Here is a 57,671-nt window from a genome sequence, read left to right on the forward strand (position 1 = left end):
GGCGGCGGGCTCCACCCGGGCGCCGCCCCGGCCAGCCGGGCCCGGTAGGCGGCGGCCAGGTCGCGGAAGAGCGGCGCCAGCGAGGAGCCGTCCGCCGCGATGTGGTGCACCACCAGGACCAGCACGTGCTCGTCCGCCGCCAGCCGCAACAGGGCCACCCGCAGCGGCAGTTCGCGCTCCACGTCGATCGGGTCGGCCACCGTCGCGGCGATCCGGTCGGCGCACTTGCCCGGCTCCACGTCCTCCACCGCGAACGGCACCCGCACCTCGCCGGGCGCCACGATCCGCTGCAGCGGCCCGTCCCCGTCCGTCGGGAAGAGCGTGCGCAGCGCCGCGTGCCGGGCCACCGTGTCCGCGCAGGCCAGCCGCAGCGCGTCCACGTCCAACCCGCCGGTCAGGCGCACCGCGAACGGGATGTGGTACGTCGCCGACGGCCCGTCCAGCCGGTGCAGGAACCACAGCCGCCGCTGGGCGTGCGACAGCGGCACCCGCTCCGGCCGCGCCCCCCGGCGCAGCGCCGGCCGGGCCGGCCGGCCCGCGTCCCGCAGCGCGGCCGCCAGCGCCGCCACGGTCGGGTGCTCGAACAGGGTGCGGATCTCCGCCTCCGCGTCCAGCGCCGACCGGATCCGGCCCACCAGCAGCGTCGCCAGCAGCGAATTGCCGCCCAGCGCGAAGAAGTTGTCGTCCGCGCCGACCCGCTCCACCCCCAGCACCTCGGCGAACAGCCCCGCCAGGATCTCCTCCCGGCCCTCGCCCGGCGCCCGCCCCGCCGGGGCGGCCCCGCCCGACGGCGCGGGCAGCGCCGCCCGGTCGAGCTTGCCGTTGGCCGTCAGCGGCAGCGACTCCAGCACCAGCACCGCCGAGGGGACCATGAACGCCGGCAGCCGCCGCGCCGCCTCCGCCAGCAGCGCCCCCGGCTCCGCGACCCGCCCCGCCGCCGGGACGACGTACGCCACCAGCGCCCGGTCGCCCGGCAGGTCCTCGCGCACCAGCACGCACGCCGCCCGCACCGACGGGTGGGCCCGCAGCACCGCCTCCACCTCGCCCGGCTCGATCCGGTGCCCGCGCAGCTTCACCTGCTGGTCGGCCCGCCCCGCGTACTCCAGGCCCGACCGCCCCCAGCGCACCACGTCACCCGTGCGGTACATCCGCCCGCCGGCCGGCCCGAACGGGTCGGCGACGAACCGGGCCGCCGTCAGCCCCGGCTGCCCCAGGTAGCCGCGCGCCACCCCCGGACCCGCCAGGTACAGCTCGCCCTCCGCGCCCTGCGGCACCGGCCGCAGGGCCCCGTCCAGCACGTACGCCCGCACCCCGTCCAGCGGCCCGCCGACCGGCGGCACCCCGTCCGGCCCGTCCGCCGCGCCCACCCGGTGCAGCAGCGCGAAGGTGGTCGCCTCGGTCGGCCCGTACGCGTTCAGCACCCGGGTGGCCGGGTGCGCCGCCGCCAGCCGCTGCATCACCCCCGGCGCCGCCGCCTCGCCGCCCGCCGCCACCAGCCGCAGCAGGCCCAGCGCGCCCGGATCGGTCTCGGCCACCACGTTGAACAGCGCCGTGGTCAAGAACGCCGCCCGCACCCCGTCCCGCTCCACCGCCGCCCGCAGCGCCGCCGGCTGCAGCACGCCCTCCGGCGCCAGCACCACCCGGCCGCCGTTCAGCAGCGGCACCCACAGCTCGAAGGTCGCCGCGTCGAAGACGTACGCCGAGTGCAGCAGCACCGCCCCGGCCACCCCGTCCCACGCCCGGTCCGCCGCCAGCGCGCCGACATCGCCGTGCGTCACGCCCACGCCCTTGGGGCGGCCGGTCGAGCCCGAGGTGAACATCACGTACGCCAGCCGCCGCCCGTCCGCCGGACCCGGCAGCGCCCCCGGCGCGGCCGGGCCGCCCGCCCGCACCCGGCCCGCGCCGTCCACCACCAGCACCCGCACCTCCGGGCCCAGCCCGCGCACCCACGGGTGCGCGGCGCCCGCCGCGTCCACCACCAGCAGCCTCGGCGCCGCCGCCGCGGCCACCGCCGACAGCCGCTCGGCCGGCCAGCGCGGATCCAGCGGCACGTACGCCGCCCCCGCCCGCAGCACCCCCAGCGGCGCCACCACCTGCGCCGCCGACCGGCCCAGCAGCAGGCCCACGCCCTCCTCCGGCGCCGCACCCAGGCCGGCCAGCGCCCCCGCCAGGTCCTCGGCCGCGGCGACCAGACGGCGGTACGTCAGGTGCTCGCCCGCGCCCGCCACCGCGGTCGCCTCCGGCCGTTCGGCCGCGATCCGGGCCACCGCCGCCGCCACGTCGCCGACCGCCGCCCCGGCGGGCAGCGGCGCGCCGGTGCCCCGGGCCAGCAGCGCCCCGCCCTCGCCGTCCAGCAGCACCGGCAGCGCGTCCGCCCGGCCCTCCAGGCCGTCGGCCAGCGCGGTCAGCAGCCGCTCCAGCCGGGCCGCGATCCGCTCCACCCCGGCCCGGTCGAACACCGACGGGCGGAAGGCGAAGGTGAACCGCAGCGTCCGCCCCGGCGCCACCGTCAGCGTCAACGGGTAGTGCGCCGCGTCCGCGCCCGCCATCCCGGTCACCGCCAGCCCGCCCGGCAGCCCCCGCCCGGCCGCCCGCAGCCCCTCCGCGTCCAGCGGGTAGTTCTCGAACACCGCCAGGGTGTCGAACAGTTCGTCCAGCCCCGTCACCGCCCGCACGTCGCCCAGCCCCACGTGCTGGCTGCCCAGCAGCGCGCCCTGCCCGTCCTGCAGCCGGGCCAGCAGCGCGGCCGCGCTCTCCCCGGGACGCACCGTCAGCCGGACCGGCACCGTGTTGATGAACAGGCCGACCATCGACTCCACGCCCGGCAGCTCCGGCGGCCGACCCGACACCGTCGTCCCGAACAGCACGTCCGAGCGGCCGGTCAGCCGCGCCAGCAGCAGCCCCCACGCGCCCTGCACCAGCGTGTTCGGGGTCAGCCCGTGCGCCCGGGCGGTGGCCCGCAGCCGCCCGGCCACCGCCTCGTCCAGCTCCAGCACCACCGCCTCGGGCAGCTCGCCCGCGTGCGCCGACGCCGCCGTCCGGCCCGCCAGCAGCGTCGGCCCCTCCACCCCCGCCAGCGCCGTCCGCCACGCCGCCAGCGCCGCCTCCCGGTCCTGGCCGGCCAGCCAGGCCAAGTACGAGCGGTACGGCGCCACCCGGGGCAGCCCGGACGCGTCGCCCCGCCGCGCGTACAGCTCGAACAGCTCGCGCAGCAGCAGCGGCACCGACCAGCCGTCCAGCAGCAGGTGGTGCGCGGTCAGCACCAGCCGGTGCCGGTCCGCCCCGGTGCGCAGCAGCGCGCAGCGCAGCAGCGGCGGCCGGTCCAGGTCGAAGCGGCACACCCGGTCCGCCGCCAGGAACACCCGCAGCCGCTCCTCCGGGTCACCGCCGCCGTCCGCCAGGTCCCGCACGGTCAGCGGCACCGGCACCTCGGCGGCCACCGCCTGCACCGGCTGGTCCAGGTCCTCGTGCAGGAACCCCACCCGCAGGTTGGCGTGCCGCCGCAGCAGCGCCGCCAGCGCCGCCCGCAGCGCCTCCTCGTCCACCGCGCCCTCCAGGTCGAGGACGAACTGCGAGGTGTAGACGTCCACCCCCGCGGAGTCGTACAGCGCGTGGAAGAGCATGCCCGCCTGCAACGGCGTCAGCGGCAGTACGTCCTCCAACTGGAACCCGGTCATGCGCGTCCACCCCACTTGTTCTTCAGTCGGTCGAGCTGGGCCTGGTCCAGGGAGACCAGGGGGAGGTCGGACGGCGTCCAGCCGCCCGCGTCGGGCTGCGCGGAGTGCTCCGCGATCGCGCGCAGCGCCCGGTCGAAGGCCTCGGCGAGCGCGGCCACGTCCGCCTCGGCCAGCAGGTCGGCGGCCCACGTCCAGCGCACCAGCAGGCGCGGACCGTCCGGCCCGTCCTCGGTGTGCGCGTTGACGTCCAGCACGTGGTGCACCGGCATCCCCGGGTCGGCCGGGGCCGGGGCGCCGCCCTCCGGCAGCACCTCCCAGTCCGCCGGGCCCGCGCCGGGCGCCGGGTAGCGGCCCAGGTAGTTGAAGCCGAGCCGGGGCCCCGCCCCGCCCGCCAGCCGCTCCCGGCCCGCCGGGTCCAGGTGCCGCAGCACCCCGTACCCCACGCCCCGGTCCGGCACCGCGCGCAACTGCTCCTTCACGTTCTTCACCGCCCGGTCCACCAGACCCGGGTCGAACCGGCCCGGATCGCGCGGATCCAGCGGCCCCGGATCCAGCAGCACCGGGTACAGGCTGGTGAACCAGCCGACCGTCCGCGACAGGTCGACGCCCTCGGCGAGCTGCTCGCGCCCGTGGCTCTCCAGCCCCACCAGGACCCCGCCCGGCCCGTCCGCGGCCTCGAAGCGCCGCGAGCGCACCGCCAGCGCGAGCGCCGTCAGCAGCACGTCGTCCACCCCGGCGTGGAACGCCTGCGGCGCCGTGGTCAGCAACGCCCGCACGCACCCGGCCGCCGGACGGGTCGTCAGCGTCCGCGTCCGCCCCGCCGTGTCCCGGGACGGGTCCAGCGCCGGGCCGTCCGGCCGCCGGGCCGTCGCGGCCTCCCACAGCGGCAGCTCGGCCGCCCGGACGCCGCCCGCGCCCTGCGCGGCCAGCAGCCGCGCCCAGGACCGGTACGACGTCCCGACCGGCGGCAGCGCGGCCGCCGTCCCCGCCGAGACCGCGCGCCAGGCCGTCACCAGGTCCTCGACCAGGATCCGCCAGGACACCGCGTCCACCGCCAGGTGGTGCACCAGCAGCAGCAGCCGCCCGCGCGCCCCCGGCCCCGCGTCGCACCACACCGCCTCGAACACCCGGCCCGCCGCCGGCCGCAACCGCCCCCGGGCCCGCTCGCCGGCCGCGGCCAGCACCGCCCGCACCTGCTCCTCGCCCAGCCCCGCGACGTCCACCCGCTCCAGCCGCTCCGCGACCGGCACCGCCCCGGACGGCAGTACCTCCAACAGCGCACCGCCGCCGTCCGCCGGGTCGGCCGTCGGGCGGACGACCCGCATCCGCAGCGCGTCGTGGTGGTCGACCAGGAGTCGCAGGGCGGCCGCCAGCCGGCGCTCGTCGGCGTCCGCCGGGGTGCGCAGCACGGCGGACTGGTGGTAGCCGTCGGTGGGGCCCGGGCGCTCCAGGAACCAGGCCGCGATCGGGGTCGGCGGCATCGTCCCCGTGCCGTCCTCGGCCGGGGCCGGGGCCGGGCCGTCCTCGGCGGCGGACGCGGCGACCGCCGCCACCGCCTCCGGGGTGCGGTGCAGGAAGACCTCGCGCGGGGTGATCCGCAGGCCCGCCTCCCGGGCCCGGCTGACCAGCTGGATGGAGAGGATGCTGTCGCCGCCCAGCGCGAAGAAGTCGTCGTCGGGATGGACCTCCGGCACCCGCAGCACCGCCGCGAACACCTCGCACAGCACCCGTTCGCGCGCCGTCAGCTCCCGCCCGCCGCCGCCCGCCGACCGTTCCGGCAGCACCGGGTCGGGCAGCGCCCGCCGGTCGGTCTTCCCGTTGGGCAGCAGCGGCAGCGCCGCCAGCCGGACGAACGCCGAGGGCACCAGCGAGGGCGGCAGCGCCGCCGCCAGCCGGGCCCGCAGCCCGGCGTCCGCGGGCGGCTCTCCGGCGTCCGGCGCCGGCACCAGGTAGGCCACCAGCCGTCCGCCGCGCACCAGCACGCAGGCCGCGCCGACCCCGTCCAGGGCGGTCAGCGCCGCCTCGACCTCGCCGGGCTCGATCCGCAGGCCGTGCAGCTTGACCTGGTCGTCGGCCCGGCCCGCGTAGCGCAGCAGTCCGTCCGCGCCCAGCCTGGCCAGGTCGCCGGTGCGGTACATCCGCTCGCCGGGGGCGCCGAACGGGCAGGCCACGAAGCGTTCGGCGGTCAGGCCCGGCCGACCCAGGTAGCCGCGGGCCAGGCCGGCCCCGGCGAGGTACAGCTCGCCCGGCACGTTCGGCGGGACGGGGCGCAGGTCCTCGTCCAGGACGTACGCCGAGGTGTGGTCTACCGGGGTGCCCAGCGGCACGCCGCCCGGCCCGTCGGCCGCCGGGCGCCAGCGGTGCGCGCTGGCGTCGATGGTGGCCTCGGTCGGCCCGTACAGGTTGTGCACCTCGACGCCCCAGGCCCGGCGCGCCTGCCCGGCCAGCGCGGCGGTCAGCGGCTCGCCGCCGCACAGCACTGCCCGCAGCGCGGTCGGCGGCCGCTCCCGGCCGGCCGTCTCGCCGAGCACCAGGTTCAGCAGCGAGGGCACGAACTGGGCCAGCGTCACGCCGAGTCCGCGGATCCGGGCGAGCAGCCCCGCCGGGTCGTGGTCCAGCTCCGGCGGCACCGGGCAGGTCGCGCCGCCGTGCAGCAGCGGCAGCCAGGTCTCCCACACCGAGGCGTCGAAGCTCGGCGAGGTGCGGGCCAGCACCCGGTCGTCGCCGGTCAGTTCCAGGTACCCGGCCATCCAGGCCATGTGGTTGACCAGCGCGCCGTGCGGCACCAGCACGCCCTTGGGACGGCCGGTGGAACCCGAGGTGTGGATCACGTACGCGGCGTCCAGCGGCCCCGGCTCCGGCAGCTCGGACGACGGCGGCCCCGACGGGTCCGCGAGCGCCTCGGCGTCCAGCACCAGCACCGGCACCGGCAGTTCGGGCAGCTCGGCGCGGAACGCCGCCGCCGTCACCAGCAGCACCGGCCGGGCGTCCTCGACCGCGAAGCGCAGCCGGGCCGCCGGGTAGCGCGGGTCCAGCGGCAGCCAGGCCGCGCCCGCCTTGGCGACCGCCAGCATCGCGACCACCTGCTCGACCGTGCCCGGCAGGGCCAGCGCGACCACGTCGCCCCGGCCGACGCCGCGCCCGCGCAGCAGCCGGGCCGCCGCGTCGGAGCGGGCGTCCAGCTGCGCGAAGGTCAGGCTCCGCGCGCCGTCCGCGCCGTCCAGCACGGCGACGGCGTCCGGCGTGCGCGCGCACTGGGCGCGGAACGCCGCCGGCACCGAGAGCCCGGCGCCCGCGCCCCGCACCGGCCCGCGCGCGGCGACCGCCAGCGCGGCCCGCTCCGCGCCGTCCAGCACCTCCACCGCCCGCACCCGCCGCGCCGGATCGGCGGCCAGCACGCCCAGCAGCCGCACCAGCCGGTCCGCCAGCGCCCGGGCGGTCGCCGCCTCGAACAGGTCGGTGGCGAACTCCAGCGTCCCCTCCAGCCCGCGCGGCCGGCCCCGGTCGTCGCGCCGCTCGGCGAAGGAGAAGGTCAGGTCGAACTTGCTGACGCCGGTGCGCACCGGCTGCCGCGCCACCGCCAGGCCCGGCAGGTCGAGTTCGGCGTCCGCGTTGTTCTGCAGCACCAGCATGACCTGGAACAGCGGGTGGCGGCTCTCGGTCCGCTCCGGCTCCAGCGCGTCCACCAGCCGCTCGAACGGCACGTCCTGGTGGGCGTACGCCGCCAGGTCGAACTCCCGGACGCGGTCCAGGACCTCCTCGAAGGTCGGGTCGCCGGACAGGTCGGTGCGCAGCACCAGCGTGTTGACGAAGAAGCCGACCAGGTCGTCCAGCGCCTCGTCGGTGCGGCCCGCCACCGGCGTGCCCAGCGCGACGTCCTCCCCGCCGCCGTGCGCCCGCAGCAGCACCGCCAGCGCCGCCTGCAGCACCATGAACAGGCTGCACCCCCGGGCCCGGGCCAGCGCGTCCAGCGCCCGGTGGGTGTCCTCGTCCACGGGGAAGTCGAACGCCTCGCCCCGGTGCGAGGCCGAGGCCGGCCGGGGCCGGTCCGCGGGCAGCTCCAGCACGTCCGGCAGGCCCTCCAACGCCTCCTGCCAGTAAGCGAGCTGACGCGCCGCCAGGCTCGCCGGATCGGCCTCCTCGCCGAGCAGGCCGCGCTGCCACAGCGTGTAGTCCGCGTACTGCACCGGCAGCGCGTCCCACTCCGGCGCCCGCCCCGCCGACCGGGCCCGGTACGCCTCGCCCAGCTCCCGGGCCAGCGGCGCCAGCGACCAGCCGTCACCCGCGATGTGGTGCACCAGCAGCACCAGCACGTGGTGCTCCGGCGCCGTCCGCAGCAGCCGGGCCCGCACCGGGCGCTCCACCGCCACGTCGAAGGCGTACGCCGTCTCGGCCGTCAGCACCTCGTCCAGCCGCCGCGGGTCGACGTCCCGCGGCGCCAGGTCCAGGTCCGCGCCCGCCGCGTCCAGCACCACCTGGCGCGGCACGCCCCCGGACTCGGGGAAGACCGTGCGCAGCGACTCGTGCCGCTCCACCACGTCCCGCAGCGCCCGCTCCAGCGCGAGCGCGTCCAGCGGCCCGTCCAGCCGCAGCACCAGCGGCACGTTGTACGTCGGGCTCGGCCCCTCGAAGCGGTGCAGGAACCACAGCCGCTGCTGCGCGTACGACAGCGGCAGCTCCGCCGGCCGCCGCCGCGCCCGCACCAGCGCGGGCCGGGACGCCCCGGCGCCGTCCAGCGCCGCCGCCAGCCGGGCCGGCGTCGGGTGCTCGAAGACGGTGCGCACCTCGGCGTCCACGTCCAGCGCCGCGCGCAGCCGGGCCGCCAGCCGGGTGGCCAGCAGCGAGTGCCCGCCCAGCGCGAAGAAGTCGTCGTCCGCGCCCACCGACGCCCGGCCCAGCAGGTCCGCGAACAGGCCGCAGACCAGCTCCTCGCGGGCCGTGCGCGGCGCCCGCCCGCGCCGGGGCGCCCGCTGCTCCGGCGCGGGCAGCGCCGCCCGGTCCACCTTCCCGTTCGGGTTCAGCGGCAGCGCCGCCAGCACCACCGCCGCCGCCGGCACCATGTACCCGGGCAGCACCCGGCCCACCGCGGCCAGCAGCTCGGCCGGCTCCGGCCGCGCTCCCGCCGCCGGCACCACGTACGCCACCAGCCGCCGGTCGCCCGGCACGTCCTCGCGCACCAGCACGAACGCGTCCGCGACCTCCGGCAGGCCCGCCAGCACGCCCTCGATCTCGCCCGGCTCGACCCGGTAGCCGCGCAGCTTCACCTGCCCGTCGGCCCGCGCCACGTACGCCACCTCGCCGTCCGCCGTCCACCGCACCAGGTCGCCGGTGCGGTACATCCGGCTCCCGTCCGCCGCGAACGGGTCCGCCACGAAGCGGTCCGCCGTCGCGCCCGGCCGCCCCAGGTAGCCGCGCGCCACGCCCCGGCCCGCCAGGTACAGCTCGCCCACCACGCCCGGCGCCACCGGGTTCAGCGCCCCGTCCAGCACGTGCAGCCGCATCCCGTCCAGCGGCCGGCCGATCGGCGGCGGCCCCGCCGCCTCCGGCCGCACCGCGTGCCGGGTCGCGAACGTCGTCGTCTCGGTCGGCCCGTACACGTGCAGCACCCGGGTGTCCGGCGCCGTCGCCGCCACCCGCTGCATCGCGTCCGGCGAGGCCAGCTCGCCGCCCGCGCACACCACCCGCAGGCCCGCGAACACGCCCGGATCGGTCTCCGCGACCACGTTGAACAGCGCCGTGGTCAGGAACACCGCCGTCACGCCCCGCTCCTGCACCGCCACGTCCAGCCCCCGGGCCTCCAGCAGCCCGCCCGGCGCGACCACCACCCGGCCGCCGTTCAGCAGCGGCGCCCAGATCTCGAACGTCGAGGCGTCGAAGACGTACGCGGAGTGCATCAGCACCGCGTCCACCGCGCCGTCCGCCCAGGCCGCGTCCGCCGCCAGCGCCGCCACGTCCGCGTGCGTCACGCCCACGCCCTTGGGCAGGCCGGTCGAACCCGAGGTGAACATCACGTACGCCAGCGCCGCCGGGCCCGGCACCGCGCGCGGCCGCTCCGGCCGCTCCGGCACGCCGCGCAGCACCCCGCCGAGGCGGTCCAGCACCACCAGCGGCAGGCCCAGGCCCGCCACCCACGGCTCGGCCGCGCCCTCCTCGTCCACCACCAGCAGGCGCGGGGCCGCCACCGCCGCGACCCGGTCCAGCCGCTCGGCGGGCCAGCGCGCGTCCAGCGGCACGTACGCCGCCGCCGCCCGCACCGCGCCCAGCGAGGCCACCACCTGCGCCGCCGACCGGCCCAGCAGCACCCCGACCCGGTCCTCCGGGCCCACCCCGTGCCCGGCCAGCACCGCCGCCAACCCGGCCGACAGCGCGTCCAGTTCGGCGTACGACAGGGCCGCCTCGCCGTCCACCACCGCCACCGCGCCCGGCGCGGAGCGCACCCGGCGGGCGAACAGCGCGGGCAGCGTCGCCTCCTCGGCCGCCCCGGACGGCAGCGCCCGGGCGGTGCCCCAGCGCGCGATCCGCCGGTGCTCCTCGGCCGTCAGCAGGTCGTACCCCGACAGCCGCCGGTCCGGCTCCGCCGCCACCGCCTCCAGCAGCCGCACCAGCCGCGCCGCCAACGCCTCGGCGGTCGACCGGTCGAACAGCGCCGTCGCGTACTCCAGCCCCGCCGCCAGGCCCCCGCCCTCCTCCTCGGAGAACGCGAAGGTCAGGTCGAACTTGCTCAGGCCGTTGTGCACCAGCCGCTGCTCCACCGCCAGCCCCGGCAGCTCCGCCCGGGCCGTCCGCTGGTTCTGCAGCACCACCAGGGTCTGCACCAGCGGGTGGTGGTCGCGGGCCCGCACCGGGTTCAGCTCCTCCACCAGCCGCTCGAACGGCACGTCCTGGTGCGCGTACGCCGCCAGGTCGAACTCCCGCACCCTCCCCAGCAGTTCACGGAACGTCGGATCGCCCGACAGGTCGGTGCGCAGCACCAGCGTGTTCACGAAGAACCCGACCAGCTCCTCCAGCCCCGGATCCGTCCGCCCCGCCACCGGCGCCCCCAGCGGCACGTCCTCCCCGGCGCCGTGCCGGTGCAGCAGCACCGCCACCGCCGCCCGCAGCACCATGAACAGCGTGCTGCCCGCCGACCGGGCCACCCCCAGCAGCGCCGCGTGCGCCCCCGCCGACAGCTCGAACTCCACCACCGCGCCGCGCGGATCCGCCACCGCCGGCCGCGCCCGGTCCCACGGCAGCTCCACCAGCCCCGGCAGACCCGCCAACGCGCCCCGCCAGAAGGCCAGCTGCTCCCGCAGCAGCTCCCCGTCCGGACGCAGCAGCTCCCGCTGCCACAGCGCGTAGTCCGCGTACTGCAACCCCGGCCCGCCCGGCGCCGGCCGGCCCTCCAGCCGGGCCCGGTACGCCGCGCCCAGGTCCCGCACCAGCGGGCCCAGCGACCAGCCGTCGCCCGCGATGTGGTGCAGCACCAGCACCAGCACGTGGTGCTCCGGCGCCGCCCGCAGCAGCCGGGCCCGCAACGGCGGGTCCACCAGCACGTCGAACGGCTCGGCGACCGCCGCCAGCACCGCCCCCTCCAGGTCCTTCGGCGCCACCCCCTCCACCACCGGACGCGGCGCCGCCTCCGCCGCCGCCAGCACCCGCTGGTACGGCACGCCCCCGGCCTCCGGGAACACCGTGCGCAGCGACTCGTGCCGCTCCACCACGTCCAGCAGCGCCCCGCACAGCGCCCCGGCGTCCAGCGCGCCGCGCAACTCCAGCACCAGCGGCAGGTTGTAGACCGACCCCGGACCCTCCATCCGGTTCAGGAACCACAGCCGCCCCTGCGCGAACGACAGCGGCACCGGATCCGGCCGCCGCGCCGCCACCACCGCCGGCCGCCGCGCCGCCGCCGGATCCAGCACCCGGGCCAGCGCCGCCGCCGTCGGGTGGTCGAACAGCGTCCGCACCGAGAGCTCCGCCCCCAGCACCGCCCGCAGCCGGCCCACCACCCGCATCGCCAGCAGCGAGTGCCCGCCCAGCTCGAAGAACCCCTCCTCGGGCCCGACCACCGGACGCTCCAGCACCTCCGCGAAGACCCCCGCGACCAGCTCCTCCCGCGCCCCGCGCGGACCCCGGCCCCCGTCCCGCGCCCGCTCCTCCCGTGGCGCGGGCAGCGCCGACCGGTCCACCTTCCCGTTCGGCAGCAGCGGCAGCGCCGCCAGCACCACCACCGCCGCCGGCACCAGGTGCCCCGGCAGCACGCCCGCCAACGCCTCCCGCAGCGCCGGGCCCGACACCCCCGCCCCCACCGCGTACCCCACCAGCCGGGCCCGCCCCGGCACGTCCTCGCGCACCACCGCGCAGGCCGCCGACACCCCGTCCAGCGCGGCCAGCGCTGCCGCCACCTCGCCCGGCTCCACCCGGAACCCGCGCAGCTTCACCTGCTCGTCCGCGCGCGCGACGTGGTGCAGCAGCCCGTCCGCCGACCACCGCACCAGGTCACCGGTGCGGTACATCCGCGCCCCGCCGCCCTCGAACGGATCCGCGACGAACCGCTCCGCCGTCAGCCCCGGCCGGTGCAGGTAGCCGCGCGCCAGGTTCGGCCCCGACAGGTACAGCTCGCCCACCACCCCCACCGGCACCGGCCGCAGCGCCCCGTCCAGCACGTACGCCCGCATCCCGTCCACCGGCCGCCCGATCGGCACCGACCCGCCGGACGCCACCGGCTCCGCCCCGGTGCTCCGGTGCGCCGTCGCGTCGATGGTGGCCTCCGTCGGCCCGTACAGGTTGTGCACCGCGACGCCCCAGCGCCGCGCCACCGCCGCCGCCAACCCGGACGGCAGCGCCTCGCCGCCGCACAGCACCGCCCGCAGCCCGGAGGCCGGCGCCGCCGGCCGGGCCTCGGCGCGGTCGCCCGCCGGCGCGGCGTCCGGACCGCCCTCGGCGAGGACCAGCGCCAGGTGCGAGGGCACGAACTGGGCCACCGTCACGTCGAAGCGGCGCATCCAGTCGAGCAGTTCGCGCGGCTCCCGGTTGGCCCCCGCCGGGGTCACGCAGACCTCGGCGCCGCAGGTCAGCGGCAGCCACAGCTCCCACACCGAGGCGTCGAAGCTGGTGGAGGTGCGGGCCAGCACCCGGTCGTCCGGCGTCAGTTCCAGGTGCCCGGCCATCCACGCCATGTGGCTGGCCAGCGCCAGGTGCGGCACGACCACGCCCTTGGGACGGCCGGTCGACCCCGAGGTGTAGATCACGTACGCGGCGGCCGCCGGGTCGAGCGGCCCGGCCTCCCCGCCCGGCGCCGGGACCGGCAGCGGCTCGTCCAGCGACAGCCGGGGCACCGCCCCCGCCGCCGCCAGGTCGGCCGGCCCGTCCGCGTCCGCGAGCAGCAGCGCGGGCCGCGCGTCGTCCAGCATCTGCCGGATCCGCGCCGCCGGGTAGCCCGGGTCGACCGGCAGGTACGCCGCGCCCGCCCGCAGCACCGCCAGCATCGCGACCACCGTCCGCACCGACGGCTCGGCGGCCAGCGCCACCAGCGCGCCCGCGCCGACCCCGCGCCCGCGCAGCACGCCCGCCAGCGCGTCGGCCCGGGCGTCCAGCTCGGCGTACGTCAGCCGGGTGCGGGCGTCGCGCACGGCGGGAGCGTCCGGCGTGCGGGCGGCCCACGCGGCGACCGTCGCCGGCACGTCCAGCTCCGGCAGCGGACGCGCCGCGCCCCGGCCGCGCGCCAAGGCCCCGGCCCGCTCCTCCGCCGTCAGCGGGTCCACCGCCCCGACGGTCAGCTCCGGGTCGTCCGCGACCAGGGCCAGGACCCGGGCGAACCGGTCCGCGAGCGCCCGCGCCGTCGCCGGCTCGAACAGCTCGGCGGCGTATTCCAGGTGCCCGCCCAGCCGGGGCCCGCCGGCCCCGTCCGCCGCGCCTGCCGCGTCCGCGGCGTCCACCGCGTCCACCTCGTCCACCTCGACGAGCGAGAACGTCAGGTCGAACTTGCTGGTGGCCGGCGGCCCCGACAGGTCCCGCACCGCGACGCCCGGCAGGTCGAGCACGGCCGGGCGCTGGTTCTGCAGCACCAGCATGGTCTGGAACAGCGGGTGGTGGCCGCCGGACCGGTCCGGGTTGAGGGCCTCCACCAGCCGCTCGAACGGCAGGTCGGCGTTCTCGAACGCGGCCAGGTCGAACGCGGCGACCCGGCGCACCAGTTCACGGAAGCCCGGGTTCCCGGAGAGGTCCGCGCGCAGCACCACGGTGTTGACGAAGAACCCCACCAGCTCGTCCAGCGCCTCCTCCGTCCGCCCGGCCACCGCCGTCCCCACCGGGACGTCGGTGCCCGCGCCGTGCGCGTGCAGCGTCACCGCCAGCGCCGCGTGCAGCACCATGAACGGCGTGCACCCGCACTCCCGGGCCAGCCGCACCAACCGCCCGTACGTCCCGGCGTCCAGCTCGAACGGCACCGCCCCGCCCCGGTGCCCGGGCACCGCCGGACGCGGCCGGTCCCACGGCAGCGCGACCGGCCCCGGCAGCCCGGCCAACGCCTCCTCCCAGAAGGCGAGTTGCCGCACCGCCGGACCCGTCGGACCGTCCTGCGCGCCGAGCAGCCGCCGCTGCCACAGCGCGTAGTCCGCGTACTGCACCCGCAGGCGCGGCCAGTCCGGCTCCCCGCCGCCGGCCACCCGGGCCCGGTACGCCGCCCCCAGGTCCCGGCACAGCGGCGCCAGCGACCAGCCGTCCGCCCCCACGTGGTGCAGCACCAGCACCAGCACGTGCCGCTCCGGCCCCACCCGCAGCAGCCGCGCCCGCACCGGCAGGTCGACCGCCAGGTCGAACGGCGCCCCCGCCAGCCGCGCCACCTCCCCGGCCACCCAGGCCTCCGGCTCCGCCCCGGGCCCGTCCGCGGGCTTCCCCCGCCCCGCCCCGGCGGGCTCCGCGTCCTGCCCGCCGGCGAACCCGCCCGCCGGGGGAGCGGTGACCTCCAGCGGCACCAGCGCGGCCGCCGCGGCCGGCTCCAGGACCACCTGCCGGGGCCGGCCGTCCCGCTCGGGGAGGACCGTGCGCAGGCTCTCGTGGCGGGCCAGCACGTCGGCCAGGGCCAGGCGCAGCGCCGCCTCGTCCAGCGGGCCGTCCAGCGCCAGCACGAGCGGGACGTTGTAGACGTCGTCGCCCGCGCCCGCCGCCCGGTTGAGGAACCACAGGCGCTGCTGCGCGTACGACAGCGGCAGCGGGTCGGGTCTCTCCGCCGCGACCAGCGCGGGCCGGCCGCCGTCACCGCCGTCGCCGTCAGCGCCGCCGTCGCCGAGCGCCGCGGCCAGCGCGGCGACCGTCGGGTGGGCGAAGACCTCGCGCAGGCCGAGCTCCGCGCCGAGCGCGGTGCGGATCCGGGCGGCCAGCCGGGTGGCGAGCAGCGAGTGGCCGCCGAGGGCGAAGAAGTCGTCGTCGACGCCGACCCGGTCCAGGCCCAGCACCTCGGCGAACAGGCCCGCCAGCACCTCCTCGCGCGCGGTGCGCGGCGCGGTCCGGGCCGAGGCGGGGAGCGCGGGCGCGGGCAGCGCCGCCCGGTCCACCTTGCCGTTGGCGTTCAGCGGCAGCGCGTCCAGCAGGACGAACGCGCCCGGCACCGTGTACGCGGGCAGCACCCGGCCGAGCGCGCGGGCCAGCCCCGGCCCGTCCGGCCGCGCGCCCGGCGCGGGCACCACGTACGCGACCAGCCGGGGGTTGCCGGGCACGTCCTCGCGCACCAGCACCCGCGCGTCGTGCACGTCGGCGCGGGCCAGCAGCGCGTTCTCCACCTCGGCGGGCTCGATCCGGAAGCCGCGCAGCTTGACCTGCCCGTCGGCCCGCCCCACGTACTCGATGTCGCCGCCCGCCGTCCAGCGCACCACGTCGCCGGTGCGGTACATCCGGGCGCCGCCGCCCTCGAACGGGTCCGCGACGAACCGCCCGGCGGTCAGCCCGGGCCGCCCCAGGTAGCCGCGGGCCACGCCCGCGCCGCCCACGTACAGCTCGCCCGGCAGGCCCGCCGGGACGGGCCGCAGCGCCGCGTCCAGCACGTACAGCCGCATCCCGTCCAGCGCGCGGCCGATCGGCGGCACCCCGGACGCGTCCGGGCGCACCTCGTACCGGGTCGCGAAGGTCGTCGTCTCGGTCGGCCCGTACACGTGCAGCACCCGGGTGCCCGGCGCGGCCTCGGCGATCCGCCGCATCAGGTCCGGCGCGGCCGCCTCACCGCCCGCCGCGACCAGCCGCAGCCCGGCGAACGCCGCCGGGTCGGTGCGGGCGATCTCGTTGCACAGCGCGGTGGTGAGGAACACCGCGCCCACCCCGTCCCGGGCCACCGCCGTCCGCAGCGCCCGCGCGTCCAGCACGCCCGGCTCCGCGACCACCACCCGGCCGCCGTTCAGCAGCGGCGCCCAGATCTCGAACGTCGAGGCGTCGAAGACGTACGCCGAGTGCATCAGCACCGCGTCCACCGCGCCGTCCGCCCAGGCCGCGTCCGCCGCCAGCGCCAGCACGTCCGCGTGCGTCACGCCCACGCCCTTGGGCAGGCCGGTCGAACCCGAGGTGAAGACGGTGTACGCCAGCCGCTCGCCGCGCACCGGCCCCGGCAGCGCGCCCGGCCGCTCCGGCCCGCCGCGCAGCACGGCGCCCGCCCGGTCCACCACCAGCACCGGCAGGCCCAGGCCCGCCACCCACGGCCCGGCCGCGCCCTCCTCGTCCACCACCAGCGCCCGCACCCGGCCCACCCCGGCCACCCGGTCCAGCCGCTCGGCCGGCCACCCCGGGTCCATCGGCACGTACACCGCCCCCGCCAGCACCGCGCCCAGCGAGGCCGTCACCACCGCCGCCGACCGCCCCAGCAGCACCCCGACCCCGTCCTCCGGACCCACCCCGTGCCCGGCCAGCGCCCGGCCCAGCGCGCCCGCAGACCGCTCCAGCTCCCCGTACGAGAGCACCGCGCCGCCGTCCAGCACCGCGGGCGCCGCCGGGTCCCGGCGCACCCGCGCGGCGAACGCCGCCGCCAACCCGCCGCCCGCCGCCGTCCCCGCCGCCGGCCCCGGCAGCGCCGCGCCCCGGCCGCCGTCCAGCAGCGCCCGCGCCTGCGCCGGGTCGACCAGCGGCAGCCCGTCCACCGGCGCGTCGGCGCCCGCCCCGGCGAACGCGGCCAGGAAGCCCAGCACCGCCCGCTGGTGCAGCCGGACCTCCTCGGGGTGGTACAGCGCCGGATTGCTGTCGAAGCCGACCAGCGGACCGGTGCCCTCCGAACGCTCCGAGACGAACAGCGACATGTCGTCCACCGGGCCGACCGACAGCACCCGGGAGACGGCCGGGCTGCCCGCGAAGTCCAGCGCGTAGTCGTAGCCCATGACGTTGACCACCAGGTCGGTCAGCCGCGCCCCGCCGTCCGCCAGGTTCAGCTCCCGGGCCAGCTCCTCGCGCGGGAAGCGCCGGTGCCGCAGCGCCCCGCGCATCTCGGCGGCCACCGCCCGCACCAGGGCGCCGACCGTCGCGCCCGGCGCGACCGCCAGCGGCAGCGGCAGGATCGTCGCGGTCATCCCGACCGCCTGCCGCAGCGCCCCCGGCCGCCCGTGCGAGGCCAGCCCCACGCACACCTCGGACCGGCCCGAGACCCGCGCCGCGTACGCCGCCACCGCCGCCACCAGGACGGCGCTCCAGGTGGTGCGGCTCTCCGCCGCCAGCCGCCGCAGCCCGTCGAAGACCGGCAGCGCCAGCGTCCCGCCGGTGTGCAGCGCCCCCGCCCCCGAGCGCTCCGGCCCGGGGGCGCCCGCCCCGCCCGGGGCCAGGTCGGTGCGCCGCCGCAGCAGCCCCGCCCCGCTCCCGTCCGCCCGGTCGGCGAACCGGCCCACCCAGTACGCCCGGTCCGCCGCGAACCGCTCCGACGCCCGGTAGGCCGCCTCGTCCGCGACCAGCGCGCCCAGCGGCCCGCCCGGCGCCACCGCCGCCTCCTCCGGGTCCGCCCCGCCCACCAGGCGGGTGTACAGCTCGGCGGTCGCCCGGGCGACCAGCGCGCCGCTCAGCCCGTCCATCGCGATGTGGTGGAAGCGGACGTACCAGTAGTGCAGCTCCGGCCCCAGCCGCAGCAGCGCGTGGTGGTGCGCGGGCGCCGCCACGTCGTCCACCTCGGCCAGGTCCGCGGCCATGTACCGCTCCGCCGCCGCCACCGGGTCCGCCGCCCCGGACAGGTCCACCAGCCGCAGCCGCCGCCTGGGCGCCTCCGGCCGCACCACCCGCTGCCGGACCCGGCCGTCCTCCTCCACCAGCACCGTGTTCAGGCTGTCGCACAGGTGCACCACCCGGTCGACCGCCGTCGCGAACAGCCCCTCGTCGAGCCCGCCGCGGATCTCGAAGCACTCGGCGATGTTGTACTTCGGACTCTCCGGATCGAGCAGCTGGCCGTACCGCACGCCCTGCTGCGCCGCGGTCAGTTCCAGCAGTTCGGAAGCGGGTCCGGTGGACGGGACGGGACGGTTTTCGGGCATGCCGACGACACCTCGGTTCGTGGGGGTTTTCCAGCGATGAACGGGGAGCACCACGGACGCGGGCGGGCCGGTCGAACGGTCCGGGAGCGTCCGCGGGTGAATTCCCGCCGAAGGGAAGGGACTGCCGCCGGAACCGCGGAAAGCGGTTCCGGGCCGCGCCGGGAGAATCCGGGCCCACGGCGGGGAGAATCCCACCATGCGGCAATCCGGGAAGGGTCAGCCGGTGCCGGACTCCATGGCCGCGACCAGGCCGGCCGGGCGCATGTCGGTCCAGTCCCGCTCGATCACGTCGAGGCACTCCTGCCGCGACCCCTCGCCGCCCACCTGCTCCCATCCGCCCGGGACGTCCAGGTGCGCGGGCCACAGCGAGTACTGGGCCTCCGCGTTCACCAGCACCAGGAAGCGCCCGGATTCGTCGTCGAAAGGATTGCTCATGTTCCCACCCCTAGTCAGTCGATCATTCGCTCGAATGATCAGTCGATTATCCGTTCGGTATTGCCGCCGAACTTCCCGCCCGTCCCCCCGGGTGCGCCATGGCGATGCCCCCGGTATTCCCCGCGTTCCCCGCTCCGACCGCCCACGCGTCCCGCGCCCGGGGGTCGCGGAGTCGCGGGCGCCTGCGCCGGTTCATCCGCCAGGCGCACGTCTTCCCCCGTAATACATAACTATTCCTATCACGTTGTCGGGTTCATCGCGGCCGCGTGCGGTGATCCCTTCGTGATCTCTGCGTAATCATTCAAGTGAGCGAATCAGAACAGGACCCGGTCATATGCCGAATCGCTCGCCCGTACGCCCGCCCGTCCGCTTCGACGGCATTTCGACCACTTCGCCCCGGCCCGTTCCGCCCGCCCGCCGACGCTCCCCCGTGACCCCCCGAGCGCCCCGTGAGCCCGGCGTGCTCCCGTACGCCTGCCGTACGCCCCACCCCGCACCGGCCTACCATCAACGGATGACCGAGTTCCGCATCGTCCGCGCCACCGCACTCACCCCCGATGAGGCCTGGCGACGCGTCACCGACTGGCCCCGGCACGGGCACGCGATGCCGTTCACCACCGTGCGGGCGGGGGAGGGGGTCGTGGTGGCCCGGACGGCCCTCGGGCGGTTCGGCTTCGACGACACGATGGACCTCGTCCACTGGCGCCCGCCGCAGGGCGGCGCGCCCGGGAGCTGCCGGCTCGTCAAACGCGGCCCGCTGGTCACCGGCTGGGCCGAGGTCGAGGTCCGCCCGCACCGCGGCGGCTCCCTCGTGCGCTGGCGCGAGGACCTCCGCCTCGCCCCGCTGCCCGCCCTCCTCGACCGCCCCACCGCCTGGTGCGCCCGCCCGCTCTTCCGCCACGCCCTGCGCGCCCTGCTGCGCTGACCGCCCGGCGTACCCGGCCCCCTTCCTCACTCGCCGGCGTGCGACTCCTCCCCGGCGCCCCCGCCCGCGTCCGCGACGGCGGCGCGGACGCGGCCGAGCAGCTCGCGCAGCCGCTCGCGCTCGGCGCCGCTCAGCGCGCCGGTGGCCGCGGCCAGCGCGGCCCGGTCCAGCTCCTCGGCCTCCCGGTGGCGCCGCGCGCCCTCCGCGGTGAGGGTCAGCAGGAACGCCCGCCGGTCGGTGGGGTGTCGGACGCGCTCGACCAGCCCGTCCCGCTCCAGGCTGTCGACGATCGTGGTGGTCGTCCGGGCGGCGTTGCCCACGTACTCGGCGAGGTCGCGCATCCGCAGCGGCTCCCCGGCCAGGGCGAGCACCCGCAGCGTGCGCAGCCGGGCCACCGAGGCGCCGTGCTCGCGCAGCCGACCGTCCACGAAGACCCGCAACCGGTGCGTGGTGTCGAAGAGTTCGTCGATCAGGACGTCGCTGCTGCCGAACCGCTGCCGCGCCGTCGTTTCCTCTGCCATGCCGTGCCTCTCCCGTCCTCCGCCGACTCGCGGACTTCCTGAGCATAGTCATAGTGAGTATGCTCAGTTTCTATGAGCACCCGCCTGGGCCAGCGCCGTGTCGTGCCCATCATGGCCGTCCTGACCACCTTCATCTGCATCGTCGACGGCGCGATCACCACCGTCGCCCTCCCCAGCATCGCCCGGCAGTTCGACCTCGACCCCGCCGCCCTCACCGGCGTCGTCGTCATCTACCCGGTCTGCCTCGGCATGGTGATCCCGGTCTCCGCCTGGCTGGTCGAACGCCACGGCGGACGCCGCACCCTGCTGTTCTCGCTGACCGCCTTCACCGCCGCCAGCGGCCTGTGCGGCGCCGCCCCCACCCTCACCCTGCTCATCGCCGCGCGCGCCCTCCAGGGCCTGGCCGCCGGCCTGCTGATGCCCACCTCGCAGGCCCTGCTCTTCCGCACCTTCACCCAGGCCGAACAGGTCCGCCTCTCCCGCCTGATGGTCATCCCGCAGCAGATCGCCCCCGCCCTCGCCCCGCTGCTCGGCGGCCTGCTGGTCACCGACCTGTCCTGGCGCTGGGTGTTCTACGTCAACGTCCCCTTCGGCGCCGCCGCCGTCCTGTTCGGCGCGCTGTTCCTCGCCGAGCACCGCGACCACGCCGCCGGCCGGCTCGACCTGCCCGGCCTGCTGCTCTCGGCCGCCGGCACCGCCACCCTGATGTACGGCGTCTGCGCCGGCCCCGACCTCGGCTGGGACCGGCCCGCCGTGCTCGGCTCGCTCGCGGCCGGCGCGCTCCTGCTCGCCGTCGCCGTCCGCCACCAGCTGCGCACCCCCGAACCCGTCCTGCGGCTGCGGCTGTTCCGCGACCGGCTGTTCCGCGACACCAACCTGATCAGCCTGGTCGGCTACGTCCCGATGCTGGGCGCGATGTTCCTCGGCCCGATCTTCATCCAGGAGGCGCGGGGCGGCTCCGCGCTGGACAGCGGCAGCACCACCTTCACCGAGGCGTTCGGCGTCCTGCTCACCATGCAGCTGGTCGGCGCCCTCTACCCGCGCGTCGGGCCGCGCCCGATCATCGGCACCGGCCTGCTCGGCGTCGCCGCCGTGATGCTGCTGTTCGCCGGCGCCGGACCGGACACCAGCCTGTGGACCTTCCGCGGCTACATGTTCCTGCTCGGCCTCGCCATGGGCGCCGTCTTCATCCCCACCACCATCGCCTCCTTCAGCACCGTCGACCGCGCCGACGTCGCGCACGCCGCCACCCTCAACACCGTCGTCCGGCAGACCGGCAGCGCCCTCGCCCCCGCCGTCGTCACCACCGCCCTGGTCCTCGGCGCCACCGGCCCCGAACGCGCCCACCCGCCGCTGGCCGCCTACCAACTCGCCTACCACGTCCTGGCCGCGGTCGCCCTCGCCGCCGCCCTCTTCGCCTTCACCCTGCCCGGCGGCCCCGCCCGCACCACCCCCCGCACCGCCGACCGCGCACCCGGCCAGGACCCCGACCGCACCGCGGACCGCGCCGCCGACCGCGCACCCGGCCAGGACCCCGACCGCACCGCGGACCGCGCCGCCGACCACCGGCAGGAGGTCGGCTGACCGGCCCCGGTCCCGGCCCGCTCCGGCCCGGGTAGAGTGCCCGCACCGCCGACCAGGCACGCCACCAGCACGACCGCGAAGAGGACCACCCGTGCCCGAACGCCCCCGCCTCCTGTTCGTCACCGACCTCACCTACCCGGCCCGGGGCCGCCGCTACTGCGACGAGGACATCCACCTCACCGCCCGCCTGCGCGAGGACTTCGACCTCGCCCTGTGCCACCCCGGCGACGCCGCCGCCCTGCTCGACGGCTTCGACGCCGCCGTGGTCCGCAACAGCGGCCCGGTCCTGCACCACCGCGAGCAGTACGACGCGTTCCGCCGCCGCGCCGCCGCACTCGGCACCCCCGTCTACAACCCGCCGACCGGCCGCGGCGACATGGCCGGCAAGGACTACCTGCCCGCCCTCACCGCCGCCGGCCTCCCCGTCATCCCCACCGTCGACCGCCCCGCCGACCTCCCGCTGCTCCCGCCCGCCGAACGCTACGTCACCAAGCCCAAGGACGGCGCGGACTCGATCGGCCTGACCGTCGTCGACCCTGCCGACCTGCCCGGCCTCGACTGGCACGGCCTGCTCGTCCAACCCCTGGTCGACTTCCGCTACGAGGTCTCCTTCTACTACGTCGACGACACCTTCCAGTACGCCCTGCACGCCCCCGACCCCGCCCGCCGCTGGGACCTGACGCCCTACCACCCGACCCCGGCCGACCTGGACTTCGCCCGCCGCTTCATCGACTGGAACACCCTCGACCACGGCATCCAACGCGTCGACGCCTGCCGCACCACCCGGGGCGACCTCCTCCTGGTCGAACTGGAGGACCTCAACCCCTACCTCTCGCTGGACGCCGTCACCCCCGAACAGCGGGAGGCCTTCGTCGCCGCGACCAAGGCCTCCCTGCACCGCTTCCTGCGCACCGCCTGAGCCACCCGGCCGCGACCTCGCCGCCCACCGGCTCCGCCCACGGGAAGGGACAGCGCATGCTCACCACCTGTCGACGGGGGCGTCACCAACGCCTGTAGGCGGAGAAGGGCCGGACGTCGCCGCCCGCACGGACGGCGATGACCAGGTCCTCGTACGGGAGGAGGTCCTGGGCGGGGCCGATGCCGTCACGGAAGGTGCGGTCCTCCTCCTCGTCGCCGGTGGCGGCGTCGAAGACGTGCAAGGCGTCCCCGTACTTGTCGGAGACCATCACGGCCATGACCCTGCCGCCCTCCGCGTGCAGGCCGCTGGCGGTGTAGCGGGCACCGCCGAGGCCCCTCTGCCAGAGCTCGTCGCCGGTCGCCAGGTCGAAGGCGGCGAGGAGCCCCCACCGTCCGCCGCTGGTGCGCGCGACGAGCCGGCCGTCGGCGACGGACACCGAGCGGATCGAGCCGTAGCGGTCGCCGGTGGCATCGATCCGCGCTCCCGGGCGGCCGTCGGGACCGAAGGCGAGGAAGGCGTCGACGCCGCGTTCGCCCTCCTCGACCCGCAGCACGATCGGCTCGGCGGACGTGAAGGTCGTCTTCGCGCCGGCGGCCACACCGCGGCGGGCGTCCAGGGGCACGGTCCACCGCTCCTCGCCGCCGGCCGGATCGAAGGCAGCCAGCATCGTCTCGTCACCGCAGGTCAGGACGGTGAGGACCTCCTTCGGCCCGGTGGCCACCCGCCCCGGGGCGCATCCCGCCGGTACGGCGGCCGTCCAGCGCGGGATGCCGGTGCGCAGTTCGAAGGCGCGCACGGCACAGGCGTCCCCTCCCGCGTCCAGGACCACGCCGAGTCCGCCGCCCACGGCCAGGACGTCGTCACCGTCGTCGAAGGTGCCGGCCACCGGGAGGCGGGCGGTGTGCCACAGTTCGCGGCCGTCGGTGAGGTCGAGCGCGGCGACGGTGGCGCAACCGCTACCCGCCCCCACCTCGCCACCGCGGGTCTGCTCGGCCCTCTCGCCGTACGCGACCAGCACGAGCGAGCCGTCGGCCGAGGCGCTGGTCGCACAGATGTCGGCGCGGCGGGGCGGAACGTACTCCCAGCGCCTCGTGCCGGACGCGGCGTCGAAGCCGGTGACGGCGTCGTGGCGGGCACGGACGACGGTGTCGCCGACCAGCCAGGCGTGGTGGCTGCCGTGCTCGGGCGCGCCGCCGTCGCCCTTGGTCTCCCAGGCCGTCGTCATCGACGACCCCGGCCAGTAGCCCGTGCCGCGCAGGAGCACCCAGGCGACGCCGGTGACGACCGCGAGCAGGACGCCGACCGCGGTCAGGCAGCCGAACAGCTGCCGCCACCGGGAAGGCGGTGCCGTGCCGCCGTCACTGCCGTCGTCGTTCGTCCGCTCCGCCATGCCGACCCCCTGCTCCAGTCACCGGAATGGCGCAAAGCGTAGGGGACCGGTGATCATCGGCGACCGGGGCCCCGGCGGCGAGCCCTTCCCCGACCCGGCGGCGGGACGCCCCGCACCCGCCCGTACCGGGACCTCGACCTGGCCGCCCGGGAGGCCGCCGCACCCGGCCGTTCGACTACCCGGCGCCGCCGCTCGACCACCCACCGCGACCCGGGTCGCGGCACCCCACCCGCCGATCTAGCTTGGGGAACGGGACCGAGGGGGGCCGACGGGGGCGGCGGGAGGTCGAACGTGGCACAGTCATCCGAATCGACGCGGGAACGGGACCCGTCCGGGGCGTCCCCGGGCGCGGGCGGGGCGCACGAGCACCGGTGGTGGATCCTCGCGGTCATCGGCATCGCCCAGCTGATGGTGGTGCTGGACGCGACGATCGTGAACATCGCGCTGCCCTCCGCCCAGCAGGACCTGGGGTTCTCCGACGGCAACCGGCAGTGGATCGTCACCGCCTACGCCCTCGCCTTCGGCAGCCTGCTCCTGCTCGGCGGCCGGATCGCGGACCTGGTGGGCCGCAAGACCGTCTTCATCATCGGCCTGATCGGATTCGCCGGTGCCTCCGCGATCGGCGGCGCCGCGACCAGCTTCGAGATGCTGGTCATCGCCCGCGCCCTGCAGGGCGCCTTCGGTGCCCTGCTGGCACCCGCCGCGCTGTCCCTGCTCACCACGACCTTCACGGACCCGCGCGAACGCGCCAAGGCCTTCGGCATCTACGGCGCGATCGCGGGCGCCGGCGGCGCGGTCGGCCTGCTGCTGGGCGGCGTGCTCACCGAGTACCTGGACTGGCGCTGGTGCCTGTACGTGAACCTGATCTTCGCGGTGATCGCCATCATCGGCGGCGCCCGGCTGCTGCACGGCGGCCGCCCCGCCCAGCGGCCCAGGCTCGACGTGCCGGGCGCGGTGCTCGCCTGCAGCGGCCTGTTCTGCATCGTCTACGGCTTCAGCAACGCCGAGACCCACGCCTGGAGCGACGCGCAGACCTGGGGCTTCCTCGTCGCCGGCGGGCTCCTGCTGATCGCCTTCGCCTGGTGGCAGACCAGGGCCAGGCACCCGCTGCTGCCCCTGCGGGTGGTCCTCGACCGGGACCGGGGCGCCTCCTTCGTCGCGATGTTCCTGGCCGGCGCCGGCATGTTCGGCGTCTTCCTCTTCCTGACGTACTACCTCCAGCAGATCCTCGGCTACACACCCGTCACCACGGGCGTCGCCTTCATGCCGATGGTCGCCTGCATGGTGGTCGCCTCCGTCGTCGCCACCAACTCGCTGCTGCCGAGGTTCGGCGGCAAGGTGCTGGTGCCGATCGGCATGGGCCTGGCCTGCGCGTCCATGGTGTGGCTCACCCGCCTCGACACCGACAGCACCTACGCGGCGCACGTCCTCGGGCCGCTGATGGTCGCGGGCCTCGGCATGGGCTTCATCTTCGCCTGCGCGATGAACCTGGCCACCGCCGGCATCGCCCCCCAGGACGCCGGCGTCGGCTCCGCCATGGTCAACACCAGCCAGCAGGTCGGCGGTTCGATCGGCACCGCCCTGCTGAACACCCTCGCCACCACGGCCGCCACCAATTACCTGGCCGGCAGGCAGCCCAGCCCGCAGGTCCAGGCCCAGGCCGCGATCGAGAGCTACGCCACCGCCTACTGGTGGTCCGCCGGCTTCTTCGCGCTCGGCCTGGTCGTCACCGTCCTCCTCTACCGCCCGGGCCCGCCGACCCCGCACGGCAGCGAGGCCCCGGCCGCCGCCCACATGTGACCCCACCCCACCCCGCTTCTCCCGGCGAGGGCCGGGCCGGACACCCCGGCCCGGCCCTCCGCCGTGTCCGCGACGCCCCCCTTCCCGAGCGGGTGAACATCGGGTGACGAGCCGGCCCGCAGGCCCGGCGGTGCGAGAGAGTACGGGCACCAGGAGGGCCGTGAGCCCGCTCCCGAAAGGACCCCGCATGCCCATCGCCCACTACGGCGTGCTCGCCGCCAGGCCCGTCGACCGCCGCCGCGAGGGCGCCTCGGACACCCCGCACTACCAGATCCACCTGCTGGACGGCACCGGCACGCACTACCGGGCGGCGGTCAACGTCCGGTCCCAGCAAGCCCCCTCCGACCTCCGCTACCTGGTGGACGAGGACTTCACCCACCCGGTGACGGCGAAACTGCCCCCCACCCCCGCCGGCTGGACCCCGCTGCCCTCCAAGCCCGGCACCGCGGCACTCGACTTCGTCCGCGGCGACCTCCTCGACCCCGCCGCCCTCCGCACCCTCCCCCCGGACCGCCCCGGCACCGACGACGACCTCGCCGACCTCCTCGACCGCCACGTCCTGCGGGCCGTCGCCGACCCCCGCGCCCTCCTCTACGTCTTCGGCCAGCGCTGGCCCACCGAACCGACCGTCCCGGACAAGGTGTTCGGCTTCGCACCCGGCAACGGCGTCCACGACATCCACATGAACCAGGGCAACAGCAAGCGCTTCAGCGCCGACGACGGCGTCTGGCAGGACGGCGCCCTGCTGATCCACCACCCCGACCCCGCGCGCTGGACGGCCGTCTTCCTCGCCTTCCAGTCCCAGTCCTGGCACACCGACGACCACACCGGCCACCCCCTCCCCACCACCCCCCTCCCCAAGCCCCGCCCCACCCCCCACCACCCCCGCCCCGCCACCCGTCCCTGAACCCACCCGCCCCTGAACCCGCCACCACCCGCCCGGCCCGTGGTCCCCGCTGCCCGAGCCCCGGTGGAACCGGCGGTACGCGACCGACCGTCCTGACCGGGTATGAGCGACGACGAGAAGACCTTAGGACGACGCGGACTCCTGCGGACGGCGGTCGCGGGGGCCGCCCTCCTCCCGGTGGCCGCCGCCGGCACCGCGGCCGCCGCGGACGAGCCGCCGCAGCGCCCCGGCGGTAGCGGCGCCGAGACGGCGTTCACCTGGCTGGGCAACAGCGGGTGGCGGATCGACGGCAACGGGCACACCGTCCTGTTCGACCCGTACCTCACCCGGTTCCCGACCCACGGATTCGACCCCGCGACCCCCCTCACCACCGCCGCCGACGTGGTCGACCGGCACATCGGTGAACCGGACCTCGTCCTGGTCAGCCACAGCCACTGGGACCACTTCAACGACGTCCCGTACATCGCCGAGAGCCGCGGGGTGCAGGTGGTCGGCACCGCCACCACCTGCCACCTGCTGCAGGCGACGGGCGTGCCCCCCGCGCAGCTGATCGTGGTCAAGGGCGGCGAGGTGCTCGACTTCGGCGGGTACACCGTGCGAGTGGTGGCCAGCCTGCACAGCCGCAACGCCAAGCACCGCTACTGGGCGCCCGGCACGCTCAACGCCCCGCCCGCCGCACCGCCCCGGACGATCGGCGAACTCGTCGAGGGCGACACCCTGGCCTTCCAGGTCCGGTTCGGCGACGGCCCCTCGACCCTGCTCACCGGCGCCAGCGACTTCTCCGAGCACACCTACGCCGGCCTGCGGCCGGACGTGGCGATGCTCGCCGTCGAGAGCACCGCCCGCACCACCCACCAGTACGTGCCCCGGCTGCTCCGCGCGCTCGACCACCCGCGCACCGTCGTCCCCGTGCACTGGGACGACTTCGAGACGCCGCTGACCGACCCCGCCGTCCAGGACCCGACCATGGACCTCGACGGCCTCCTCACCCAGGTGCGCCGGCTCTCCCCGCGCACCCGGCTGATCCGCCCCGACCACCTCGCCACCCTGCGCCTGCGGGCCTGACGACCCGCCGCGCACGTCGTCGTCGGGCAGATCCGCAAGCGGAAATCCCGCGAGCAAGGGCAGGCCCATGTGCCAGGATCGCCTGTCATGGAGAGCTGGGACGAACTGACCGTCACCGAGCAGGTGCTGGTCCGCCGCGCCGTCACCGGCACCAGCACGCGCGGCAGCGCGCGGCACGTCACGGCCGTGCTGCGCTGGGCGGGCTCGCCCGAGGTGCCCGAGCGGCGCAACGCCTCACCCGCCGAGGAGCTGGAGCGCGTGCCGGAGCTGGCAGCGGCGACGCTCCGACTGGTCGCGCAGGGGTGGCTGACGGTGCGCCGGGCCCTGAGCAGCGGCTTCGTCCAGGAGGACGGCCCGATGGTCACCGGCTCCGCGCTGGAACAGGTGGTCACCGCCCCGGCGACGTGGTTGACGCCCTCGGGCACCAGCACCGGCCTGCCCGTCCTCTCGCTGCGGACCACCGCCGCGGGCCGCCGCCGCTGGGAGGCCCGGGCGTACGCACCGGACGCCCGGCCGACCATCCACCAACTGGACCTCACCCGGGACGAGGACCGGATCCGGGTGTGCGCCATGGAGGCGAGCGGCTGGCTGACCGGCCCGTTCGGAGTCCTCGCCGATCTGCCGCCCCACCTGAAGGGCGAGGAACTGCGGGCGTACGTGGCGGCGGAACTCGCCCCGCTGCTCCGGTTCGTCCGCGAGGGCACGATCGAGGTGCTGCACGTCGCGGAGCCGGACGCCGAGCCCTCCGTCATCCCGTCGGCGGACCTGCTCGACGCCTTCGCCGACCGGGAGCTGCGCCGCGACGACCGCGACGACTGGGGCGTCGGGTTCACCTGCGTCCTGACCCAGTCCCCGGCGAACGCGCTCCGCTAGCGTCCCGAGCCGCACCCCCGCCGCACCGCCGGCACGCCGCGCTCTCGGCAGCCGTACATCCGCAGCCTCCGGCGCCGCTCGGACCAGCGGTTCCACGTGCCTCGGACCGCCTCCCTGTTTTCCGGGCGGTCGGGCCGTCGTCCTCACTAGCATCGACCCATGACCAGTCGACGTCAGCCGATACTTCGCCTGTCACTGTCCCTGCCGCTGCTGTTGGCGTCCGCGCTCTCCCTGGCGGCCTGCACCTCGACACCCTCCAAGGCCACGCTGGCGGCGCGCGAGTCCGCCAAGTCCGCCTGCGCCTCCCTGCAGCAGCTGACCGACCAACTCGCCCTCCCCAGGCCGTCGAACCCGACCGACCCCTACTACCAGACCGCCGAGCAGTACCTGGACACGGCGGCCAACCGCGCCGCCGACGCGGCACAACAGGACCACAGCTACCAGGAGTTCGCCGACACCCTGCACCGGGCGGCCGAGATCTGGCAGGTCACCTTCACCCTGGACGAGGCCGAACCCCTGATCCGGCAGGTGCGGAAGGAGAAGTGCTGACGCTCGCGACGTGAACCCGGTCGGTGCCGATCGTCCGGGAGCGCCGGCTCCTCTCGACCGCCCGACCGGAGCTGCCACCGTGACGGGCCGACTCCCGCGCGGAGATGGACCGGCGGCCCGTTCCGGCAGGAGAGCCGAGCCATGAGCAAGAGGTGCCGGGCCGCGCAGCGTTTCGCCGAGGTGGTGGCCGCGCCGCCCCCGGGAAACGGGCCGCCCGGGGGCGCTAGTCGAGGGGGAGGGTGACGCTGATCCGCTTGCCGCCGCCGGGTAGCGGGGTGATGGTGCAGGTGTCGGTGAGCAGCAGGACCAGGGCCCAGCCGCGTCCGCCCGGGCGCGCCCGGTCGTGCAGGGTGTGCGGGGAGGTGTGGGGGAGGCGGCTGTCGGCGTCCTCGACGGTGATGCGCAGCACCGGGTCCGCGGGGGCGTCGGCGGCCCGGTGCGGATCCGCGGCCGGGGCGGTGGTGTCGACGCGTGCGGTGAAGGCGGTGGCGCCGCCGCCGTGGCGGTTGGCGTTGGTGACCAGTTCGCTCACGACCAGGAGGGCGTTCGCCTCGGTGTCGGCCGCGAAGGAACCGGCTTCGTACAGGGCGTGCCTGACGGTGCGGCGGGCCTGGGCCGCGCTCGTGACGGGCGTCTTCGCCGCGGTGTCCTGTCCGCGCGCCTGCGGGGTGCCCGCGCGGCCGGTGTCCGGCGGCGGCGGGGAGGTGGCGGACTGGAACGGGGCGGGCTGGGAGGGGGATCGTCGAAGGGTGGTCGGTCGGGTGTCGGACATAGTGGTGGCCTCGCGGGTCGCTCTCCTACGGGTCAGTGGCCGGTCGCACGACCGTGTCGTGACATCGGCTGCCCGGGCGAGCAGGGGCTATTCGGCCGGGTCCGGGCGGAAGCCCGATGCACCGAAAGCGCAGCGAAATCCCTCACCGCGCCGTGCGCGCCCGCTCCAGGGCTCCGGCCAGGTCGTCGGCGAGGACGAAGTAGTCCAAGGTCCCCGCCACGTGGAACAGGCGGCGCAGCACCGGGTGCAGCGGGCCCGCCAGGACCAGCTGCCCGCCGCGCTGCTGCTGGCGCCGGTGCGCCAGCAGCAGGCTCGCCAGCGCGGAGCTGTCCGCGAACTCCACGCGCGACAGGTCCACCACCACCGCCGTGCCGCGCTGGGAGGCCGCGGCGAGGTCGGCGGCGAACTCCTCCCCGTACTCCCAGTCCAGCTCCCGGGGCGCGCGCACCACTTCCACCCCGGGGACTCGCGCCGGGCCCTGGTCCTGCCGTGGATCTTCACTCACACGGAGCAGTGTAGGCAGTGCCGCCGTCCGTCGGCGACGCGGTGCACGGCGTGGCCGTCGACTACCGGGCCGGCCCCCGGCCCGCCGCCGGGCCGGGCCGTTCGGCCGCCGGGAGCGCCTCGGTCGGAAGCGCCTCGGCCGGGACCGCCTCCGCCGGGAGTGCCGCGTCGAGCAGCACCTCGGCGGCGGCGCGGGCCTGGGCGGCCGGTTCGATGCCGCCGAGGATGCCGGCCGTGGCCATCGCGCCGTTGGCGAGCAGGCCCAACTGCGCGGCCAGTGCCGGGGGGCCGCCGAGGGCGGCCACCAGCAGGGCGAAGTGCCCGTTCAGCGCCCGCTTCTGGGCCCGGACCAGATCGGCGACCTCCGGTGAGACGCCGCCGAGTTCGCCGTAGGAGTTGATGAAGGCGCAGCCGCGGAAGCCGGGTCGGGCGAACCAGTCGGCGAGGTAGTCGAAGACGTCGAGGATGCGTTCGCGGGGGCCGGCGTCAGGGCGGGCGTGGTCGGCGATCGCCTCGGCGACGGCGCCGCTGCGGCGCCGCAGCACGGCGGTGACCAGGTCGTCCTTGGAGGGGAAGACCTGGTAGAGGCGTTTGAGCGAGACCCCGGAGGCGGTGCGGATCGCGTCCATGCCGACGGCCTGGATGCCGCGCTCGTCGAAGAGCGCCTCGGCCGTGTCGAGCAGCCGGGTCTCGACGGTTTCCAGGTCCATCCGGTGATCACCCCTTGCGCAGAGAACGATGGTTCTCTAATGTACATCGCAACGGGGAGAACGATGGTTCTCTCCGTTGGCCGATCGGGAGAACCATCGTTCTCCCGGTCCTGCGACCCGAGGAACCCACCGTGACCGCCTTCGCCACCCGCCACCGCACCGCCCTGATCGACGGCCTGGAGATCGCCTACCGCGAAGCCGGCGACCCGTCCGCCCCGACCCTCGTCCTGCTGCACGGCTTCCCGTCCAGCTCGCACATGTTCCGCGGCCTGATCGCCGAACTCGCCGACGAGTACCACCTGATCGCCCCCGACCACGTGGGCTTCGGCCGCTCCGCCGCCCCCGCCACCACCGAGTTCGACTACGGCTTCGAACGGCTCACCGACGTCACCCTGCGCCTGCTCGACCGACTCGGCCTCGACCGCTTCGCGCTCTACGTCCACGACTACGGCGCCCCGATCGGCCTGCGGATCGCCGCCCGGCACCCGGAGCGGATCACCGCGCTGATCAGCCAGAGCGGCAACGCGTACACCGAGGGCTTCACCCCGTTCTGGAAGGTGCTCTTCCAGCACGCCGAGGACCGCGCGACCCACGAGCCGGCCGTCCGGCAGCTGCTCACCGCCGAGGCCACCCGCTGGCAGTACACCCACGGCGTCCCCGCCGACCGGCAGGACCGGATCTCCCCGGACGCCTGGGTCCTCGACCAGGCGTACCTGGACCGGCCGGGCAACCGGGAGGTGCAGCTCCAGCTGTTCTGGGACTACCAGTTCAACCTGGCCGAGTACCCGGTCTTCCAGGAGTACTTCCGCACCCACCGCCCGCCGACGCTGGTCACCTGGGGACGGGGCGACGAGATCTTCGGCCCCGAGGGCGCCGAGGCGTACGCCCGCGACCTGCCCGACGCCGAGATCCACCTGCTCGACGCCGGCCACTTCGCCCTGGAGACCCACGGGGAGGAGATCGCCGCGCTGATCCGCGACTTCCTGCGCCGCCACCGCTGACCCGGTGGGCCGGGCGGAGCGGCACCCCGAGGGCGGCGGGCGCGCCCGGCGCGTCGCCGCCCGCCGTCACCCGAGCAGTCTGGTGTGCAGCCGGATGGTGGTGCCGCTCTCCGCGGTGGAGCGGATCTGGACGAGGTCGCAGAGCTGCTGGACGAGCCAGAGCCCGCGGCCGCCGACCTGGTCGACGGTGGGCCTGAGGCGCCCGACCAGCGGGTCCTGGAGGTGGCCGGAGTCGTGGAACTCGCAGATCAGGTCCGCGCCCTCCACCCAGGTGCGCAGGACGCCCCGGCCGCCGCCGTGCTTGATGCTGTTGCCGGCGACCTCGCAGGCGGCGATCAGCAGTTCGCGGAGACGGGCGCCCTCCAGCCCGTGGCGGGTCGCCAGGGCGGTGATGTGGGCGCGCACCGAGGAGAGCAGGCCCCGCTGGTAGGGGAGTTCCCGGGGGTGGTCGGTGGCGGGGGCCAGCTCGGGGAAGGAGTACGGCTCCTGGACGTAGGAGCGGTTGGGGCCGTGGGTCCCTCCGCTGAGGAGCATGGGGTGGCAGCGCCGGGCCGCTTCCACCGCGGCCGGTTCCAGCGCGGCGGTGTCGTAGGGGCACAGCAGCCACCAGGCGGGGGACTGGGCGAACGCGAGGTTCAGCAGCCACTCGTGGTAGCCGAACTCGGTGCTCTCGGCCGCGGAGGGCTCGTTCCAGGCGGACTCGCTGATGCCGCGCACCGGGTGCCCCTCCGCGGCCTTGGAGACCCAGTCGCGCCAGGCCGGGATCAGCCGCCCCGGGTTGCGGCCGAGGGCGGCGGTGTCGAGGAACGTGACGCCCTCGGCGGCGTCCGTGCCCTCCAGTTCGCTGCGCAGCATGCGCTCCTTCGGCTCCGCGACCGCCACCAGGACGAGTTCGCTCCCGGCGCGGGCGTCGTGGATGAAGGACATGGCACCTTCGAGGAACTGGGCGTCCCCGTCGTAGGGGTACAGCTCGTGCCGGAAGGCGGAGTCGTGGGCGGGACCTTCCGGGCGCGTCGCGCTGTTCTCGCTCACGGTGCCAGCTCCACGGGGATCTGCGGGATGTCGTAGCCGAGCAGCGACCAGCAGTACCGGAACGTCTCGTTCGCCCTCTCGACCACGATCCGACGGCCGGGGACCTCGGACGCCGCGTCCACCAGGGCGCGCATGCCCGCGGCGTCCACCAGTTCGAGGTCGCCGCACAGCAGCCGCACGGTGGCCGAGCGGGCGACGAGCGCGTCCAGGGCGGTGCGGAAGGTTCCGGCGTCGTCCGAGTCCACCACGCCGCTCACGCTCCAGCAGTCCGTTCCCGCGCTGTAGATCCGAAAACCTGGCATCTCCGCACGTGTGCCCAGCTGGTGCGGATGTACTCCGGAGGCCTGCTCCAGGAGGTCGGACCGGAAGCCGGCCCGGTGGTAGGCGCAGACGATGACGGCCGTCCTGGCGAGGGCCAGGTGGTCCAGGTCCAGTTCGTGCCGGGCGATCTCCCGCGGGCTCGCGCCGTCGGACCAGACGCGGTCCATCCGGGCCAGCACCCGCAGCGCGCGGAAACCCTGCCGGCTCGCGGTGTCCGCCTCCTGGTGCACCAGGTCCAGCATCGTCGCCGCGTCCCAGGCGACGCCGTCCGCCCGTTCGGCCACGGGGTCGACGACCACCCCCTGCGGGGCGCCGTCCACCGACCACCGGGTGTCGGGCGTGCCGATGAGCAGCACCTTGTCACCGAAGAGGGCACCGTCGGCGGCGAAGGCCCGGGCCGTCGCGGTGAAGTCGTCACCGGGCCCGACCAGCCAGCAGACGTGGTCCCCTGCTCCGACGTGATCAAGGGTCAGTACAGCACGTGCGTTCCTCACGTGCCCTCCCTCCACCCCGGTCCTCTGCGCGATCATCCTATCGGCCACGGCCTCCGGCGACGGAGACCGCGGCCGGAGGCACGGCGTGTGCCCGGCGTTCCGGGGGGTAACCGCCGCCCATGACGGGCGTGATCGAAGCGGGTTGGTGGGGTCTGGTGGCGGGGCTGGCGCTGGTGGCCGGCGCGGCGGTCGGCTACGGGGTGCGGGTGCCGCAGCGCGTCGTCGCCTCGGTGATGGCGTTCGGTGCCGGGGTGCTGCTCTCCGCGGTGTCGTTCGAGCTGCTGGCGGAGGCGCACGAGGAAGCCGGCATGCTGCCGGTGGCCCTGGGGACCCTGGCCGGGGCGGCGGCCTACACCGTCGGCAACGTGCTGCTCGCGATGAAGGGCGCCCGGCACCGCAAGCGCTCCGGGCACGGACCCTCGCAGCCGTCCGAGAGCGAGCAGCGGGGCTCCGGCACGGCGCTGGCCCTGGGGGCGCTCCTGGACGGGGTGCCGGAGTCCGCGGTGATCGGGGTGAGCCTCCTCCAGGGCGGGGGCGTGAGCCTGGTGACGGTCGTCGCGGTGTTCCTCAGCAACATCCCGGAGGGCCTGTCCAGCGCCTCGGGCATGCGCGCCGCCGGCCGCAGCCGGACGTACGTGTTCACCGTGTGGGGGACGATCGCGGCCGTCAGCGCGCTGGCGGCGATGGCCGGCTACCAGCTGCTCGGCGCCGGTTCGGGGGCGGCGGTGGCGACGGTGACCGGAGTCGCGGCCGGGGCGATCCTGGCGATGATCGCCGACACGATGGTCCCGGAGGCGTTCGAGGACGCGCACCTGGCCATCGGGCTGATCGTCGTCGTTGGCTTCCTGCTCTCCTTCGCGCTCTCCCACGCCTGAGCGACCCCGCCCCCCCGCGCCGCCGTCCCCGGGGAAGCGGCGCGCCGGTTGCCGGTTGCCTACGGTCGCCGGTGTCGGAGGGGCCGGTGTCGCCCGCCGGGCGGAGTCGACGACATACGGCCGTGGACGACATCACGACCGAGCTGAGCGCGCGGTACCTCGACCTGCTCGCGGAGGTGTCCGGTTCCGGCCGCACGCCGCGCCGCTCCGAGCTGGAGGCCTTCCGGAGCCTGGGGGAGCGCGGCGCGGAGGACGGTCACGGCTTGCGCGAGCTGGTCGTGCGCTGCCTGCGGGCGGGCGGGGTGGTGCGCAGCTACGAGGAGGCATGGGGAGGCCCTGGACTTCGCGGACCGGCTCGCCCTGCCGGGTAACGGAGTTGAAGGCGGAGGAACTGCTGGTCCTCCCGGTGCTGATGCGGGACCGGGCCGCGATGGCCGACCTGGTGCGCAGCGTGCTGGAGCCGCTGACCGGTGCCCGGGGCGGTGCCCGGCCGCTGCTCGACACCATCGCCGTCCAGGCGGACGCCGGATACGTGGACGCGGAGGCCGCCCGCAGACTCGGGGGGCGTGCACACCCTGTCCTGCCGGCTGGAACGCATCAAGTCTCGGCGCGTTCGGGGTCCCGGGTCCGGCCGGGCCGGGCTTGTCCATTCTTTGCACTGTGCAATAAAATGGGCCGCGGGTGGTCCGGCGTGCCTCCCCGGAGCAGTGCCCGACCACCTCGGAAGCCGAAGACCCAGCGCCCCGCTCCCCGTGGACGGGGAGCCGCCCGGAGAATGCGGAACTGCGAGGAGCGGCGGCGTGGAGCGCACCCCCACCGACCCCGGGGAGCCGGACGCGGGCGAGGACGCCGACCGGGTGGCCGCCCGCCTGCTCGCGGAGGTCGCCGCCGCCAAGGCCCGCCTGGCCGAAGAGGCCAGGACCATCAACGAGATCGACCGCTCACTGGCCGCCGGACCACGACGCACCGCGTCCCGGCGGCCTCGGCATCCCGACCCGGCCCCAGGGGCGGAGCCCGGATAGGACCGGCGGGGGAGAGCCGTGCGCACGGGGAGGACCACGAGAGCGCCGGCGGCCCGCACGGCCACGTCCGCGACCGCCGAGGCGCCGTGATCCGAAAGTTGCCCGCCGCGCGTAACCCGGCGGGCCGCCGGCGCGTGGTACTGGTGACATCGGTACGGCGCGGGGGCACGGGGGCGACGGCATGAAGCAGGGGCTCGAGTTCGAGCAGTTCGCGAGCAGCCGGGCCCACCGACTCTTCCAAGTCGCCTACCTGATGTGCGGGGACTGGCACCAGGCCCAGGACCTGGTGCAGACCACGCTGGCGAAGATGTTCTCGGTCTGGGGCCGGCTGCGGCGCGGCGGTGACGACGGGCCCACGATCGACGCCTACGCCCGGAAGGTGCTGCTGCGCCAGTACCTCTCGCAGAAGCGGCTGCGCAAGTCGTCCGAGATCGTCACCGCCGATCTGCCCGAGCAGGCGTCCGCGCCGAGTGACGGTGGCGAACTGCGACTGGTCATGGTGGCCGCACTGAACCGACTTCCGCCCCGCAACCGGGCGGTGGTGGTGTTGCGCTACCTGGAGGACCACAGCATCGAGGCCGTGGCCGACATGCTCGACATGTCCCCCGGCGCCGTGAAGAGCCTCAACTTCCGTTCGCTGGCCAAGCTGCGGGAGATCCTGGGCGAGGACCGCGAGAGCCTCTTCCACCCCTGAGCGACTGAGCGACTGACCGCCTGATCGCCTGACCGACCGTACTACCGAGCCGACAACGAGGAACCAGGCCATGGACCTTGAGCACGATCTGAGCCGCCTGCTCGGCAGCAGCGTCGACGGCCTCGCCTCGCCGGTCGACGCCATCGTCGCCGAGGCGGGAGCACAGGGCCGCAGGCTCCGCCGCCGCCGACGCCTGCGGATCGCCGGCGCCACCGCGCTGGTGGCCGCCCTGGCCACCACGGGCGCGGTGATGACGCCCCGTCCGGCCGCCGGCCCGACGGCCATCGGCACACCACCCGCCGCCACCACGACCGTCGCGGCGCCCGCTCCGGTGACGGTCCCGGTCACCGCCGAAGCACTGCTCCAGATCCTGGCCGACCTGCTGCCCCCCGGCGGGAAGCTCAGCACGTTCCAGCCGGGCCCGTTCGAGTCGACCCGAGCCGTCGCGACCGCCTTCATGGTGGAGTACGACGACGGCCGAGGCGCCGCCCACATCTCCGTCGAGGTGAGCCCCCCCGACCCGAAGGCCATGTCGTGGAACTGCGAACAGGTGGACCTGACCGATCGCGGCACCCGCCCCGAGGGAGCCGAACCGACCGGCTGCACCAGCACCACCGACGCCGCGGGAACCATGTTCAGCGCCGTCACCGGCGTGGGCCCCGACGGGGGCTACTATTTCAGGAAGATCCGCCTGGAGCGAGCCGACGGGACGTCCGTCAACCTCATCGTGGGCAACGGCCCAGCCCCGTCGCCGGAGCACTCCTTCGGCCTGGCCAACCGCCCCACCCCTCCGCTCACCATGACCGCCTGGCAGGCCATCGTCCGCGACCCCGCCTGGCAGACCGAGGTCCCCGCCACCACCGCCGAAGCCGGCGCGACCCTGGCGGCCACCCTGCACTGACCGTGCACCGACCCGCCGACCTGCGAGGTGCCCGGCCGGGACGCCCCGTCGCCGAGGCCCGGTGCGCCGCCGGACGCCACCCGCGAACCGCTCCCGGTGGCCGGGGTCACCGCAACCGCCGCGGCAGCCGCCCTCGCCGCCGCGCGCCGGGGCACAGGAGGTAGAAAGGACCCATGACGGACGATCACTCGCCATCACCACCCGACGTCCCGGACCAGGGAGGAGTCGAGGAGGACCTGGTCACCGCGGTCCTGACCGCCTCCCGGGTCCTGGTCGCCCTCTCGGCGCGCTCGCTCGGCGAGGTCGCCGAGGCGCTGACGCTCCCCCAGTTCCGCATGCTCGTGCTGCTGCACTCCAGAGGCGCGATGAGCCTCTCGCGCCTGGCCGAGCACCTCGCCGTCAACCCGTCCACCGCGATGCGCATGCTGGAGCGCCTCACCGCCGCCGGCATGGTCGTGCGCGACACCCACCCCGAGGACCGGCGCGAGGTGCGCGCCACCCTCACCGCACAGGGCGCCCGCACCGTCGTCGAGGCCACCGAACGCCGCCGCGAGGAGATCCGCCGCATCGTCCAGGCGATGCCCGCCCGCCAGCGCACCGGACTCGTCCAGGCCCTGCGGGCCTTCGCCGACGCCGGAGCCGAACCCACCGCACCCGACCGGCGGCCCGAACCCCTCGGCTGGTAGTCGCGCCCCGCCCCGAGAACCCGGGTTCCGCCACGGCCGCCCCTCCGCCCTCCCCGCCTGAGCCGGGCCGGGGCACCGCCTGCGTGCGGCCCGTGATGGGGCATGACGCGGTGCCGGGTGCCAGGCGCCGGGCGTCAGGGAGGAGGGAGAGGTGGGTTCGCGGGGTCGCCGGCCGGTGGTGCCGGGCGAACCTGAACGCCCTCCGGTGGCCGGGCGGCCGGAAGGCCGGGACCTCACCGGCTCCTGGAGCCCCGAGGCGATCCGGACCCGTGCTCGGTGCACAGCCAGCCCTCGGCCCGCCCGGGCCGCGGCGGCACCCGCTCCTCCACCGGTCCCCGCTCCCGCGGAGCGCGCAGCCGGCCGCGCGCCCTGCCGACGCCGCTGCCCGGATCCGCCTTGGTCCCCGCCTTGCGCCTCGGTCGTGCCCGTCGCGCTCGTCGTCCCGGTCATCACGGCGCCCCCGCCGGGCGGATCCGCCGTCAGGCGCCCGACGGCTTACGCGTCCGGGAGCGCGCCCGCTGAACTGCGGGTCGATCGGCGGCCCGCCCGGCTCAATGGCCGGAAGACCCGGGCGAAACGGCCTGACGGCACCGCGGTCCGCACTGGACCCCATAGTCAGTCATCCGGTATATACAGTGATCATGAGTGAAAGCACCAGTCACAGCCGGCCGATGCGGGAGCCCACCCTCCTGCTGCTGGCCGCCCTCGCGGACCAGCCGCGGCACGGGTACGCCCTGCTCGGCGAAGTCGCCCGGATCTCCGACAACCGGGTCCGGCTCCGGGCCGGCACCCTGTACGGGGCCCTGGACCGACTGCTGGCCCAGGGCTTGGTCCGGATCGAGCGCGAAGAGGTCGTCGACGGGCGGGCCCGCCGGGTGTACGCGCTGACCGAGCAGGGGCACACCGACCTCGACGCCGAAGTGCGGCGGATGGAGACCGTGGCCCTGGAAGCCCGCCGCCGCATCCAGCGGGCCGGACGGGTCCTGGGGGCGACCGGATGAGCGGCGACGCCCGGCTGCTGGGGTGGGCGATCCGGCTCCACCCGTCGCGCTACCGAGAGGAATTCGGCTCCGACCTGACGGAGGCCGCGCTCGCCTCGCTGGCCGGCCGCCCCCGCGCCGCCGTCCTCGCCGAGGCCGCCCAACTGGCCTCGCACGGCCTGCGCCTGCGCCTGGGGCTGGGAGCCGACCGCGCGCTCGGCCAGGCCGTCGCCGGGGCCGCGCCCTACGTCCTCGCGCTGGCCGCGGCCGCGCAGGCGGCTCTCCTGCTCCGGGCGTCCCGGACGCTCGGACCCGCCCTGCCGCCCGACCAGCTCGCCCAGGCCTCCGGCAGCCGGCCCGCCTGGGCCGGCGTCGCACTGACCGCGGTGGCGCTGTCCGCGCTGCTCCTGGGTCGGGTCGGCACCGCCCGCCTGCTCGGCACCGCCGCCCTGGCCGCGGCCGCCCTCGCCGCCGCCCTGAGTGGGCCGCACCGGCTCGCGGGCGGCGCCGGTGAGCCGGTCACCGCACTGCTGACCCCGCTGGCGGCCTGCCTGTTCCTGTGTCTGGCGCCGCTGCGGCTGACACCTGCGCCCGGCCGGCGGAGCGCCTTGGCGGCACTCGCCCTGGGCGCGGGCGCCACGGTCGTGCTGGTGGCCGCCCCGATCGTCGGCGGGCGGGGCCTGCCGGTGCTGATCGCGGTGCTGGCCTCCGGCCTGGTCGACCGGAACACCCGGCGGGCCGCGCTGACCGGGCTGGTCGCGCTGCTGCCCCTGTACCCGGCGCTGCTGGGCGCCATCGTCCCGCACCACCCGTCGCCCGTCCAGGTCCTCCAGTCCGTCCTGGCGGCCGCGATCGCCGCCGCCGTCCTGCTGCGGATCCGCCGCCGCGCCCGACAACCGTCCTGACGGCTTGTCGACACCTGCTGGCCCGCGGCGCGCCGGTCCGCCCCGGACCGGCGCACCGCCCGTGGGGAGAGCTGCGACGGCCCGGCCCGGACCGAGCGCACCCGCCCGCTGCTCCGCCACCGGCAGCGTCCACACGTCGTGCGTGGTCTGGTCGACGAAGACGTGCAGGGCCGGGGCAGGGGGTGCCGGCGCTCACCGGGTGTGCGCGGCGAACGCCGTCGATCCTCTTGGGAACGGCTCGACCCGCCCGTCGACAGTGGCGCTCCACCGGTGCGCCACACCGACGGCGCCACCATGCGGTCAGCGGTGGCCGCTGGTCCCGGGCAGCGCCCGAAGGGCCGGGGCCGCGGCCGCGCCGAACAGCAGGGCTCCTGCCGCCAGGCCGCTCGCGAAACCGGTGTCGAAGGCCCGGGCCGTCGGCTCGCGCAGTTCCGGGAGCCCCGGCGCCACGAGGGGGGAGGCGGTGGTGGCCGCGTCCCGCTGCGCAGGAGTCAGGGAGGATCCCGCCGGGCCACCGGCAAGGGCTCCACGGTAGCCGGCGGTCAGGACGACCGACAGCAGCGCGACACCGACCGCACCGCCGAGCATCCTCGCCGCGGCGAGCATGCCCGTCGCCCGACCGGCCTGGCGGGGAGGGGCGGCCGAGGTCGCGGCGACCGCCACGCAGGAGTTGAGGATCCCCGCTCCCGCGCCGATGAGGAGGCAGGACGCCGGTTGGACCGGCCGGGCGCCGTGGAGCACGGCGGCGGCCAGGGTCAGGGCGCCCACCAGCAGCAGTGCCGTCCCGGCCGCCGCCGTGCGGCGCAGCCCGTACCCGGCTGTCAGGCGTGCGCTGGACAAGGCCCCGGCGAGCAGGGCCAGGGCCGCCGGCGTCATCTGCAGCCCGGCTCTCACGGGCGGCCACCCCACCGAACGCTGCAGGTAGAGCGCGTAGTAGTAGGTGAAGGCGTTGAAGACCAGGAACAGTCCGGCCCCCAGGACCAAGGCCGCGCGGACCTGCGCGACGGCGGAGGGGCCCGCTTCCGCCCCGGCCTCGCGCCGGGTGCGCCGGCGCACCGCCCACCCCGCACCGCACGCGCCGGCCAGCAGGACGGCCGAGAGCAGGGGTGTCCCCGGAGGTGGCAGGTTGTTAAGAAGGGTGGCCGCGTAAAGCAGCGAACCCATGGTTGTCGCGGCCAGCGCTTGGCTGGGGACGTCGACCGGGGCGTCCCTCCCGTCGGGGTCCGCGGGGAGCCACCGGTGTGCGGCGGCGGCTGCCAGGGCCGCGAGGAGGGCCGTGCCCGCGAACAGGCCGCGCCAGCCCACGGCGGACATCAGGAGGGCCCCGGCGACCGGTCCCGCCGCCGTTCCCACGCCCATTCCCGCGGTCCACAGGGCGACGGCGCGCCGCCGGTCCACCGCGGCGGGGTGGGCGAGGACCAGCACCGCCATCGTCGTGGGCGTGAGCACCGCCCCGCCCGCGCCCTGGAGCATCCGCCCGGCGACCAGCGCGGAGGCGTTCCGGGCGAGCACGCACACGACGGCTGCGCAGGCGAAGACGCCGAGCCCGGCCAGGTAGAGGCGGCGGTGGCCCCACCGGTCCCCCCAGGCCCCGGCGGTCGTCAGCATGGCACCCGCGGGCAGTTGGTACCCGATCACGCTCCACGCCGCCCCCGCCGGGGACAGGTGCAGCGCCGCGGACATGCCGGGCAGGGCCAGCGCCGTCAGGGCGGTGTTCGTGCTGCCCAGGACGATGCCGAACGCGCAGGCCGTGACGATCCGGCGCCGCACGGCCACGGTTCCCCCCGATCCCTCCGTAGGACGCGGACCGTTGACATCCCACGCCCGCCCGCGTACCACAAGGCGTCCAAGTGCCGTCCGAAGTCAAGACCTTGGGGTAGCCATGACATCCTTGACGTCCCTCCGCACCGGTGCGCACGACTACGGCAAGACCGAGATCGACTTCATCCTGGTGGACCGGACCCCGGGCTCGGAGACCCTCACCGAGGTGTCGGCCACGGTGGAGTTCGTCGACGGCTTCGCGGACGCCTACGCGACGGGCGACAACGCGCCGATCCTGCCGACGGGCACGATGACGAACACCGTCCAGGCACTCGCGCCCGGCTACGTGGGCGAAGCGCCCGAGGTGTTCGCGTCAGCGCTCGGGCAGCACTTCCTCGAAGCGTGTCCGGCGGCCGGCACGGTCGTGGTGACGCTGGCCGGCCGTCCGTGGGTCCAGCTGAGGCCGGGCGGCGAGCCCGACCCGACCGGATTCCGCGAAGCGGGACCGGAGCGGTGGACGGTCCGCTCGCTCCACCCGCGCGGTGCGGAGGCGAGCCTGACCGGGGGAGTGGAGGGGCTGCGGCTGGCGAAGACCACGGGGGCGAGCTTCACCGGGTTCCTGCGGGACGGGTTCACCACCACGCCGGACTTCCACGACCGCCTCATGGGCGCCCGTTTCACGATTTCGTGGCACTACGCGCAGGGGGCGGACCACCCCGCCGTCCGCTCCAGGGCGCGGGCGGCACTGCTGGAGGCGTTCAGCGCCCACAGGAGCCTGTCGGGCCAACAGACCCTGCACGTCCTGGGCGAGGCGGTGCTGCGGACGTGTCCCGAGGTCCCGCGCGTCGACCTCGCGTGCGAGGCGAACGACCACCTCCTCGCGGACCTCGCGCCGTTCGGCCGGAAGAACCCCAACAGCGTGTACGTCGCACCGCGCAACCCCTTCAGCGTGGTCCACCTGTCCGTGGGACGGTGACCCCGGTGACGAACGCCACTCCTCCTGGCACGGCGACCGGATGAGGCCGGCGCCCTTCGTCTACCACTGCCCCAGGACGGTCGGCGACGCCACCGAACTGCTGGCCCGGCACGCGGGGGACGCCCGCGTGCTGGCAGGGGGGCAGAGCCTCCTCCCGAGGCTGAACGCACGGCTGGAGCGCCCCGGACACCTGGTCGACATCACCCGGATCCCGGAGCTCTCCCGCCTGCGGCGGGGGGAGCACGGCGCCCTGGCCGTCGGCGCGGCCGTGCGCCACCAGACGATCTGCGACGCGCGCTCCGGGGTGCCTCCGCTGCTGGCCGCCGCGACGGCCCTGATCGGGCCTGTCGCGGTCCGCGCGCAGGGAACCACCGTCGGCAGCGTCGCCTTCGCCGACCCCGCCGCCGAGGTCCCCGCGGTCCTGCGGCTCCTGGGCGGCCGCGTGCACCTCGTGTCGGCGCGGGGGCACCGGATCGTTCCCGCGCCCGCGTACCTCTCGGCCGACCCGGCGGACCGGCTCGCCCCGGACGAGCTGATCAGCGAGGTCGAGTTCCTGCCGGCGCCGCCCGGGGCCGGAACCGCCGTCGTGGAATTCGGCGGCCGACACGGTGACCGGGCGCTCGCCGGTGCCGCGGCGCTCGTCCGGGTGGGTCGTGCCGGGACCGTCGAGCAGGCCGTGCTGTGCCAGTGGGGCGTGCGATCCCCGTCCCGCCTCGTCGACCTCACCCGCGCGCGGGAGGGGCGCAGCGTGACCGCCGCCGTGGTGCCGGGCGGCGACGCGCTCACCGCCCGCACGCGGGAGACGCCCCACCCGCGCCCCGTGCCGCACGCCTCGGAGGAGTACTGCCTGCACCTGGAGGCGGTCGCCGCCCGCCGGGCGCTCGATGCCGCGACGCGCGACGCCGTTGCGGCCGCCGGGAGGAGCCGGTGAACGAACAGGTCCACCCCGTCCGGCTGACGGTGAACGGGCGTCCCGCCGCCCGGGAGGTGCCGGCCCGCCTCCTGCTGTGCGACCTGCTGCGAGGACACCTCGCTCTCCGCGGCACGCACGTCGGCTGCGAGAGCGGTCAGTGCGGCGCCTGCACGGTCCTGCTGGACGGTCGTCCGGCCCGCTCCTGCCTCACGCTGGCCGTCGCCGCCGACGGACGCGCCGTCACCACGGTCGAGGGGCTCACCCCGCCGGACGGCTCGCTGAACGTCCTGCAGCGGGCCTTCCGCGACCACCACGCGCTCCAGTGCGGTTTCTGCACCCCCGGAATGCTGATCGCGCTGACCCACCTCCTCGGCCGGTGCCCCCGGCCGACGGCGGACCAGGTCCGCCACGCGCTCACCGGCCACCTGTGTCGCTGCACCGGCTACCAGCCCGTCATCGAAGCGGTGCTGGCCGCCGCCGACCCGCCGCCGCACGCCCCGCCCCCGAGTGGAGGAGGACCACGCCCGTGATCGGATCGCGCCCGCCGAGAGCGGAGGACCACCGCTTCCTGACCGGACGGGGCCGCTACGTCGACGACCTCGACCCGCACGCCCACCACTGCGCCTTCGTCCGCAGCCCCCACGCCGCCGCGGAGGTGGAGGAGGTCGACCTGACCGACGCGCTCACGCTCCCCGGCGTCCACGCCGCCGCCTCCTTCGCCAGCCTGCCGCCCACCATGCGGCGCCGACTTCCGCTGCTGATCCCCCACCAGGACCTGACGCACCCCCGCACCGGCCACGTCCTCGCCCACCGGCGGGTCCGCTACGCGGGCGAGCCCGTGGCGATGGTCGTGGCGGCCGACCGCTACCTCGCCCAGGACGCCTGCGAGCGGGTCCGCGTCCGCTACCGCCCCCACCCGGCCGTGACCGGTCTCGAAGAGGCCGCCCGGGCGGAGCACCTGGTCCACGCCGACGTCCCCGGCAACACGGCCGCCCACCACAGCCAGAGCAGCGGCGACCCCGCCACCGCGATGGCCGGATCCGCCCACCGCCTGCGCCTGCGCCTGCGGGTCGAACGCAGCACCGCGGCTCCGCTGGAACCGCGGGGCGCGCTGGCCCGCTGGGACGGGCCGCGGCGCCAACTGCACCTGGTGAGCAGCTGCCAGGCGCCGCACGGCGTGGCCGCCGCGGTCGCCTCCCTCCTCGGGCTGCCGGCGGACCGGGTCCTGTGCACCACCCCCGACATCGGCGGGGCCTTCGGCGGCAAGCTCGTCCACCCGTGGCCGGAGGACGTCCTGACGGCCTGGGCCGCCGTCCGGCTCGACCACCCCGCGGTGTGGATCGAGGACCGCGCGGACAACCTCGTCGCGTCCTGCCACGAACGGGGCCAGATCCACGACGTCCGTGTCGGCTTCCTCCCCGACGGGCGGATCACCGCGCTGGACGTCGAGTTCCTGCACGACACCGGCGCCTACACCCCGTACGGCATCATCGTGCCGCACGTCACGGCCACCCAGTTGCTCGGACCGTACCTGCCGCAGGCCTACCGCTTCGAGTTCCGCAGCCTCTACACCAACGCCGCCATCGTCACCCCCTACCGTGGAGCGGGCCGACCGCAGGGCAGCTTCGTGATGGAGCGCACCCTCGACGCGGTCGCCCGCCGCCTCGGGCTCGACCGCGCCGACGTCCGCGCGACCAACCTGATCCCGCCGCACGCCATGCCGCTGGACCGGCGACTGGTGTACCAGGACGGCGGCCCGCTGGTCCACGACACCGGCGACTACCCCGCGGCGCTAGAACGCGCCCGCTCCCTGATCGGCTGGGACGCCTTCCCGGCCACCCGCGCGGCGGCGGCCCGCGAGGGCCGTCGGCTCGGCATCGGCATCGCCTGCTACGTCGAAGCCGCCGGCCTGGGACCTTACGAAGGCGCACGGGTCACCGTCGGTCCCACCGGCGCGGTCCGGGTGTCCACCGCGGCCGGCAACCAGGGACAGGGCCACGAGACCGTCCTCGCCCAGGTGGCGGCCGAGTACCTCGGGTGCCCGCTGTCCCAGGTCACCGTCGAGACCGGACGCACGGACCTCGTGCCCTACGGCGCGGGCACGTACGCCTCGCGCACCGCCGCGGTCACCGCTTCGGCCGTGGCCGCCGCGGCCGCCCAGGTGAAGGAGCAGGCGCTGCGCACGGCCGCCGACCACCTGGGAGCCGCACCGGCGGACCTGACGATCCGCGACGGCCGCGTCGGCTTCACCGACCCCGCGCGCCCGGACTCCCTGACCCTGGCGGACACGGCGGTCCTCGCCAATCCCCTGCGCTACTCCTTCGACGAACCCTCCGCCGCCGCCACGCAGTTCGCCCGACCGGCGGAAGGACCGGCACTGGCGGCAGGACGCGGCCCCGGGCTGGACGCCACCGCGTACCACGCACCCGCCAGGGCCACCTGCTCCTACGGCGTGCACGCGGCCGTCGTCGAGACCGACCCGGACACCGCGCGCACCACGGTCCTGCGGTACGTCGTCGTCCACGACTGCGGCACCCCGCTCAACCCCGCCCTGGTGGAGGGACAGATCCGCGGAGGCACCGCCCAGGGCATCGCCGGAGCGCTGTTCGAACGCATCGTCTACGCGCGGGACGGCACCCCACTGACCACCAGCTACGCCGACCTGCTCACTCCCGGCGCCGCGGACCTCCCCTCCGTCGAGATCGAGCACCTCTGCCATCCGACACCGCTCAACCCGCTCGGCGCCAAGGGCGTCGGGGAGGCCGGCGTCATACCCGTCGCCGGCGTCATCGCCTCCGCGGTCGAGGACGCCGAGGGCATCCCGATCGACCGGGTGCCGCTGCTGCCGGACACGCTCCACCACCTCAGGAGGACAGCACCCCACCCGGCCGCGACCACCCGTCCAGGAGCACGTCCGTGACCCCCGGGACCGACGCGCGAGCCCCGGCACCCACCCTCGAACTCGCGCTCCACATCCCCCACCTGGCCGAGCCCCCCGTCCACCGGGTGCTCCTGCACACCCGCGCGGGTGCCGGCTGGAGGTTGGTCGCCTCCGCGGTGGCCAGGCCCGGCACCACACAGCGGATCGGAGACCTCCGGCACCACGGGGACTACCGGCTGTCGACGGTCCCGCAGGACGGGCGGCCCCGCGACGAAGGCGTCGTCATCACCTTCCGGCCGCCTTCCGACACCCACCACCTGACACTGACCGTCGTGATCCACACGGCAGGCTTCGAGGTCGCCGCCCTCGTCGACCGGCCCCGGCCCGCCCACCCGCCGGAGAACACCGGCCCACGCCCACCGGACGCGGCCGCAGCGACGACTCCCGCCCCGAAGCCCTCACCGCTCGGCCGGTGACACCACCGACCGCCGCCGGACTCCGCACCGGAGCCCGGCACACCCGCTCCACCGCACCGAAGGAGACCACCGTGCGCACCCTCAGGACCACCCGCAAGGCGACCGCCCTGGCCGCCGCCCTGACCGCAGCCCTCTCCGGGGCCCTGCTGTACGGGACGGCCGGCCCCGCGGCGGCCACCCCGGCGCTGGTGTCCTGCGCCCTGGGCGCGGAAACCATCACCTACACCCCCGGACTGCGCCTGCCGTCCCTCCCGCCCGCGCCGCCCAACCCGGTCGTCGCCCTGTCCTCCACCGGCACCGTGGCCGGCTGCGTCTCGCTCGACCTGCACCACACCTCCGGAACCATCACCTTCTCCGGCGCCGGCCCGCTCACCTGCGCGGGCGGCAACTCCTCCGGCACCGGCAGGCTGACCTGGTCCGACTCCGGCACCACCCCCTCGGACTTCACCTTCACCGGCGGCGTCTCGGCCCGCCCGGACGGCGTCACCGTCCTCGTCCTCACCGGCACCGTCACCAGCGGCGACTTCACCGGCGCCGCCGTCGTGAACACCATCGTCCTCGCCAGCACGGACCTGACCGCCTGCCTCACCCCCGCAGGGCTGACCACCACCTCCGGCCCCATCACCTTCACCCTCTCCACCCCCTGAATCCCGGCGGGACGACCCCCGGAGCGCGTCGCGTGAGGGCCGGGCTGACCGCAGCCCGGCCCCCACCGGCCCCGGCGCGAACGCGGCGTCCGGGGCGTCCGGGGACGCGTCCGTCCCGCCGAGCGGCAGGCTACAACCTCGTACACGAAACACCGACCCGGTGTGGGGGAACGACTGTTTTTCACCCTTTCGTCGAGGGCGGTCATCCGCACCCGCCTTCGCTTCGAACCCGTGGTGCGGATCGATCCTGATCCGCAGTGCGAGACGGACAATCGAAGGTATGAACGCATGAACAGGTCGCGACTTTCGGAGGCCTTCCACCTGCCGGTCCCGCCCGGAGGAGAGGTGATCGTCGCCAGCGCCTTCACCCACCCGGTGCGCGGGCCGGTCGCCTGCCCCGCCGCCCCCCTCGTCGCGCAATGGCTGATCGGCCAGGGCCATCCGGCGGTCGTCCGCGACCTCGGCTCGACGCCCGTCGAGCCGCTGGACGCGACGGGCGGACCGGCGTCCTCCGGACGACTGGCGGTGACGACCTACCTCGACCTCGACGGCCGGGCCGTGGGCGTCGCGGCGGCCGGTACGGCCACCACGGCCCGCCCGGCCCAGGAGGCCGTCGACCGGTGGAGCGCCGCCCTCAGGACCCGCAGGGCGCTGGTCGGGCTGCTCCCCCCTCCCTGCCCGGCCGATCCGGGCGGAGCCCGGTGGGTGCCCGCCCCCCGGCGGTCCTCGCCCGGCAGCCGGAGCGCGTGCCGGGCCGCGGCGGCGACGGACGAGACCATCACCTCCTACCTGGAGCGCGGGGACTCCGTACTCCTGCTCGCCCCCGGTGCGCGGGGGAGCCGTGGGGTGCGGACCGGCCGGATGCCCGTCGCGAGCGGGGCGGTCGTGGAGGTGGGCACGCTCGACGCGGTCGCGCACCTGCGGGTCGAGGACGAGACGCGGGTGGCGTTCGTCGTCAGCGGCTGCGCCGTCGTCGAGGAGGCCGCTGCGCTGCTGCGCGCGCTGCGGGAGCGCTTTCCGGCGCTGCGCGGCCAGCACCCCGACCAGTGGTGCTACTCGACGTCCGACGCGTGGTGGACCGGCAGGGCGGTGGTCGAAGCCAGCGACCTGACCTTCCTGGTGGGAGACGTCGGGTCCCTGCCCGGCCCGCAGCCGGCCGGCCCCGCCCGGCCGCGGGCCGTCTGCTCGCTCGCGGACCTCTTGCCCGAGGAGCTCGCCCGGGCGGCGACCGTCGGTCTGATCGGGTCCGGCGCCGCGACCACCGGACGGGCGACGGCGGCTCTCACGGTGACCGGCGTGCTGGAGGTCCTCTCGGGGCTCGGCCCCCTCAGCGTCGTCCACCGCCGGGTCCGCACCGACGTCAGGACGGACATCCACGAGCGTTCGCCCACCACCGTCCGCTGAACACGATCCGGCCGTCCGGCCTTGGCGCACTCCACGGCCGGACGGCGGAGGACGTTCACTGGTGAGCCGCCCTTCCGTGGTGGTTCCATGGAGTGCCACCGCGACGACTACTGGTATAGGGCGTGTCAGAGCCGCCTCCGGGCCCGCGCCGGCAGGGGATTGCGCTACGACACGCCCGGGGAGGACCTCCACATGCCCTCTTCGCGCTCCGAGAACACGCTGCTGAGGGCGCTGCTCAAGGAGGCCGGATGGACCGGCGACGGCTTGGCGGCCAAGGTCAACGCGCTCGGAGCGGAGAACGGCCTGCTGCTCAGGTACCGGCGGCCGTCCGTGGCCCAGTGGCTCGCGGGATCCTCTCCGAGGGCGGGGGTGCAGCTGCTCGTGGCCGAGGCGTTCAGCCGGGGGCTGGGGCGCGAAGTGACCGTCGCGGAGGTCGGTTTCACCCGAAGGCGCGAGCCGGCCGGACCGCTGTCCGCGCACCCCGCTCCGGTGGGTCCGCCCGCCTCCCCGCTCTACGCGCTGGAGGCCCTGCGCCACGTCCCGCTCGGCCTCAGCGGGCGCTCCCGCGGACCACGGGCCGACGCCCCGGTCGGGCGGCGACTGGGCACCGAGCAGGTGACCGCGGTGCGGGACATGACGGACCTGGTGTCACGGGCGGACCAGGCCCTCGGAGGGGGCACCGCCAAGCAGGCGTTCGTCTCCTTCTTCCACGGCGTCGCGGTTCCGTGGACCGACTCCCCGGGCCGTCCGGCCGTGCGCAGCACGTTCCTCGCCGAGCTGGCCAAGCTCGCCTACATGGGCGGGTTCCTGCACTTCGACGTCGGCCTCCACGGAGCGGCGCAGCACTACTACCGGCTCAGTGCCTCCCTCGCCGACGAGGCCGCGGACAGCCGGGCCCTGGCCATCGCCCTGCGAGCCCTCAGCGTCCAGGCGCGCTACCTCGGCCACTACCCGCAGGCCTGCCGGCTGGCCGAGGCGGCCGTCGACACGGGCGCCCGGTGCGGGCCCGGCACGGTGGCGTTCCTCAACGGCCAACTGGCGGTCTGCCTCGCCGCGACGGGCCACCGCAAGTCCAGCCTCGAACGGCTCGCCGTCGCCGAGCTGAGCCTCAGCCGGGCCGAAGCACTCCCGGCCCCGCTCGTCGGCGCGTACAACCGCGCCTCGCTCGCCCACCAGAGGGCCGCCCTCAGCCGGCACCTCGGCGACACCCGGGGCGCCCTGGCCGCGCTCAAGGAGGCCACCCGGCTCCGGCCGCTCCACGAGAGCAGGTCACGCGCGCTGGTGCTCGCACGGCAGGCGGAACTCGAACTGGAACGCGGCCACCTGGAAGCCGCCTGTGCCTCCTGGCGGGAGTTCACCGCCGCCAGGAGCGGCATCAGGTCGAAGCGGTTGGACCGCGCGGCCGCGATCATGCGGGCGTCCTTGACACCGCACCGGGGCAACCCAGTGGCACGCGCGCTCCTCGCGATCGCCCGGCCCGTCCCCTGACGCCGAACGCCCCCTCGCACGTGGGTCCTCCGGGGTACCGGGCCCCGTCATCCGTGTCGGCCGGTCGATGCCCTGCACGGTCGACTCGCGTTCGGCGGTGGCGGTTCGACGGTGCGGTCAGGGCTGGATGGTGAGGGTGGTCTGCGACGAGGCGGTCGCCACGCCGGTGGTGGCGCAGGCGGTGGGGTCGAGGGTGGGGAAGAGGGTGACCTGTTCGGCCTGGTGGCCGGAGAAGCGGCCGGCGGTGATCGTTCCGCTGCGGACGGACGCGCTGGTGCCGTTGACGGTGGTGAGGGTCACGGTGTAGGAGAACGTGCTCGTCTGCCCGTTGTCCCAGGTGAAGACCCGGGTTCCACTCAGCGTGGAGGGTGTCGTGGTGCACGACTGGGAGGGGTTGTTGATGGTCTCGTCGTACTGCGCGGACAGTACGGTCGTGCCGACGGCGACGCAGAGGCCGGGTGAGGCGGCCAGGCCGAGCCGGCCCTGGTTGACGATCGTCGTCGCCTGCGGGGTGTTGGTCAGGGGCGGCGAGTACTGGCTCACCGACTGGCCCGTGCACTCCACCAGGGCCGAGGAGGTGGTGGCCGAGGCGGGCCCGGGGCCCAGCGGGCCGAGCGCGCACACGGCTGCCAGGGCTGCGATGCGTGCCACGTGTCGAAGCGTCTTCACGGACTGACTCCTTGGGCTGCGTGCCGGGACGGGAGGCTCCCCGTCCGCGGCGCTGCGGAAAGGTTCCACGAAGCCTCGCAGCCCCCGAGGAGACACGTACAGGAGGAATTCAGGACGAAAGGGATGGGCCGGGGAAAGGCGACTGATGTCTCCGGGGAATCGCGCGTCGCGGGCACGCCCGAAAAAGTCCAGAAGGGACACGCTGTTCCTTTTCGACGCACCGCCTCGTGGCATTGTCCGAAAACGCCGTGCTCCGGATTCGGGCCGCCCGGGTGCCTCGCCGAATCGGGCCTGGTCCGTCCTCCCGCCCCCGCGATCGCGTCCTTCTCGGGCCTGGTCCGTCCTCCCGCCCCCGCGATCGCGTCCTTCTCGGGCCTGTCGGCGCACTCCCGTACCAGCGTGTTAACGCATCCGTGGAACTTAACGGTAAACCACCCCCGGGCCCCTGGTAAACGGGACTTCGACGGGTGACGATGGGAAGGAATTCCCGGGCGGGGTCGGTTCCCGAACGGCCCTCCGCCCGCCCTCGGCGCGACCCGGGGACGCCCGCAGCCGCGGCAGGACGAGGAGTGCCCGTGGTGATCAGCAGGACGACCGAGCGGATCCTCCTTCCGCTGCCGAGCTCCTGCCCCGGTGCCGGAGCGAACTCCGAGGAACCGCCCGACTGATGGCCGCGGCGGGGCCGGAAGCGAACCTGCTGGCCACGGCCGGCCAGGACCTCCGGCACGTCCGGGAGAAGATCTCGGTGCTGTACGAGGGCTCGCTGGTCGCGCCGCTCCCTGCCCCGAGGAACCGAGATGGGGTGCGCCGGCCCGTGAGCAGCACCGCTTCTTCGGCGTGGGACGGCCCGCGGGGACCGGGACGAATCCGCGGCGGCCCTCGGACTGGCCGCCTCCCTGATGACCGCTGCCGCCGCCGCGCTGCGGTTCACCGCGGACTTCTCACCGGCGCACCACGGGCACGACGTCAGGCCCGGCATGATGCCGCCCCACCTGCAGCCCGGCTTCAGCGGCGCACGAGGCCGCGACCACCAAGTGCTCGTCGAGGTGCTCCGCGCGCTGCGCCCCCTCTTCGGCTCCATCGACCGCACACGCCACCCCCGCGGCGAGTTCGAATCGGCTGCCGAGATGCTCTTCGCCGCGCACGAGTTCGTCTGTGCCGCGTTCGGCGGGGGGCCGGGCCCAGCCTCCTCGTGGAAGCGCACGGCAAGGGCGACAGCACCACCAGCGCGGCGGTCGTCGTGCGCCAGATCTCCGAACGCCGGATGGCCCTGGTCCGCCCCCGACGACCGCGGCGGACCGAGCGCCCACCCCACTCCCGGTTGCCGGCCCTGCACTGCCCCGGCGGGTGGGCCCTCACCACCACCGGGCCGCCGGGCCCGTGAGCGGGCCCGGCGGCCCGGCACCCGCGCCCTGCGGTCCGGCCCGCGGGCGCCACGAAAAGTACGAAAGGGGAGAGGAGCCGAAACGCCGTCGCCCGCCCCTACGGTCGCAGGGTGAATCCTCCTTCCTCCCTCTCCCGAGGACCCGGGGCAGAGCCCTCGGACGCACCCGCCCGAGCACCGGCCGCTACGGCCAGGCCGACGGGTGCACGAGCCCGCTACGCCGTCCGGGCGGGCGTGGTCATGGCCGCCGTCGTCGCGCTCGTGTCAGGAGCGGCTCTGGTGCCCACCCGGGCCCAGGCCCCGTCCACGACGCGCTCCTCCACCGCCCCGGACGTACTGATCGACGGCGAGCACCTGACGCTGCAGCAGATGAGGGCCGTCCTGCGAGGAGCGGCCGGACCGCTGCGCCTCGCTCCGGCCGCCGCGGAGCGGATGCGTCAGGTCCGGGCGGGCGCACTGGCCGCACTGGAGGGCGGACAGCGCGTCTACGGCTGGAACCAGGCGTTGGGCCCGTTGAAGGACCACCCGCTGACGGACGAACAGCAACGGGACTTCCAACGGCGGATCCTGCGCTCCCACGCGGCCGGGACGGGCGCCGAACTCCCGGAAGGGGTGGCCCGCCTGGCACTGGTGCTGCGGGCGAACACCATGGCCCGCGGACACATGGGCGTGCGCCCCGAGACGGTGGAGCGCATGCTGGCCCTGGTGAACGCCGGGGTGACACCCGTCATGCCCTCGATCGGCTCCCTGGGCACCGGTGACCTCCAACCCATGGCGGCCGCCGGCCTCGTCCTGACCGGGGAGGCGGGACGGGCGCGGCTCCATGGGGGGCCGCCCGGTGACACCAAGGACGTCCTCGACCGGGCCGGGCTGTCGCCCGCGTTCGGCCTGGAGACCGGGGAAGCCCTCCCGCTGATCAGTGGGAGCAGCGTGCTGACGGCGCGCTACACGGCCTCCGTCGGCCGGGCCGAGACCTTCCTCGACCAGTTCGACGGCGCGTTCGCCCTGTTCCTCGAAGCGACCCGGGCGGAGGCGAGTTCGCTGGACGAACGCACCCACGACGAGCGCCGCTTTCCCGCCGAAGTGGCGGAAGCAGCCGGCCTGCGCGCACTGACCCGGGACAGCGCCTGGATGACGGAACAGGGGCGGAAGCAGTTCGGGGAGAGCTCTCCCCGCGTCCAGGACGCGGTGTCGGTGCGCGCCGCACCGCACATCGTCGCGACCGCCCGCCAGACCCTCACCGAAGCGGAGGCGATCATCGGCGAAGAGGCGAACGCGTCGACCTCCAACCCACTGGTGTTCGAACGCCCTTCCGGGGGCTACGAGTTCGTCATGGGCGGCAACTGGGACGGCGCTCGGATCGGTCACGCGATCGACACCCTCAACGCGGAGATCACCGATGTGGCGGTCCTCAGCCACGAGCTCTCCGGGCGGCTGATCGCTTCGAAGTGGAGCTACGGGCTGCCCGACAACCTGGCGGCCCCGCCGGTCGGCCTGAACTCCGGCATGGTGCAGGTCCAGACCGTCGGTGCCGCACTGATCCCGGAGATGCAGGTGCGGGCGGCGCCCGCCGGCGTACTGTCCCGGCCGGAGAAGTTCGGACAGGAGGACCACAACACGATGGCCATGGCATCGGCCCGCGACCTGGACGACAACCTCGAACGCGCCGACACCGTCCTGGCCGTCCAGTTCCTCCTCGCCGCCCAGGGCATCGACCTGGCCCGCCCCCTCATGGGCGAACTCCCCATGGCCAAAGCCACCACCGAACTCCACCACCGCTTCCGCGACCACGTCGCCGCCCTCGGCGACGACCGCTGGATGACACCCGACCTCGAAACCGCGACCGCCCTCGTCGGTCGGGGCGAGCTGCGTCCCCACAGCTCCTGAACGAACTCGGTCACCTGGCTCTCCCCTCCGACGCTCGCTCCTGCGCCGTCCTGCGACGAGGGACGGCGCAGGAGCGACCGCGGCTTCGTCACGCGGCCGGTGGGGTGCTGGTGGCGGTCTTCGAGCGAGCGCCAGGAGAAGGGGGCGGGCCGCTGGTGCTGCCTGCGTCGACCGGGCGTGAGCAGACGGCGGTCCGTTCGCGCTCGTGGTCACCGCCGGTCGTGGAGCCCGTGCGCGGTCAGACCCGGTGCGGGTGGGCGGGGAGGGTCAGGGCCCCGGGCAGTGCCGCGCAGGCCTCTCGGAGCCGGGCGGTGAGCTCGGCGCGGGTGTGCGCGCCACGGCCGCTCCGCGCCGTCCAGCCGTCGAGGGCACGGTGGAACGCGGCGACGAGCATGTCGAGCGCGAGGCGTACCCGCAGGTCGTCACCGGGCGACAGGGTCAACCGCCGGGACAGGACGGCGAGTGCGGCGACGGTGGTGCGGTCGCAGAACGCCAGGCCGTGCGCGTCCATCGACGGGGTTTCGGCGGCGATGCGGCGGCTGGCGAGCACGTTGGCCGTCCAGCCCTCGCCGGGCACGGTGTCGACGGCCCGGGCCAGGGCGCCTTCCAGGAACGCGAAGACCGTCTGGCCGCGGGCCGGTTGGCGCTCCTCCAGGTCGGCGAGGAACGCCGCCCACAGGTCCTGGGTGGGCGCCATCGCGACGTCCTCCTTGCTCGTGAAGGTGCGGAAGAAGGTGCGCTTGGACACCTCGACCGCGTCGCACAGCTCATCGAGCGTCACGTCGTCGAAGCCGCGCTCGCCGAACAGCTCCAGTGCGGTGTCGACCAGGGCCTGGCGGGTGCGGAGCTTCTTGCGCTCGCGCAGCGGCAGGCGGGCGGCGTCGGCGTCGGTGCTCATGCCTCCAGTGTACCGAAGGGCGAATGCCTCCTATAGGCTTATGCCTCTCAGTGGCACTTTCATGAGGAGGTCTGCCATGCGCGCACTCGTCGTCGACCGTTCGGCTCCCCGCGGAATCCGGCTCGCCACCGCACCGGACCCCGAGCCCGCCCCCCACCAGGCCCTCGTCAGGATCACCGCGACATCCCTCAACCCCGGCGAGGTCGTCCACGCACTGGCCGCCGCGCCCGACGGAACCGTGCTCGGCTGGGATGCGGCCGGCATCGTCGAGCGGGCCGCCGCGGACGGCACGGGGCCGCGTGCGGGGACTCCGGTCGTCACCCTCATGCCGTCCGGTGGCTGGGCCGAACTACGGGCCGTGGACACGGCGTTGCTCGGCCTGGTCCCGGCCGGCGCGGACCCGGGCGCGATCGCCACCGTCCCGGTCGCCGGGGCCAGCGCGCTGCGTGCCCTGCACCGGATCGGACCGCTGCTCGGCCGGACCGTGCTCGTCACCGGCGCCACCGGCGGCGTCGGCCGCTACGCCGTACAGCTCGCCCGGCTCGGCGGTGCGCACGTCGTGGCGTCCACGAGCGACCCGGAGGCCAGCGGGGAACTGCTGCGCGGCCTCGGCGCGCACCGCGTCGTGCGGCGCCCGGAGGAGGCGGGCGCCGCGGTGCACGGCGTCGTCGACCTGGTGGGCGGCCCGCGCATGGTCGAGGCGTACGGGACGCTCGCCGAGGGCGGCACGCTCGTTTCGGTCGGGCACGCCACGCAGGGCGGCGAGGACTTCCCGCACGGGGCGTTCTACGGCGACCAGGGGCGCCACGACCGCACCATCGCCACGTTCTTCCTGCTGGCCTGCCCGGACCTGGGTCCGGACCTTACCTGGCTGGCCGCCCGCGTCGCGGCGGGCGACCTGGACCCGGGGATCACCCACCGCGCCGACTGGAACGCCGCCCCCGACGCGATCGGACGGTTGACGGACGGCGGACTGCACGGCAAGGCCGTCCTCGACGTGCGGTGACCGCCGCGCCGTCCCGCCTCGCGCCGGTCAGGGCCTGCGCCGACGGCGCCCGGCGCCGCGGACCATCCGGTACGAGACCTCGTCGGCACCGTAGCTCGTGCGCCAGCCGGTCGAAGATCCGCTTCGCCGGGTGGCGTTGCTTGCGCGGGGCGTCCGGGGCAGCCCGCAGCATCCGGTCGGCCGGCGGCGGATCCAGCCGCGTCGACTCCAGGTCCTCCCGCACCGTCAGGATGCCGACTCCGTGCGTCCGCATGAGAGCGCGGTTCGACCGCCCGGTACGCGGGTCAAGGCGGATCGCCGCGTACGGATCGACCCTGGACTTCGGCGGCGCCCAGGTGCTCTCACCACCCCCGGTACGCGCATGCCCCTGCCACGCCGACGGCGGGCCGCGTGCCGACGAAGTGGATTGCCGGGATTCCGTTTTCGGCCCGCGCCTCCCTTCAGAGCTCGTTCATCGTCCCGGGACGCTCCGGTGGTGCGCGGAGCCGGTCCGCAACCAAGTCGATCCCCGAAGGAAGGAGGCGGGGCGAGCGGGACGTTCCCGGACGCAACCTCCCCGTCACCTTCAACGGGCCGTCCTCTTCACCAGGGCCGGGGACGGCGGAGCTTTCCGCGGCCGACCCTCCGGTCGCACAGTCGTTCCACGAGCCCGGCCGGGTCGACACCCGTCCGCTTCGGGGCGCCGTCGTGCTCGTCGTCGTGCAGCACGAGTTCGATCCGCCGCCGTTCCCACTCGATCCGCTCGCCCGCCGACAGCAGCGCTTGCCTCTCCTCACCGGCCACCGCGAAGCCGCCGGCCTCCTCCCGGACGGCGTCCAGCACGGTGGCGTGCAGGAGGTAGTGGCGCAGCGAATGGCCGGGCCGCAGGTGGTCGTGGACGTGGCCGACCGCCCCGGGCACGGGTACCAGGGTGACCCGGGCCAGTGCGGCCGCGAAGGCGATCGAGGCCAGGAGGGCGCTGACCAGGACGAGCCACCGGGCCGCGGCAGCGACCCACCGCCGCCTCCTGGCCGTTTTGCGGCCGGCCGGAGCCACGACCTGGCGGACATCTTCACCTTGACCCGCAACCGGCCCCGTGGCCGGGTGTTCTGCGCGCCGGGCGTACGGGGCGCCGGCCGCGCCATGTCCCGCCCGATCGCCGCGCACTTCGGCTCGATGGCCCCGATCCGCGCCGCCGACACCGATGTCCTTGCCCAGGTCCCCGGCATCGGCACGGAGAAGGCCTGCGTCGTGGCCGCCGAACTGACCCCCTGCTGGATCGCCCGGCCAACCTC

General features: G+C 75.8%; 42 protein-coding genes (1 of these 42 running past the window's edge). 27 read left to right on the forward strand and 15 right to left on the reverse strand.

What is annotated here, in order from left to right; all coding sequences use genetic code 11:
• The 3 genes from ACZ3J7_RS13045 to ACZ3J7_RS13055 all read right to left on the reverse strand — a co-directional run.
• Positions 1-3,677: the start of an amino acid adenylation domain-containing protein gene (locus ACZ3J7_RS13045; RefSeq protein WP_465619870.1), read on the reverse strand. It extends 3,778 nt beyond the left edge of the window; the window shows 3,677 of its 7,455 coding nt (coding positions 1-3,677); its start codon is at positions 3,675-3,677; its stop codon lies off the left edge, out of view.
• Complete coding sequence (locus ACZ3J7_RS13050) at positions 3,674-18,142, reverse strand: amino acid adenylation domain-containing protein (RefSeq protein ID WP_465619872.1); 14,469 nt, start codon at positions 18,140-18,142, stop codon at positions 3,674-3,676. Before ACZ3J7_RS13050 ends, ACZ3J7_RS13045 begins: the two co-directional genes overlap by 4 nt.
• Before the next feature lie 216 nt (positions 18,143-18,358).
• Complete coding sequence (locus ACZ3J7_RS13055; RefSeq protein ID WP_465619874.1) at positions 18,359-18,577, reverse strand: MbtH family protein; 219 nt, start codon at positions 18,575-18,577, stop codon at positions 18,359-18,361.
• A gap of 514 nt (positions 18,578-19,091) precedes the next feature.
• On the opposite strand from ACZ3J7_RS13055, the gene ACZ3J7_RS13060 reads away from it, so the two are divergent.
• A complete protein-coding gene (locus tag ACZ3J7_RS13060; RefSeq protein ID WP_465619876.1) occupies positions 19,092-19,502 on the forward strand; it encodes an SRPBCC family protein in 411 nt (136 codons plus the stop codon).
• A gap of 26 nt (positions 19,503-19,528) precedes the next feature.
• On the opposite strand, the gene ACZ3J7_RS13065 is transcribed toward ACZ3J7_RS13060, so the two are convergent.
• Positions 19,529-20,023, reverse strand: coding sequence for a MarR family winged helix-turn-helix transcriptional regulator (locus ACZ3J7_RS13065; protein WP_465619878.1), 495 nt, complete (start codon positions 20,021-20,023; stop codon positions 19,529-19,531).
• A 72-nt stretch (positions 20,024-20,095) separates the two neighbouring features.
• Here ACZ3J7_RS13065 and ACZ3J7_RS13070 point away from each other — a divergent pair, with 72 nt between their 5' ends.
• Complete coding sequence (locus ACZ3J7_RS13070; RefSeq protein ID WP_465619880.1) at positions 20,096-21,607, forward strand: DHA2 family efflux MFS transporter permease subunit; 1,512 nt, start codon at positions 20,096-20,098, stop codon at positions 21,605-21,607.
• Between the two features lie 91 nt (positions 21,608-21,698).
• Positions 21,699-22,526 carry an ATP-grasp domain-containing protein gene (locus ACZ3J7_RS13075; RefSeq protein WP_465619883.1) on the forward strand — a complete coding sequence of 276 codons (828 nt, stop codon included), beginning with the start codon at positions 21,699-21,701 and terminating at the stop codon, positions 22,524-22,526.
• Positions 22,527-22,608: 82 nt separating this feature from the next.
• On the opposite strand, the gene ACZ3J7_RS13080 is transcribed toward ACZ3J7_RS13075, so the two are convergent.
• On the reverse strand, positions 22,609-23,916 hold the full coding sequence (locus ACZ3J7_RS13080) for an outer membrane protein assembly factor BamB family protein (RefSeq protein ID WP_465619886.1): 1,308 nt from the start codon (positions 23,914-23,916) through the stop codon (positions 22,609-22,611).
• Between the two features lie 291 nt (positions 23,917-24,207).
• Here ACZ3J7_RS13080 and ACZ3J7_RS13085 point away from each other — a divergent pair, with 291 nt between their 5' ends.
• The 5 genes from ACZ3J7_RS13085 to ACZ3J7_RS13105 all read left to right on the forward strand — a co-directional run bounded on the left by ACZ3J7_RS13085 (position 24,208) and on the right by ACZ3J7_RS13105 (position 29,110).
• On the forward strand, positions 24,208-25,716 hold the full coding sequence (locus ACZ3J7_RS13085; RefSeq protein ID WP_465619888.1) for an MFS transporter: 1,509 nt from the start codon (positions 24,208-24,210) through the stop codon (positions 25,714-25,716).
• Between the two features lie 187 nt (positions 25,717-25,903).
• Positions 25,904-26,623 (forward strand): DUF2278 family protein, encoded by a 720-nt coding sequence (locus ACZ3J7_RS13090; protein WP_465619890.1) that lies wholly within the window; start codon positions 25,904-25,906, stop codon positions 26,621-26,623.
• Between the two features lie 102 nt (positions 26,624-26,725).
• Positions 26,726-27,688 carry an MBL fold metallo-hydrolase gene (locus tag ACZ3J7_RS13095; RefSeq protein WP_465619892.1) on the forward strand — a complete coding sequence of 321 codons (963 nt, stop codon included), beginning with the start codon at positions 26,726-26,728 and terminating at the stop codon, positions 27,686-27,688.
• An 87-nt stretch (positions 27,689-27,775) separates the two neighbouring features.
• Positions 27,776-28,561, forward strand: coding sequence for a hypothetical protein (locus tag ACZ3J7_RS13100; RefSeq protein WP_465619894.1), 786 nt, complete (start codon positions 27,776-27,778; stop codon positions 28,559-28,561).
• 159 nt (positions 28,562-28,720) lie between these two features.
• A complete protein-coding gene (locus tag ACZ3J7_RS13105) occupies positions 28,721-29,110 on the forward strand; it encodes a hypothetical protein (RefSeq protein WP_465619896.1) in 390 nt (129 codons plus the stop codon).
• Positions 29,111-29,333: 223 nt separating this feature from the next.
• On the opposite strand, the gene ACZ3J7_RS13110 is transcribed toward ACZ3J7_RS13105, so the two are convergent.
• The 3 genes from ACZ3J7_RS13110 to ACZ3J7_RS13120 form a co-directional block, all read right to left on the reverse strand.
• Positions 29,334-29,882, reverse strand: a complete 549-nt coding sequence (locus tag ACZ3J7_RS13110) for an ATP-binding protein (RefSeq protein WP_465619898.1) — start codon at positions 29,880-29,882, stop codon at positions 29,334-29,336.
• Positions 29,883-30,024: 142 nt separating this feature from the next.
• Entirely contained in the window at positions 30,025-30,387 is a 363-nt protein-coding gene (locus ACZ3J7_RS13115; protein ID WP_465619900.1) for an STAS domain-containing protein, read from the reverse strand.
• A 61-nt stretch (positions 30,388-30,448) separates the two neighbouring features.
• Entirely contained in the window at positions 30,449-31,096 is a 648-nt protein-coding gene (locus ACZ3J7_RS13120) for a TetR/AcrR family transcriptional regulator (RefSeq protein ID WP_465619903.1), read from the reverse strand.
• Positions 31,097-31,227: 131 nt separating this feature from the next.
• Here ACZ3J7_RS13120 and ACZ3J7_RS13125 point away from each other — a divergent pair, with 131 nt between their 5' ends.
• Positions 31,228-32,097, forward strand: coding sequence for an alpha/beta fold hydrolase (locus ACZ3J7_RS13125; protein ID WP_465619905.1), 870 nt, complete (start codon positions 31,228-31,230; stop codon positions 32,095-32,097).
• Between the two features lie 66 nt (positions 32,098-32,163).
• Here ACZ3J7_RS13125 and ACZ3J7_RS13130 read toward each other — a convergent pair whose 3' ends face one another.
• Complete coding sequence (locus tag ACZ3J7_RS13130) at positions 32,164-33,129, reverse strand: anti-sigma factor RsbA family regulatory protein (RefSeq protein WP_465619907.1); 966 nt, start codon at positions 33,127-33,129, stop codon at positions 32,164-32,166.
• Positions 33,126-33,944, reverse strand: a complete 819-nt coding sequence (locus ACZ3J7_RS13135; RefSeq protein WP_465619909.1) for an MEDS domain-containing protein — start codon at positions 33,942-33,944, stop codon at positions 33,126-33,128. The genes ACZ3J7_RS13130 and ACZ3J7_RS13135 overlap by 4 nt, the downstream gene beginning before the upstream one ends.
• A gap of 119 nt (positions 33,945-34,063) precedes the next feature.
• Between ACZ3J7_RS13135 and ACZ3J7_RS13140 the strand changes: the two genes are divergently transcribed.
• The 8 genes from ACZ3J7_RS13140 to ACZ3J7_RS13175 all read left to right on the forward strand — a co-directional run bounded on the left by ACZ3J7_RS13140 (position 34,064) and on the right by ACZ3J7_RS13175 (position 40,007).
• On the forward strand, positions 34,064-34,819 hold the full coding sequence (locus tag ACZ3J7_RS13140) for a ZIP family metal transporter (protein WP_465619912.1): 756 nt from the start codon (positions 34,064-34,066) through the stop codon (positions 34,817-34,819).
• Between the two features lie 122 nt (positions 34,820-34,941).
• Positions 34,942-35,190 (forward strand): hypothetical protein, encoded by a 249-nt coding sequence (locus ACZ3J7_RS13145; protein WP_465619914.1) that lies wholly within the window; start codon positions 34,942-34,944, stop codon positions 35,188-35,190.
• A gap of 429 nt (positions 35,191-35,619) precedes the next feature.
• Complete coding sequence (locus tag ACZ3J7_RS13150; protein ID WP_465619916.1) at positions 35,620-35,841, forward strand: hypothetical protein; 222 nt, start codon at positions 35,620-35,622, stop codon at positions 35,839-35,841.
• A 181-nt stretch (positions 35,842-36,022) separates the two neighbouring features.
• On the forward strand, positions 36,023-36,535 hold the full coding sequence (locus ACZ3J7_RS13155) for a SigE family RNA polymerase sigma factor (RefSeq protein WP_465619917.1): 513 nt from the start codon (positions 36,023-36,025) through the stop codon (positions 36,533-36,535).
• A gap of 70 nt (positions 36,536-36,605) precedes the next feature.
• Complete coding sequence (locus ACZ3J7_RS13160; RefSeq protein WP_465619919.1) at positions 36,606-37,436, forward strand: hypothetical protein; 831 nt, start codon at positions 36,606-36,608, stop codon at positions 37,434-37,436.
• Positions 37,437-37,609: 173 nt separating this feature from the next.
• Positions 37,610-38,122 carry a MarR family winged helix-turn-helix transcriptional regulator gene (locus ACZ3J7_RS13165; protein WP_465619921.1) on the forward strand — a complete coding sequence of 171 codons (513 nt, stop codon included), beginning with the start codon at positions 37,610-37,612 and terminating at the stop codon, positions 38,120-38,122.
• Between the two features lie 641 nt (positions 38,123-38,763).
• On the forward strand, positions 38,764-39,123 hold the full coding sequence (locus tag ACZ3J7_RS13170; protein ID WP_465619923.1) for a PadR family transcriptional regulator: 360 nt from the start codon (positions 38,764-38,766) through the stop codon (positions 39,121-39,123).
• A complete protein-coding gene (locus ACZ3J7_RS13175) occupies positions 39,120-40,007 on the forward strand; it encodes a hypothetical protein (RefSeq protein WP_465619925.1) in 888 nt (295 codons plus the stop codon). The genes ACZ3J7_RS13170 and ACZ3J7_RS13175 overlap by 4 nt, the downstream gene beginning before the upstream one ends.
• Positions 40,008-40,307: 300 nt before the next feature.
• Here ACZ3J7_RS13175 and ACZ3J7_RS13180 read toward each other — a convergent pair whose 3' ends face one another.
• Positions 40,308-41,783 (reverse strand): MFS transporter, encoded by a 1,476-nt coding sequence (locus ACZ3J7_RS13180; protein WP_465619927.1) that lies wholly within the window; start codon positions 41,781-41,783, stop codon positions 40,308-40,310.
• A gap of 106 nt (positions 41,784-41,889) precedes the next feature.
• Between ACZ3J7_RS13180 and pucL the strand changes: the two genes are divergently transcribed.
• From pucL to ACZ3J7_RS13220, 8 genes are all read left to right on the forward strand, one after another.
• The gene (gene pucL, locus ACZ3J7_RS13185; RefSeq protein WP_465619929.1) at positions 41,890-42,744 is read left to right on the forward strand and encodes a factor-independent urate hydroxylase; all 855 of its coding nucleotides are present in this window, start codon (positions 41,890-41,892) and stop codon (positions 42,742-42,744) included.
• A gap of 40 nt (positions 42,745-42,784) precedes the next feature.
• On the forward strand, positions 42,785-43,675 hold the full coding sequence (locus ACZ3J7_RS13190; protein ID WP_465619931.1) for an FAD binding domain-containing protein: 891 nt from the start codon (positions 42,785-42,787) through the stop codon (positions 43,673-43,675).
• On the forward strand, positions 43,672-44,187 hold the full coding sequence (locus tag ACZ3J7_RS13195; RefSeq protein ID WP_465619933.1) for a (2Fe-2S)-binding protein: 516 nt from the start codon (positions 43,672-43,674) through the stop codon (positions 44,185-44,187). The genes ACZ3J7_RS13190 and ACZ3J7_RS13195 overlap by 4 nt, the downstream gene beginning before the upstream one ends.
• Positions 44,184-46,577, forward strand: coding sequence for an aerobic carbon-monoxide dehydrogenase large subunit (gene cutA, locus ACZ3J7_RS13200; protein ID WP_465619935.1), 2,394 nt, complete (start codon positions 44,184-44,186; stop codon positions 46,575-46,577). Before ACZ3J7_RS13195 ends, cutA begins: the two co-directional genes overlap by 4 nt.
• Positions 46,574-47,014 (forward strand): hypothetical protein, encoded by a 441-nt coding sequence (locus ACZ3J7_RS13205; RefSeq protein ID WP_465619936.1) that lies wholly within the window; start codon positions 46,574-46,576, stop codon positions 47,012-47,014. The genes cutA and ACZ3J7_RS13205 overlap by 4 nt, the downstream gene beginning before the upstream one ends.
• Before the next feature lie 71 nt (positions 47,015-47,085).
• Positions 47,086-47,661, forward strand: coding sequence for a hypothetical protein (locus ACZ3J7_RS13210; RefSeq protein WP_465619938.1), 576 nt, complete (start codon positions 47,086-47,088; stop codon positions 47,659-47,661).
• A 288-nt stretch (positions 47,662-47,949) separates the two neighbouring features.
• Positions 47,950-49,065, forward strand: a complete 1,116-nt coding sequence (locus tag ACZ3J7_RS13215) for a hypothetical protein (protein ID WP_465619939.1) — start codon at positions 47,950-47,952, stop codon at positions 49,063-49,065.
• 192 nt (positions 49,066-49,257) lie between these two features.
• Positions 49,258-50,553, forward strand: coding sequence for a hypothetical protein (locus ACZ3J7_RS13220; RefSeq protein ID WP_465619941.1), 1,296 nt, complete (start codon positions 49,258-49,260; stop codon positions 50,551-50,553).
• 117 nt (positions 50,554-50,670) lie between these two features.
• Here ACZ3J7_RS13220 and ACZ3J7_RS13225 read toward each other — a convergent pair whose 3' ends face one another.
• On the reverse strand, positions 50,671-51,204 hold the full coding sequence (locus ACZ3J7_RS13225) for a hypothetical protein (RefSeq protein ID WP_465619942.1): 534 nt from the start codon (positions 51,202-51,204) through the stop codon (positions 50,671-50,673).
• Between the two features lie 959 nt (positions 51,205-52,163).
• Positions 52,164-52,367, reverse strand: coding sequence for a hypothetical protein (locus ACZ3J7_RS13230; protein WP_465619944.1), 204 nt, complete (start codon positions 52,365-52,367; stop codon positions 52,164-52,166).
• A gap of 518 nt (positions 52,368-52,885) precedes the next feature.
• On the opposite strand from ACZ3J7_RS13230, the gene ACZ3J7_RS13235 reads away from it, so the two are divergent.
• Entirely contained in the window at positions 52,886-54,493 is a 1,608-nt protein-coding gene (locus tag ACZ3J7_RS13235; RefSeq protein ID WP_465619946.1) for an HAL/PAL/TAL family ammonia-lyase, read from the forward strand.
• Between the two features lie 238 nt (positions 54,494-54,731).
• Here ACZ3J7_RS13235 and ACZ3J7_RS13240 read toward each other — a convergent pair whose 3' ends face one another.
• A complete protein-coding gene (locus ACZ3J7_RS13240; protein ID WP_465619948.1) occupies positions 54,732-55,391 on the reverse strand; it encodes a TetR/AcrR family transcriptional regulator in 660 nt (219 codons plus the stop codon).
• 76 nt (positions 55,392-55,467) lie between these two features.
• Here ACZ3J7_RS13240 and ACZ3J7_RS13245 point away from each other — a divergent pair, with 76 nt between their 5' ends.
• The gene (locus ACZ3J7_RS13245; protein ID WP_465619949.1) at positions 55,468-56,397 is read left to right on the forward strand and encodes a zinc-binding dehydrogenase; all 930 of its coding nucleotides are present in this window, start codon (positions 55,468-55,470) and stop codon (positions 56,395-56,397) included.
• A 582-nt stretch (positions 56,398-56,979) separates the two neighbouring features.
• Here the strand turns inward: ACZ3J7_RS13245 and ACZ3J7_RS13250 are convergent.
• Positions 56,980-57,432 carry a DUF6191 domain-containing protein gene (locus tag ACZ3J7_RS13250; RefSeq protein WP_465619951.1) on the reverse strand — a complete coding sequence of 151 codons (453 nt, stop codon included), beginning with the start codon at positions 57,430-57,432 and terminating at the stop codon, positions 56,980-56,982.
• Positions 57,433-57,671 lie beyond the last annotated feature (239 nt).

It is taken from the genome of Kitasatospora sp. NPDC015121 (genome assembly GCF_055562955.1).

Bases quoted from the DNA above. Each gene is read 5' to 3' on its own strand.
- ACZ3J7_RS13070 (WP_465619880.1), top strand. From the start codon at position 20,096: ATGAGCACCCGCCTGGGCCAGCGCCGTGTCGTGCCCATCATGGCCGTC.
- ACZ3J7_RS13055 (WP_465619874.1), bottom strand. From the start codon at position 18,577: ATGAGCAATCCTTTCGACGACGAATCCGGGCGCTTCCTGGTGCTGGTG.
- ACZ3J7_RS13080 (WP_465619886.1), bottom strand. From the start codon at position 23,916: ATGGCGGAGCGGACGAACGACGACGGCAGTGACGGCGGCACGGCACCG.
- ACZ3J7_RS13155 (WP_465619917.1), top strand. From the start codon at position 36,023: ATGAAGCAGGGGCTCGAGTTCGAGCAGTTCGCGAGCAGCCGGGCCCAC.
- ACZ3J7_RS13100 (WP_465619894.1), top strand. From the start codon at position 27,776: ATGGAGAGCTGGGACGAACTGACCGTCACCGAGCAGGTGCTGGTCCGC.
- ACZ3J7_RS13140 (WP_465619912.1), top strand. From the start codon at position 34,064: ATGACGGGCGTGATCGAAGCGGGTTGGTGGGGTCTGGTGGCGGGGCTG.
- ACZ3J7_RS13090 (WP_465619890.1), top strand. From the start codon at position 25,904: ATGCCCATCGCCCACTACGGCGTGCTCGCCGCCAGGCCCGTCGACCGC.
- ACZ3J7_RS13065 (WP_465619878.1), bottom strand. From the start codon at position 20,023: ATGGCAGAGGAAACGACGGCGCGGCAGCGGTTCGGCAGCAGCGACGTC.
- ACZ3J7_RS13165 (WP_465619921.1), top strand. From the start codon at position 37,610: ATGACGGACGATCACTCGCCATCACCACCCGACGTCCCGGACCAGGGA.
- ACZ3J7_RS13245 (WP_465619949.1), top strand. From the start codon at position 55,468: ATGCGCGCACTCGTCGTCGACCGTTCGGCTCCCCGCGGAATCCGGCTC.
- ACZ3J7_RS13105 (WP_465619896.1), top strand. From the start codon at position 28,721: ATGACCAGTCGACGTCAGCCGATACTTCGCCTGTCACTGTCCCTGCCG.
- ACZ3J7_RS13215 (WP_465619939.1), top strand. From the start codon at position 47,950: ATGAACAGGTCGCGACTTTCGGAGGCCTTCCACCTGCCGGTCCCGCCC.
- ACZ3J7_RS13175 (WP_465619925.1), top strand. From the start codon at position 39,120: ATGAGCGGCGACGCCCGGCTGCTGGGGTGGGCGATCCGGCTCCACCCG.
- ACZ3J7_RS13220 (WP_465619941.1), top strand. From the start codon at position 49,258: ATGCCCTCTTCGCGCTCCGAGAACACGCTGCTGAGGGCGCTGCTCAAG.
- ACZ3J7_RS13170 (WP_465619923.1), top strand. From the start codon at position 38,764: ATGAGTGAAAGCACCAGTCACAGCCGGCCGATGCGGGAGCCCACCCTC.
- ACZ3J7_RS13120 (WP_465619903.1), bottom strand. From the start codon at position 31,096: ATGGACCTGGAAACCGTCGAGACCCGGCTGCTCGACACGGCCGAGGCG.
- ACZ3J7_RS13160 (WP_465619919.1), top strand. From the start codon at position 36,606: ATGGACCTTGAGCACGATCTGAGCCGCCTGCTCGGCAGCAGCGTCGAC.
- ACZ3J7_RS13110 (WP_465619898.1), bottom strand. From the start codon at position 29,882: ATGTCCGACACCCGACCGACCACCCTTCGACGATCCCCCTCCCAGCCC.
- ACZ3J7_RS13060 (WP_465619876.1), top strand. From the start codon at position 19,092: ATGACCGAGTTCCGCATCGTCCGCGCCACCGCACTCACCCCCGATGAG.
- ACZ3J7_RS13240 (WP_465619948.1), bottom strand. From the start codon at position 55,391: ATGAGCACCGACGCCGACGCCGCCCGCCTGCCGCTGCGCGAGCGCAAG.
- ACZ3J7_RS13190 (WP_465619931.1), top strand. From the start codon at position 42,785: ATGAGGCCGGCGCCCTTCGTCTACCACTGCCCCAGGACGGTCGGCGAC.
- pucL (WP_465619929.1), top strand. From the start codon at position 41,890: ATGACATCCTTGACGTCCCTCCGCACCGGTGCGCACGACTACGGCAAG.
- ACZ3J7_RS13050 (WP_465619872.1), bottom strand. From the start codon at position 18,142: ATGCCCGAAAACCGTCCCGTCCCGTCCACCGGACCCGCTTCCGAACTG.
- ACZ3J7_RS13095 (WP_465619892.1), top strand. From the start codon at position 26,726: ATGAGCGACGACGAGAAGACCTTAGGACGACGCGGACTCCTGCGGACG.